The sequence below is a fragment of the Pseudomonas sp. F2 genome (genome assembly GCF_057174385.1).
In genome coordinates this window covers 1,441,226-1,498,896 of the sequence record NZ_CM169904.1, presented here as the reverse complement: position 1 = coordinate 1,498,896, position 57,671 = coordinate 1,441,226, and the positions used below count along the sequence as shown (strand labels likewise).

Below are 57,671 nucleotides of genomic sequence, written 5' to 3'. Positions count from 1 at the left end.
GCGGGTCGCTGGGCAAGCACGACGGGCCGCATGAGTCGACCACCGACAACATCGTCAACTTCAACGACTACTACGCCTCCACCGCGCAGAACCTGGTGCCGTTCAGTATCGTCAATCCACTGAGCTGGTCGGCCCACGGCTCGTTGGGGTATGCCGATGGCTTGAACCGGGTCATCGACTCGAAGTTCTACAACCTGACGCACAAGGACTCGACCCTCATCGTCTCCAACCTGGAGGAATCGTCCCGGGGCAAGACCTGGGTCGAGGACTTGGGGCGCAGCGGCGAACCGCACACCGGCAGCACTTTCATCATCGGCACCCAGAGCGGCGACTGGCTCAAGGGCGGGGCCGGTAACGACTTTCTCGAAGGCCTGGGCGGTGATGACCGGTTCCGCGATGACGGTGGCTTTAACATTCTGCTCGGTGGTCAGGGCCACAACACGTTCGAGCTGCAGAAACCGCTGCAGAACTTCAGCTTCGCCAACGACGGTGACGGCACGCTGTATGTGCGCGACGCCTACGGCGGCATCAGCATGACCCGCGACATCGGTGCGCTGGTGAGCAAGGAGTCGGGGTCGTGGTGGGGCAGCAAGGACATCACCTGGGGCGTTACGGCCAAGGGTTTGACCAATGGCAGCGAACTGACCCAGTACACCCATTCGCTCAACGGCGATGGGTACGGCAATGCGCTGCACGCCAGCGCCGACGGTGACTGGCTGTTCGGTCTGGGGGGAGATGACAAGCTGATCAGCGACAAGGGCCACGTGACCTTCGTCGGCGGCGCCGGCAATGACGTGATGACGGCGGTGGGCGGCAACAACACCTTCCTGTTCAGCGGCGCCTTCGGTTTTGACGCGATCAATGGCTACCAGGGCAGCGACAAACTGGTGTTCATGGGCGTCGAAGGCGCGGGGCAGGGCTACGACTACAAGCAGCATGTTGCCCAGTCGGGAGCTGATACCGTGCTGAAGATTGGCGAGTATGCCGTGACCCTGGTCGGGGTGGGAGTGGCTAACCTGTCGGACTCGGCGTTCGTCTTCGCCTAGCTCTAATGTGGGAGCGAGCTTGCTCGCGAAAGCGGTGTGCCAGCCAAGCAAATGGCAGCTGACACTCCCTCTTCGCGAGCAAGCTCGCTCCCACAGATTTGATGTGTAAGTAGTGAAAATGCTCCGGGGCGTGCCCGTGAGGGGCGCCCTGGCTGTGAGCTATCTCTGACAATTCCAACAAAAGAGAGGCAATAGCAATGGGTGTGTATGACTACAAGAACTTCGGTACAGCCGATTCCAAGGCGCTGTTCAGCGATGCCATGGCGATCACGCTGTATTCCTATCACAACCTTGATAACGGCTTTGCCGCCGGTTATCAGCACAACGGTTTCGGCCTCGGTCTGCCCGCCACGTTGGTGACCGCGCTGCTCGGTGGCACCGATTCGCAAGGAGTGATCCCCGGTATTCCGTGGAACCCCGACTCGGAAAAACTCGCCCTCGACGCGGTGAAAAAGGCTGGCTGGACACCGATCACCGCCTCGCAACTGGGCTACGACGGCAAGACCGACGCGCGCGGAACCTTCTTCGGTGAGAAGGCCGGTTACACCACCGCTCAGGTGGAAATTCTGGGCAAGTACGACGCTCAGGGCCATCTCACCGAAATCGGCATCGCTTTTCGCGGCACTAGCGGCCCGCGGGAAAACCTGATCCTCGACTCGATCGGCGACGTGATCAACGACCTGCTGGCAGCTTTCGGCCCCCAGGATTACGCCAAGAATTACGTCGGTGAAGCGTTCGGCAATCTACTGAATGACGTGGTGGCGTTCGCCAAGGCCAATGGCCTCAGCGGCAAGGACGTGCTGGTCAGCGGCCACAGCCTCGGCGGGCTGGCGGTCAACAGCATGGCTGACCTGAGTGGCGGCAAGTGGGGCGGGTTCTTCGCCGATTCCAACTACATTGCCTACGCCTCGCCGACCCAGAGCACCACCGACAAGGTGCTCAACGTCGGTTACGAAAACGACCCGGTGTTCCGCGCCCTTGACGGCTCGACCTTCACCGGCGCCTCGGTCGGCGTGCACGACGCGCCCAAGGAATCGGCCACCGACAACATCGTCAGCTTCAACGATCACTACGCCTCGACCGCGTGGAATCTGCTGCCGTTCTCCATTCTCAACATCCCGACCTGGATCTCGCACCTGCCGACTGCGTACGGCGACGGCATGAACCGGATCATCGAGTCGAAGTTCTACGACCTGACCAGCAAGGACTCGACGATCATCGTCGCCAACCTGTCGGACCCGGCGCGGGCCAACACCTGGGTGCAGGATCTGAACCGCAACGCCGAAACCCACAAGGGCAGCACGTTCATCATCGGCAGCGACAGCAACGACCTGATCCAGGGCGGCAGCGGCAATGACTACCTCGAAGGGCGCGCCGGCAACGACACGTTCCGTGATGCTGGCGGCTACAACGTGATTCTCGGTGGCGCCGGCAACAACACCCTCGAGTTGCAGAAATCGGTAAACACCTTCGACTTCGCCAACGACGGCGCCGGCAACCTGTACGTGCGCGACGCCAACGGCGGGATCAGCATCACCCGCGACATCGGCAGCATCGTCACCAAGGAGCCGGGCTTCCTCTGGGGGCTGTTCAAGGACGACGTGACCCACAGCGTCACGGCCAGCGGTCTGAAGGTCGGCAGCAACGTCACGCAGTACGAGTCCAGTGTCACCGGCACCAGCGGTGCCGACACGCTCAACGCGCATGCCGGCGGCGACTGGTTGTTCGGCCTGGACGGCAACGACCACTTGATTGGTGGCCCGGGTAACGATGTGTTTGTCGGTGGCGCCGGCAATGATCTGATGGAGTCCGGGGGCGGGGCGGATACGTTCCTGTTCAACGGCGCGTTCGGTCAGGATCGGGTGGTGGGTTTTACGGCCAACGACAAACTGGTGTTCCTTGGCGTGCAGGGTGTGTTGCCTAACGACGACTTCCGCGCGCATGCCTCGACGGTGGGGCAGGACACGGTGCTGAAGTTTGGTGGTGATTCGGTGACGCTGGTCGGGGTGGCGCTGAATAGCCTCAGTGCCGATGGAGTTGTGATCGCCTGATGCATCCGTAACCTGTGGCGAGGGAGCTTGCTCCCGCTGGGTCGCGAAGCGGCCCTGAAGAGTTTGTGAGCGCTACGCGCTCAAGCGGGAGCAAGCTCCCTCGCCACAACCCGATATCAAAAGTGACTCGATAGCCACACCCTGACTCAAATGCTGTGCAAACAGCAAAAGCGGCCTAAAGCCAGCACGTGCCCACACGTTCTATAGCCAGCCGCCATTGAGTACAGGAGATGCACACGTGAGAAGGGTCAAGGGGTATGTCGGATTTGTCGGACTGGCGCTGTTATCGGCCAATGCCTGGGCCGATCTGCCGCCAACCTCGATTCTGAGCCGTTACGGCATCAGCAGCGATCAACTGCCGAAACCGGCGAAGACGGAAGCCATCGAACCGGTCGAAGAGAAAAGCCTGTTTCAGATCCAGCCCGAACAGCCGTTCGTGACGTTTCGGCGGGGTGACGACAAACAGGCGCAAGCCACCGGCAACCTGAGCATCGACCGCATGACCCAGCAGGATCTGGAGCGCTGCCGACGTCTGCAAGCCGAGCTGGCGCGCCGGGGTGAACAGTATTTCAGCTGTGATCACAGCATTGTGGGCCTGCCTGCTTTCGAATAACCCACACAGATCACGCTCTCCCTGTAGGAGCTGCCGCAGGCTGCGATCTTTTGATCTTGTTTTTAAGATCAAAGTCAAAAGATCGCAGCCTTCGGCAGCTCCTACAGGTAAAGCGGGGTGTCAGTCTTCCTTGCGTACGGTCGCGACTTCGTCGGAACGGACTTTCACCTTGGTCCCGGAAATATCCTCGAACTCATAGAACCCGTCCTTGTTCTTGGTTTTCGGCATGTCCTTGGTCAAATACTGGGTGCCGTTCTGCAAGGTCACCACGGTCGGAGTCGAGCAGCCGGCCAATGCCAGAAAGGCTGCTACCGCCAGGGGAAGACCCAGAGTCTTGATATTCATACCCACCTCAAATACCTCATTCCATATGAATTGACCGTATCCGGTCTCTAACGCGGTTGGTGCCATCGAACCGGGAAAAGTTCGACAGCACCCCGAAAAAATTCCGATTGCCGCTGCCATTGATCTTTTTCCGTTTGCACGCGACCGGCCAGAGCTGGTATCTGTACGCATAACCAGTACTCGCTCGCCATGGCCCTGAATTCCCGTGACTGCCAACCCACTCGACGATCCGTTCTATTACCTCAACAACTTCCGGCAAGTGCTTGATTGGCTTGGGCTTCGCTATGCCGATGTGATGAGCGAATCCGAGCATGGCTTCATTCGCGACTTCAAGATCTTGCCGCGCGCTTCGCAGGGGCTGCTGGTGCGCATGGTCATGCGCAAGGGCGTGCATTTCCGCCTCGGCAAACTCAACTACCCGGAAATCGGCGACATCAGCGACGCCGCGCAACCATTGTTGAGTCACGGCTGGCTCGACGATCAGGCTCTGTTGAGCGTGGCCGAGGTGTTCGACGTGTTGCTCAAGGCTGAACTGCTGCAGGCGTTCGGCCAGTTCATCGAACAGCCCAAGGGTCGCAAGGACGACTGGCTGCCGGTGCTGGCCGGGCAATTCAGCCAATCACGCAGCCTTTGCGAATGGGCGCCGACGCTCGGCGACCGCTTGCTCAGCCTGACCATCATGGACCTGTGCGACCGTCTGCGTCTGATGTTCTTCGGCAACCTGTACCAGGACTGGTCGGAATTCGTCCTTGCCGACCTCGGCATCTTTACTTACGAAAAAGTCGAATTCTGCGCCGACTCCCGTGGCTTGCGCAGCCGCGAAGACGTGGACGCCTGCCTGTTCCTGCATCAGTGCCAGCAACGCTTCGAGGCCGGTGAGCCGTTGGAGATCATCGTCGAACAGGTCAGCGCACTGCAATTCGACAACCCGTGGCTGCAACGGCGGCGCGGCAAGGTGCTGTTCCAGATCGGCCAGTATTGCGAACGCATCACTGAGTTCGCCCTGGCGCTGAGCATTTACCGCGATTGCGCCTATCCCGGCGCCCGTCAGCGAATGATCCGCGTGCTGGAGCGCTGCGGCGAATACGCACTGGCGCTGGAGCTCGCGACGCTTGCCGAACAGGCGCCGGAAAGCGCCGCCGAACAGCAGAGCCTGCAACGGATGTTGCCACGGCTGCGGCGCAAACTCGGCGGGCCACCGCTCAAGCGGGCAACGCCACGCCCGGTCGAGCGCCTTGATCTGCAACTGCCGCGCACTGATCCGGGATTGTCAGTGGAGTTCTACGTGCAGGCGCATCTGCACGAAGACAGCGGCCCGGTGCATTACGTCGAAAACAGTCTGATCAACTCGCTGTTCGGCTTGTTGTGCTGGCCGGCGATTTTCGCACCGTTGCCGGGGGCGTTCTTTCATCCGTTCCAGCGCGGGCCGGTGGATCTGCTCAATGAAGATTTTCAGCAACGCCGCGCCGAACTGTTCCAGGCCTGCCTGGACCAGCTCGACGACGGCCGTTACGCCGCAACCATTCGTGAGCGCTTCGTCGCCAAATGGGGCGTGCAGTCACCGTTCGTGTTCTGGGGCGCGTTGAATGAGCAACTGCTGGAGCAGGCACTGGCGTGTTTGCCGCCCCAGCACCTCAAACACTGGTTCAATCGCCTGCTGCTCGACATCAAGGCCAACCGCACAGGCATGCCCGACCTGATCCAGTTCTGGCCGCAGCACAAGACCTACCGGATGATCGAAGTCAAAGGCCCGGGTGACCGCCTGCAGGACAACCAGCTGCGCTGGCTGGAGTTCTGCCACCAACACCAGATGCCGGTCGCCGTGTGCTACGTGCAATGGGCGGAGCAGAGCGCTTGAGCTACAGCATTGCCGTCCGCGCGCTGTGCGAGTTCACCGCCAAGACCGGCGACCTCGACCTGCGTTTTACCCCTTCGCCGACAGCGCTCGAAGGCATGCTCGGGCACCGTACCGTGGCCTCGCGGCGCAGCGATAAATACCAAAGCGAGGTGGCGCTGGAAGGCGAGTTTCTGCAATTGAAAGTCAGGGGCAGGGCGGACGGCTACGACCCGGCGCAGAACTGCCTGGAAGAAGTCAAAACCTATCGCGGCGACCTCAGCAAGCAACCGGCCAACCATCGCCAGTTGCATTGGGCGCAGGCGAAAATCTACGGCTGGCTGATGTGCCGCAAGCTTGAACTTGAACAGATCAACCTGGCGCTGGTGTATTTCGACATCGTCAGCGAAAAGGAAACCTGTCTGGTCGAGACCTTCAGTGCGCCGGTCTTGCAGGCGTTTTTCGAACAACAATGCCGGTTGTTCCTGAACTGGGCCGAGCAGGAAATGGCCCATCGCGAGGCGCGCAATCTGGCCGCGCAGCAATTGGCCTTTCCCCATGCCGACTTTCGCCCCGGCCAACGGCATCTGGCCGAATCGGTGTTCAAGGCGGTCAGCACCGGCCGTTGTCTGATGGCCCAGGCGCCCACCGGGATCGGCAAGACCCTCGGCACGTTGTTCCCTCTGCTCAAGGCCCTGGCGCCGCAGCAACTGGACAAGGTGTTTTTTCTGACCGCGAAGACCCCGGGGCGCAAACTGGCGCTGGATGCCAGTCAGGTGTTGTTCGATCAATCGCAAAACCTGCCGCTGCGGGTGCTGGAGATGGTCGCCCGGGACAAGGCCTGCGAATACCCGGACAAAGCCTGTCACGGTGAATCCTGCCCGTTGGCCCAGGGCTTTTATGATCGACTGCCCGCCGCCCGGCAAGCGGCCAGCCGGATCAATCTGCTCGATCAGGCGGCGATGCGCGAAGTGGCCCGTCAGCACACGGTTTGCCCGTATTACCTGAGCCAGGAGATGGCGCGCTGGGCCGACGTGGTGGTAGCGGACTACAACTATTACTTCGATTTCAGTGCGCTGCTGTTCGGTCTGGCTCAGCTCAACCAGTGGAAAGTCGCGGTGCTGGCCGATGAAGCGCACAACCTGGTCGAACGCGGGCGCTCGATGTACAGCGCCAGTCTCGATCAGGCCGCGCTGGCCAGCGTACGCAAGTCCGCCCCCGAAGCCTTGAAGAAATCCCTGCAACGGGTCAACCGCGAGTGGAACGCGCTGCATCAGCCGCAACTGGCGCCGTATCAAGCCTACGACAAAGCCCCGGAGAAACTGCTGCAAGCCGTGTCCCTGTGCAGCGCGGCCATTGGCGATTACCTCAATGATCATCCGCAGGGGCTCGACAGTGCGCTGCAAACCTTCTATTTCGACCTGCTGCAGTTTGGCCGGGTCGCAGAGCTGTTCGACGAGCATTACCTGTTCGACATCAGCAAGCGCGACCTCGAGCGTAAACGACCGCTGTCGCAACTGTGCCTGCGCAACGTGGTGCCGGCGGCGTTCCTCGGCCCCCGCCTGAAAGCGGCGCGCAGCAGCGTGCTGTTCTCGGCGACACTGAGCCCGCGACGCTATTACGCTGATCTGCTCGGCACGCCCGTCGACACGGTCTGGATCGATGTCGAATCGCCGTTCAGCGCCGAACAACTGCAGGTGCAGATCGTCAGTCGTATTTCCACGCGCTTCAATCATCGGCAGGCGTCGCTGGAACCGATCGTCGAGCTGATCGCTCGCCAGTTCAGTGAACGCCCGGGCAATTACCTGGCGTTCTTCAGCAGCTTCGATTACCTGCAACAGGTACTGACGCTGCTTGCCGAGCGCCATCCGCAGATCAAGCTGTGGCAGCAGTCCCGGGGCATGGCCGAAGGGCAACGACAGGCCTTTCTCGATCAGTTCACCGCCGAGAGCCAGGGTATCGGCTTCGCTGTGTTGGGCGGTGCATTCGGCGAGGGCATTGATCTGCCGGGGGCACGGCTGATCGGCGCGTTCATCGCGACCCTGGGACTGGCGCAGCTCAACCCGGTCAACGAACAGTTGAAACGACGCATGGCGGCGATTTTCGGTGCCGGTTACGACTACACCTATCTGTATCCGGGCGTGCAGAAAGTGGTGCAGGCTGCCGGGCGGGTGATCCGTACGCGGCAGGACCGCGGCGTGGTGATGCTGATCGATGACCGCTTCGCCGAACCCAGGATCCAGCAACTGCTGCCACGCTGGTGGTCGCTCGGCACAGACTCCTGCGCAACGAGTACTTTGATCACGTCGTGAATTGACGCGCGTTTGCACCTTCCCATGGCGCCGGATTGCCGCATACTTGCGCTAATGAAAACCAGCGGTGAGCCTGATGAGTGACAACCCGAGCAAAACTGCCGCGATCGAGGAGATGCGTTTCCGTCTGTTGATCGATGCGGTGGTCGATTATGCGATTTACATGATCGATCCGGACGGCATCATCACCAGCTGGAACACGGGCGCCAAACGCTTCAAGGGCTACGAGAAGCAAGAAATCATCGGCGAGCATTTCTCGCGCTTCTACACCGAGCAGGACCGTGCGGCAGGCTTGCCGCAACGGGCGCTGGACACCGCAATCCGCGAGGGGCGATTCGAAGGCGAAGGCTGGCGCGTTCGCAAGGACGGTACGCATTTCTGGTGCCATGTGGTGATCGACCCGATCATCGATCCGGACGGCACGCTGCTGGGCTTCGCCAAGATCACCCGCGACCTGACCGACCGCAAAATGGCCGAAGAAACCCTCAAGCAAAGCGAGCAGCAGTTCCGTCTGCTGGTGCAGGGCGTCACGGACTACGCGCTTTACATGCTCAGTCCGGACGGTCGGGTATCCAACTGGAATCAGGGCGCCCAGCGGATCAAGGGCTATCGACCGGAAGAAATCATCGGCGAGCATTTCTCGGTCTTCTACACCGCTGAAGACCGCGAGCGCGGCGAGCCGCAACGGGCGCTGGAAATCGCGGCGCGGGAAGGGCGTTTCGAAAACAAAAGCTGGCGAGTGCGCAAGGACGGCAGCCGATTCTTCGCCCATGTGGTGGTGGATGCCATTCGTGGCGAGACCGGGACATTGCTCGGCTTCGCGAAAATTACCCGTGACGTGACCGAGGTCCATGAATCGCAGCAGGCGCTGGAGAAAACCCGCGAGGCATTGCTGCAGGCGCAGAAGATGCAGGCCATCGGTCAGCTCAGCGGCGGCATTGCCCACGACTTCAACAACCTGCTGACCGTGATCCTCGGCAACCTGGAGATTGTGCGCAAGCGTGTGGGTGACGACCCGAAAATCAATCGCCTGCTGGAAAATGCCGCACAAGGTGCGCTGCGCGGCGTCTCACTGACCCAACGCATGCTGGCCTTTGCCCGGCGTCAGGAACTCAAGACCGAACCGGTCGACATTGTGCACCTTGTGCAAGGCATTACCGGGCTGTTGCGCAGTTCGCTGGGGCCGGGGATCAGTATCGAAACCTCACTGCCCGCGGGGCTGGAACCGGTACTGGCCGATGCCAATCAACTGGAACTGGCGGTGCTCAATCTGGCAACCAATGCCCGCGACGCCATGCCCGATGGCGGCAGCGTGGTGATCAGCGCCCGGGCGGAAGTCGTCCTTGAACCGAGCGATTCGACCCTGGCGGCGGGACGTTATGTGTGCCTGAGTCTGCGCGACACCGGCGAAGGCATGGACGAGCATACGCTGGCCTCGGCCCGGGATCCGTTTTTTACCACCAAAGGCCTGGGCAAAGGCACCGGGCTGGGGCTGTCGATGGTGCACGGATTCATTGAGCAGCTCGGTGGCCGTTTCATCCTCAAGAGCGAAAAGGGACAAGGCACGACAGCCGAACTCTGGTTACCGGTCGCGGCGGAAGGCGCACAGGCCCCACGGGTGCAGCCAGGCAGCGAAGCCATCACGGTGCCACGCCTCAGCGTGCTGGTCGTGGACGACGATTCGCTGGTGTTGACCAGCACCACGCTGTTGCTCGAAGACCTTGGCCATCGTGTGGTCAGCGCGACTTCCGGTGCCAGGGCGCTGGCGTTGTTCGAGCAGGGCGAAGTCATCGATCTGATGATCACCGACATGGCCATGCCGCAGATGAGCGGCGCGCAATTGGCGCACGCAGTGCGTCTGCTCAAACCGGATCTGCCGATTGTCCTCGCGACCGGTTACGCCGAACGTCTGGAGGGTTTTGCCGCGCAATTGCCGCGTCTGCCCAAGCCGTTCACCCAGCTGAACCTGATGGAAATCATTGCCCGGTCGATGAAGTGAATCCGCCTGAACTTGTCCGGGGCTGGGGCCTTCTAACAGGTTTCCCCGCCCCGGAGCGCGCGTCCCTTGCCTCGCATACTGACTCAGCCCAGCGCTGAAGAGCACCTGACCGAACACGATGCCAAGATGTTCGGCTCACCCAAGGAACGGCTGGATTTCTATCGCAAGGAAATCCAGTACGAAACCAGCATTCTGGCCAACCGCACCGATGCCTATCTGGCCGCGCAGTCGTTTCTGGTGATCGCGTTTGCTTCGTGCATGTCCAACCTCAACCCCGAGTGGGGCAAATTGTTCACGCTGGTGGTGCCGCCATTCCTGGCGCTGCTCGGGCTGCTCAGCTCGCTCAATGCGTGGCCGGGAATTCGTGCCGCGTACGACATCATTGACCATTGGCATTACAAACAGAGCGAGTTGTTGCGCAGCGAACCGATCATGGGCATGGCTTACGACGAGTCGCCACTGTTCAGCGAGATGGAGTCCAGCCATAAGGGCTATCGCAAATCGCTGTTGTTTTCGGTGCGCACGCCGTGGATTTTCGCCACGTTCTGGATCCTGCTGGGCGCTTATGCGGTGTTCATTCAGGTGACCAACCCCGGGGGTTGAGCGCCGCCCAAAGAAAAAGCCCGGACTTCGCAGCCGGGCTTTTTCTTGTGCGCTTTATTCGACAGTTTCAAGCTGCCGACGCAATGCCTGCGAGTGATGCGGGGACATCGGAATTGGCGGAAAGTCCTCGTTGAGGACACACAAGTGATCGATGGCTTCGGCGAACTTCGCATCGGCTTTGCGGCGCAGTGCTCGATAGTGTTCAAACTGGTCAAGGTCCAGATTGTCCGCTTCCAGCAGCTCGTAAGCGGCGCGGTTGAGGGCGTGGGCGTCTTCGAACAGTTGACGATTGCGCTCCAGGGCCAACGCCCTGCAAGCCTTGATTTGTGCCGGAGTCGAGCATTCTTTCATGACCGTGACCTTGTTGTTCAAGGATTCCTTTTCATAGGCTGCAAGCCGCAGGGGAACCGAACCTGCCGGACCTCGCCGAGTGGATCCAGCGAGGGGTTATGGTTGTGACTGCCGGTTTTGGCCGAGGTATCCATTTATTTTCAAAAGAAAGTTCGATGGATCCGGCAAACATTTACGCAAGAAAAAATCAGTTTTTTTGTTTTTGCCGCTGCTCGTAGCGCGCGAGCAACGGCTGAGTGCTGATGCCATGCAGCAAAATGCTCAGTGCCACCACCGACAAGGTGATATGAGTGCACAACGTCGCGACCGAAGGACTCAGACCGTGATTCAAGGCATAAAACAGATAAAACAGACTGCCGATTCCGCGAATGCCGAACCAGCCGATCAATAGCCGCTGACCACCGTCGAGCAAGTTACCCCATGGCATCAGCGCGACGCAGACCGGACGTACCACGAAAAACAGCACCGCGCCGATGACCAACGCCCGCCAGTCCCAATAGGGCACCAGCACCACGCCGAGCAGCGTTACCAGAAACACTTCCATGGCCCGTTCCACCAGGCTGCCGAACGAGAGCATGTCGCCCATCATGATGCCGGCGGCGACCTGACTGCTTTCCAGTTGTTCGGTGTCACCGTGCACCGCGTTCTGCGGTTCGATGTTCTGATGGCCCACCACCGGTTGCACCAGATGTTCGGCCGGCGGTTGGCTGGCGCCGGTGGATTTGACTTCCTCCTGGCGCAAGCCGAGACCGGCAGCGAACACCGACAGAAAACCATAGCCGCCAATCGCCTCTGCGCCGACGTAAGCCAGAGCAATCAGCGACAACGCCAGGTAATCATTCGGGCTCAGGGTGCTGTCGTCGTTACGGATGCGCAGCGACAGGGTCAACCGACCGATGCCGCGACCCATCCAGTAACCGCTCAGCAGTCCGACCGGCACCGCCCAAAGCAAATCATGCAGCAGCCAATCGGTCAGTGCGCCGGGTTGCGCGTCGGCCTGCAACAGCAGCAAACCGAGCATCACGAACGGAAACGCGATGCCGTCATTGAGCCCGGCTTCGCCAGACAGGCCAAAGCGCACACTGTCGACATCCCGTGCATCGTTGACCTGCACCAGCGCTGCCAGCACTGGATCGGTCGGCGCCAGCATCGCCCCGATCAGCAGCGACGGGCCCCACGACAGTTGCAGGCCCCAATGCAGCAATACGCTGACCCCGGCGATGGTCAGCACCATCACCGGGCCGGCCAGCCCGAACGCAATTCGCCAACGCTTGTCGCGCAGTGGCAGGCGCAGCTTGAGGCCGCAGACAAACAGCGAAAACAGCACCGCCACTTCCGTGAGGTGTTCCATCCACACCGAGGCGTTTTCCAGTGACAGTTTCAGCAGGTCCAGACCGCTGGGGCCGATGCCGATCCCCAACAACAGGCACACGGCCGAAGTGGTAACCGGCATCCAGCGCAGGTACGACGAGGTCAGCGCCAAGGTCAGCAACACGGCACCCAGTACCGCGACCCAGATGGCAAAGCTCATCTTTGCTCGTCCAATGACGATAGCGTTGGCACCCGGTTAACCAACGGTCGTTCGCAGGTACTCGGGCGAGAGCACGTTGAACCACAGCAGAATCATCGACACCAGAATGGTCACCATCACCAGCAGGCCGACGCCCCAGACGCAAGCCGAGTACAGCAGGCCCTGTTCCTTGCGTTCATGCATAAACGTCGGCAAGCCAACGAACAGCAAGAACGTCGAATACACCGAAGCCGCCCCCAGTACCAGAATCGCCAGCCAGCGACTCGGATAGAGGCCGGCGATCCCAGCGACGAAGAACGGTGTCACGGTATAGGCGGCAAAGCCGATGCACTGGTTAAGCGTGGGGCGCGCGTCGAACGTACGCGACATCCAGCGGATGAACCCGCCGATGACGGCGACCCCGGCGACAATCGCCACATACAGCAGAATGCTCAGTTGCAGTGCACTGGCGGTGCTCAAGCGTACTGTCTCGCCAGCCGCCAGACTCCAGCCGACATAGCTGGTGCCGAGGAACAGACACACGGCGGGAATCAGCGCCAATAGCAGCAGATGCGCCAGATAGTGACGGGGATGGGCCTCTTCCTCGCGGCGGATGTCGGTCCAAGCGAAGTTGGGCTGGGTGAAGAGTTTGATAAGAGGGGCGGACATGACGACCTCCTGATCCTGCGGACCGGTTGGGGCTGTTACAGGTATGGAGGGACGTCATGCCGCCAGGTTCAGTTTTTTCTTGCGCCGCTCAGAGCATCGGCTTGCCGCCGGTGACGCCATAGCGCTGCCCGGTGATGTAACTGGCTTCGTCGGAGGCCAGCAGCACATAGATCGGCGCCACTTCCACCGGTTGTCCGGGGCGACCGAGCGGGGTGTTGCCACCGAAGTTCTGCACTTCTTCATCGGGCATGGTCGAGACGATCAGCGGCGTCCAGATTGGTCCGGGGGCCACGCAGTTCACGCGGATTTGTTTCGGCCCGAGTATCTGCGCCAGACCGCCGGTGAAGTTGGCAATCGCACCCTTGGTGGTGGCGTAGGCCAGCAGTGTGGGTTTGGGCATGTCCGAGTTGATCGAGCTGGTGTTGATGATTGAAGCGCCGGGGCGCATGTGTTTGATCGCCGCCTGGCACAGGCGGAAAATCGCGGTGATGTTGACGTCGAAGGTCATCACCCATTCGTCATCGGGGATTTCTTCGAAGGTTTCGTGGGTCATCTGGAACGCGGCGTTGTTGACCAGAATGTCGATGCGCCCGAAGCGCTCAACGGTCTTGTCCACCAGTGCCTGGCAATGGGCCTTGTGCGCGAGGTCGCCGGACAACAGCAGGCACTGACGGCCCGCCTGTTCGACCCAGCGCGCGGTCTCTTTGGCGTCGTCATGTTCATTCAGATAGGCCACGACGACATCGGCGCCTTCACGGGCGAAGGCAATCGCCACCGCACGGCCGATGCCGCTGTCGGCGCCGGTGATCAGCGCAATCTTGCCGGCGAGCCGCCCGGAACCGACGTAGGTCTGCTCGCCACAATCGGGGTAGGGCTGCATGTTGCTTTGCGAGCCCGGCACGGCTTGAGCTTGTTTGGGGAAGGGTGGTTTTGGGTAATCGGTCATCACAAATCTCCGAGGTTCTCAGGGCGGGTATGGGCGGTTGACCCGGACGGTTTGCCGTGAGTTCGATCGGATTTGCGCTGGATTTTTTGGCGATGACAATGCAAAACCCTGTGAGAGCGAGCTTGCTCGCGAAGGCAGAGTGTCAGCCGACATCAATGTTGACTGAACCACCGCATTCGCGAGCAAGCTCGCTCCCACAGGGGGATCTACTGTGGATTCAGGTATTGCGCTGGGTCAGGGCATGCTCCATGCGGCTAATGCCTTCTTCGAGAAGCGACCGCGGGCAGCCGAAGTTCAGGCGCACGAACTGTTGGTGCTGATCACCGAAATCCAGTCCGGCGCTGAGGCCGACTTTGGCCTGTTCGAGGAAGAACTGCTGCGGATTGTCCAGGTCCAGCGCCGAGCAATCGAGCCACGCCAGATAGGTCCCTTGCGGCACATTGATCGTCACGCCCGGCAAGCGGCTGCGCACCGCATCCACCAGCCAGTCACGATTGGCCTGCAGATAGGTTTTCAGTTCGGCCAGCCACGGCGCACCTTCGCTGTAGGCGACGCGGGTGGCTTCCATGCCCAGCGGGTTGACGCTGTCGACCATGCCGCAACGGGCGTGGTTGACGCGCTCGCGCAGGGCGGCGTCCTGGATGATCATGAACGAGGTCTTGAGGCCGGCAATGTTGTAGGCCTTGCTGGCCGACATCAGGGTGATGGTGCGCTTGGCGATTTCCGGGCTCAGGGAGGCGGTCGGAACGTGCACGCGGCCGTCGAAGCACAGCTCGGCGTGGATCTCGTCGGAGATGATCCAGGCGTCATGCGCCAGGCAGATGTCGGCAATATCCGTCAGCTCTTGGGCGCTGAACACCTTGCCAATCGGGTTGTGCGGGTTGCTCAGGAGCAGCGCACCGCCATTGGCCAGGGACTGACTCAACGCATCCAGCGGGGTGGCGTAAGTACCCTCGGCCTGGGCGACGAACTCCAGCTCGACCTTATTCAGCCCCCAATGCCCCGGCGCGTGACGCAACGGCGGATAGTTCGGCACTTGCACCACGACGTTCTGCTGCGGCTGCACGAGGGCTTTCAAAGCCATGTTGAAACCGGATTCAACGCCCGGCAGAAAGATCAGCTCCTGCGGTCTGACCTGCCAGGCGAACTTGTTCCACAGGTCGGCGACGATGGCTTCACGCAGATTGTCCTGCGCCACGCTGTAGCCCACCAGCGGGTGCAACAGGCGTTGTTGCAATGCCTCGATGATCACCGGCGGCGCGGCGAAATCCATATCCGCGACCCACATCGGCAAGACATCGGCCGGGTAGCGGCTCCATTTGGTGCTGCCGGTATTGTGGCGGTCGAATACCTGATCAAAATCGAAAGTCATGCGCGGTCTCGTGAAGGCGGGGTTGGTTCTGGGCGCCATTCTAAGCCCAACGCGACCCCTGTGGGAGCTGGCTTGCCAGCGATGGCGTCGTCACTGTCGCTATTAGTGTTGACTGATCCACCGCTTTCGCTGGCAAGCCAGCTTCCACAGGGTTTTGCGTTCATTGGCCAATAGACCGACAAACGGCCGACGGTCGGTTTTCACACAGAGCATGTGGTCATTGTCTACAGTGAAATAGCCGGCAGCCATTCTGCCGTAACCGTGTTTGTCCAGAAAAAGCCCGGCTCAAGTACCGGGTTCCACCTGATCAGGAGTGCACGATGGATCTCAGCCGTCGTCAATTCTTCAAGGTCGCCGGTATCGGCCTTGCAGGCTCTAGCCTGGGCGCGTTGGGCATGGCCCCGACGCAGGCCTTCGCCGAGCAGGTGCGTCACTTCAAGCTTGCCCACACTCATGAAACCCGCAACACCTGCCCGTATTGCTCGGTCGGTTGCGGGTTGATCATGTACAGCCAGGGCGATGCCGCGAAGAACGTCGCGCAAAATATCATCCATATCGAGGGCGACGCCGACCACCCGGTCAACCGCGGCACCCTGTGTCCAAAAGGCGCGGGCCTGCTGGACTTCATTCACAGCCCCGGCCGCTTGCAATACCCGCAGGTGCGCAAGCCCGGCAGCAGCGAATGGACGCGGATCAGTTGGGATGAAGCGCTGGATCGTATCGCCGATCTGATGAAGGCCGACCGCGACGCCAACTTCATCGAGAAAAATGCCAACGGGCAAACGGTGAACCGCTGGGTCTCCACCGGGTTCCTCGCGGCGTCGGCAGCGTCCAACGAAGCGGGCTACATCACCCAGAAGGTGATTCGCAGTCTCGGCATGCTGGGGTTCGATAACCAGGCGCGTGTCTGACACGGCCCGACGGTGGCAAGTCTTGCCCCGACGTACGGCCGTGGTGCCATGACCAATACCTGGACCGATATCGCCAACGCGAATCTGATCCTGGTGATGGGTGGCAACGCAGCAGAAGCGCATCCGTGCGGCTTCAAATGGGTGACCGAGGCCAAAGCGCACAACGCTGCCCGGCTGATCGTGGTCGACCCGCGTTTTACCCGGACCGCTTCGGTGGCCGACTATTACGCGCCAATCCGCACCGGTACCGACATCGCCTTCATGGGCGGGTTGATCAATTACTTGCTGACCGAGGACAAGATTCAGCACGAGTACGTGCGCAACTACACCGACGTTTCGTTCATCGTCAAAGCCGGGTTCAGCTTCGAAGACGGCCTCTTCAGCGGCTATGACGCGGCCAAGCGCAGCTACACCGACAAATCCGGCTGGGGTTACGAGCTGGGCGAGGACGGCTTCGTCAAGGTCGACCCGACCCTGCAGGACCCGCGCTGTGTCTATCAATTGATGAAGCAGCATTACAGCCGCTACAACATTGATCTGGCGAGCCAGATCTGTGGGATGCCGGTCGAGGCGATGAAAAAGATCTGGGAAGAAATCGCCACTTGCTCGATCCCGGGCAAGACCATGACCATTCTCTACGCCCTCGGCTGGACGCAACACTCGATTGGCGCGCAGATCATCCGCAGCGCGGCGATGGTGCAATTGCTGCTGGGCAACGTCGGCATGCCCGGTGGCGGGGTGAATGCCTTGCGCGGCCACTCGAACATTCAAGGCCTGACCGACCTTGGGTTGTTGTCCAACGCACTGCCGGGCTATCTGACCCTGGGCGGCGATGCCGAGCAGGACTACAACGCCTTCATCAAAAAGCGCACGCAAATGCCGTTGCGTCCGGGGCAGCTGTCCTACTGGCAGAACTACAGCAAATTCCACGTCAGCCTGATGAAGTCGTGGTACGGCGCCAACGCCACCGTCGAGAACAATTGGCTCTATGACCATTTGCCGAAACTCGACATTCCCAACTACGACGTGCTGAAAATGTTCGACCTGATGAGCCAGGGCAAGGTCAACGGCTACATGTGCCAAGGCTTCAACCCCATCGCCGCGCTGCCGGACAAGAACCGGGTCATGGGCGCACTGGCCAAGCTCAAGTGGCTGGTGGTGATGGACCCGCTGGCCACCGAGACCTCGGAGTTCTGGCACAACGTCGGGCCGTACAACGACGTGAAAAGCGCGGAGATCCAGACCGAAGTGATTCGCCTGCCCACCACCTGCTTCGCCGAGGAGGACGGCTCGCTGGTCAACAGCAGCCGCTGGCTGCAATGGCACTGGAAGGGCGCTGATGGCCCGGGCGAAGCGCAAACCGATATCCGCATCATGAGCGAACTGTTCTTGCGCCTGCGCAAGCGTTATCAGGCCGAGGGCGGCAAGTTCCCCGACCCGCTGCTGAAACTGTCGTGGCCGTACAAGATCCCCGACGAACCCTCGCCGGAAGAACTGGCGAAGGAAATCAACGGCAGCGCCATGGCCGACTTCACCGATGCCAGTGGCGCGACGGTCAAGGCCGGTTCGCAACTGGCGGCATTCGCTCAGCTCAAGGACGACGGCAGCACCGCGTCCGGTTGCTGGATTTTCGCCGGCAGCTGGACCGAGGCCGGCAACCAGATGGCCCGGCGTGACAACGCCGACCCGTATGGCATGCACCAGCATCTGGGCTGGGCCTGGGCGTGGCCGGCCAACCGGCGGATTCTCTACAACCGCGCTTCGGCAGACGTCGCGGGCAAACCATGGGATCCGAAAAAACGTCTGGTGTGGTGGAACGGCAAGGCCTGGGGCGGCACCGATGTGCCGGACTACAAGGCCGATGTACCGCCGGAAGCCGGGATGAACCCGTTCATCATGAACCCCGAAGGCGTGGCGCGGTTCTTCGCCGTCGACAAGATGAACGAGGGGCCATTCCCCGAGCACTACGAGCCGTTCGAAACGCCCATCGGCATCAACCCGCTGCACCCGCAGAACAAGAAAGCCACCAGCAACCCGGCGGCGCGGATCTTCGACTCGGTCTGGGAAAGCCTCGGCGAAGCCAAGGACTTCCCGTACGCCGGCACCAGTTACCGACTGACCGAGCACTTCCACTTCTGGAGCAAGCATTGCAAGTTGAATGCGATTGCCCAGCCCGAGCAGTTCGTCGAAATTGGCGAAGTGCTGGCGAAGGAGAAGGGCATCGCCGCCGGAGATCGAGTGCGGGTCAGTTGCAAGCGCGGGTTCATCGAGGCAGTGGCAGTGGTGACCAAACGCATCCGGCCGCTGCAGGTCAACGGCCAGGTGGTGCATCAGATCGGCATCCCGCTGCACTGGGGATTCACCGGCCAGACGCGTCACGGTTACCTGACCAACACCCTGGTGCCGTTCCTCGGCGATGGCAACACACAGACCCCGGAATCCAAGTCATTCCTGGTCAACGTGGAGAAACTGTAAATGGCCAGCCAAGACATCATTGCCCGCTCGGCCACCACCACGGTGCCGCCCTCGGTGAGGAATCAGCAGGAAGTCGCCAAGCTGATCGACACCACCAAATGCATCGGTTGCAAGGCCTGCCAGGTCGCCTGCTCGGAATGGAACGAGCTGCGCGACGAGGTCGGCCACAACCACGGCACCTACGACAACCCGCAGGACCTGAGCGCAGAAACCTGGACCTTGATGCGTTTCACCGAACACGAGACCGACGCCGGTAACCTGGAGTGGCTGATCCGCAAGGACGGCTGCATGCATTGCGCCGAGCCGGGTTGCCTGGCGGCCTGTCCAAGTCCCGGGGCGATCATCAAGCACGCCAACGGCATCGTCGATTTCGATCAGGATCATTGCATCGGTTGCGGTTATTGCATCACCGGTTGCCCGTTCAACATTCCGCGCATCTCGCAGAAGGATCACAAGGCCTACAAATGCACCTTGTGTTCGGATCGGGTGGCGGTAGGGCTGGAGCCAGCCTGCGTGAAAACCTGCCCGACCGGCGCCATCGTCTTCGGCACCAAGGAAGACATGAAGGCGCACGCTGCCGAACGCATCGTCGATCTGAAAAGCCGTGGCTTCGACAACGCCGGGCTGTATGACCCGGAAGGCGTCGGCGGCACTCACGTGATGTACGTGCTGCACCACGCCGACACGCCGAAGATCTACGCCGGGTTGCCGGATGCACCGGCCATCAGTCCGCTGGTGGGCTTGTGGAAAGGCATCAGCAAACCGCTGGGCTTGCTGGCAATGGGTGCGGCGGTGCTGGCCGGGTTCTTCCACTACGTGCGTATCGGGCCGAATCGCGTCGAGGAGGATGAACATCCGACGCCACCTGATACCTCGGTGCACGTTGTCGATCCGGCGGTGCACACCTTCGACCCACGCGGGGAGGACCGGCCATGAGCAACAAGACGATCCTGCGCTACACCGCCAACCAGCGCACCAATCACTGGCTGGTAGCGATTCTGTTCTTTATGGCCGGGCTGTCGGGGCTGGCATTGTTTCATCCGTCGATGTTCTGGCTGACCCACCTGTTCGGCGGCGGACCGTGGACGCGGATTCTGCACCCGTTCATGGGCGTGCTGATGTTCGTGTTGTTCCTCGGCCTGGTGTTCCGTTTCTGGCGCGCGAACTTCTTCATCGACAACGACGGGAAGTGGCTGCGCCGCATCGACCGGGTGCTGGTCAACGATGAAGAAAGCGTGCCGCCGGTGGGCAAATACAACGCCGGGCAGAAGCTGCTGTTCTGGACTTTACTGCTGTGCATGCTCGGCTTGCTGTTCACCGGGCTGGTGATCTGGCGCGCGTATTTCAGCGCGTATTTCAGCGCGTATTTCGGCATCACCGCGATTCGCTGGGCCATGCTCCTGCATGCGCTGGCCGGGTTTGTGCTGATCCTGAGCATCATCGTGCACATCTACGCCGGCCTGTGGATCAAGGGTTCGGTGGACGCGATGCTGCATGGCTGGGTCAGCCGCGCCTGGGCCAGGAAACACCACGAACTCTGGTATCGCGACATCACCCGTAATGAACGCAATCCGGACGTGCCGGAGCGACCGATGACCAAAAAGGGCTGACTTTTGCCAACCATTCTTGAACCCGGGGAAATCGAAGCGGCGGCCAGTTCGCCGCCGTTTCTGCACCTGCCGCCGCACAACCTGTTCACTTTGCGCGCCCAGCGTCTGGAGCAATTGGCTCATGGGCATCCGCTGGCTGATTACCTGCGACTGATCGCCGGATTGTGTCGGGCTCAGCAGCAGGTGTTCGATGATCCGCCGCTGACAGCACCGTTTGATCAGCAAAGGATCGAAGCCTGTCAGCAACATGGTTTACCGCCGTTCGCCGCCGACACACTGGTGCGCGAAGACGCTTGGCAGGCTTATCTGGATGCTTTATTGCAACGTTACGTGGCGCCCGAGCAACTCGCCGTAGTCGACGCGCTCGCTACACTGCGCAGCGCCAGTGCCGGCCAGTTGCGTGCGTGGGCGGTGGCGTTGGTCAGCGGTCAATACTCGATGGTGCCGGCGCAGTTGGTGCCGTTTCTCGGCGCCGGGCTGCAAGCGGCGTGGAGCCACTGGTTGCTCAGCGCACCGAACCTGCAACTGAAACCCGGCGACAGCCTCAGCCAATGCCCGGGTTGCGGCTCACCGGCGATGGCCGGGGTGATCCGCCATCGCGGCAAGCACAACGGCCTGCGTTATCTGGTGTGTTCGCTGTGCGCCTGTGAGTGGCATGTGGTGCGGGTCAAGTGCGTGTATTGCGAGTCGAGCAAGGGGCTGGATTACCTGAGCCTTGAGGATGATCGCCACGCCGCCAATCAGGCGCCGATTCGGGCGGAGGTGTGCCCGGGCTGCAACAGCTACCTGAAGCTGGTTTATCTGGAGAACGATGCCGAAGGCGAAGCGTTGTCGGCGGATCTCACCAGCCTGCTGCTCGACATGCGTCTGGCGCAGGACGGCTATCAGCGTCTGGCACCGAATCTGTTGCTGGCGCCGGGAGACGAATGACCAGAACGTCTACACTCGCCGGACAGTCTTGTTTTTTCGGGAGTGGCTGATGTCCGCAAGTGTGGCCCCGCGTTTACCGTCCATTGATGGGTTGTTACGTCACCCGGCCTGTCTGCCGCTGGCCGAGCGTTATGGGCGTGAGTCGTTGCTGGCCGGTTTGCGCCAGTTGCTCGATGAGTTGCGTTCCAGCGTATTGAACGGCCAATTGTCGGCGATTGAAATCAGCCCCGACGTGCTCGCCGGCCGCGTCGGCGAACGTCTGGCCCAGCAGCAGCGCAGCAACGTACGGCGGGTGTTCAACCTGACCGGCACGGTGCTGCACACCAATCTGGGCCGCGCCTTGTTGCCCGAGGAAGCCATCGACGCGGTGCAGATGGCCGCACGTTATCCGCTCAATCTGGAATTCGATCTGGCGACCGGCAAGCGCGGTGATCGCGACGACCTGATCGAAGGCCTGATCCGCGAGCTGACCGGCGCCGAAGCCGTCACCGTGGTCAACAACAATGCCGCTGCGGTGTTGCTGACGCTCAATAGTCTCGGCGCGCGTAAGGAAGGCATTATCTCGCGCGGCGAACTGATCGAGATCGGCGGCGCGTTTCGCATCCCCGACATCATGGCCCGTGCCGGGGTACGCCTGCACGAAGTCGGCACCACCAACCGCACCCACGCCCGCGACTATGAAGCGGCGATCAGCCCGCGCAGCGGCTTGATCATGCGTGTGCACGCGAGCAACTACAGCATTGAAGGCTTTACCGCCCGGGTGCCCACCGCCGAACTGGCCGAACTGGCCCATCGGCATGGTTTGCCGCTGCTGGAGGATCTGGGCAGCGGCAGTCTGCTCGACCTGACCCGCTGGGGCCTGCCAGCGGAACCGACGGTAAGGCAGGCGCTGCTTGATGGCGCGGACATCGTCACCTTCAGCGGCGACAAATTGCTTGGCGGACCGCAGGCCGGGTTGATTGTCGGGCGCAAAGACTTGATCGCGAAGATCAAAAAGAATCCGTTGAAGCGCGCCTTGCGGGTCGACAAGTTGACCCTGGCCGCACTGGAAGCGGTGCTTGGCCTGTATCGCGACCCGGATCGCCTCGCGGAACGGCTACCGGGTTTGCGACTGTTGACTCGCCCGCAAGCCGAGATCCTCGCCCAGGCTTGCCGTCTGCAACCGGCGATGGCTGGCGTCTTGGGTGAACCCTGGCAGGTCAGCGCCGTGCAGGCCTTGGGCATGATCGGCAGCGGCAGCCAACCGGTGGCGCGCCTGCCGAGTGCCGCGCTGTGCCTGCGTCCGCAAGTGTCGAAACGCTTGCGCGGGCGTTGTCTGCTGACTCTGGAAGCGGCGCTGCGCGGGTTACCGATCCCGGTGCTCGGGCGGATTGACGACGATGCGCTGTGGCTCGATCTACGCCAACTCGACGATGAACCGGCGTGGCTGGCGCAATTGCCGCAGTTGCAGGTCGAGTCGTGATCGTCGGCACCGCCGGGCACATCGACCACGGCAAGACTTCCTTGCTGCAAGCCCTGACCGGGCAAACCGGCGACCGCCGCCCGCAGGAGCGCGAGCGCGGGATGACCATCGACCTCGGTTATCTCTACGCGGAGCTGAAACCCGGTGCCGGGCTGACCGGGTTCATCGATGTACCGGGCCACGAGAAATTCACCCACAACATGCTCGCCGGGGCGCAGGGCATCGATCTGGTGTTGCTGGTGGTGGCGGCGGACGACGGGGTGATGCCGCAAACCCGTGAGCATCTGGCGATTGTGCAGTTGCTGGGCATTCCCCGGGCACTGGTGGCGATCACCAAATGCGACCGGGTCGAACCGGGCAGGGTGGAAGAGGTTGAACGCCAGGTACTCGACCTGCTGGAAACCGGGCCGTTTGCCGAGGCACCGATGCTGACGGTGTCGAGCGTGACCGGGCAGGGTGTCGATGAACTGCGCCAGAACTTGCTGCAAATTCAAAGCGAAGTCCATGAGCGCAGTCGCGAAGGTGGTTTTCGCTTGGCTATTGATCGTGCCTTCAGCGTGGCGGGCGCCGGGATTGTGGTGACTGGCACCGCGTTGTCGGGCGCCGTTTGCGTCGGCGATAAGCTCGCCCTCGGGCCATCCGGTAAAGCGGTGCGGGTGCGCGGGTTGCACGCGCAGAGTCAAACCGCCGAACAGGCCTTTGCCGGGCAACGGGTGGCGCTGAATATCAGTGGTGACCGGTTGACCCTGGAGCAGATTCATCGCGGCCAATGGCTGCTGGCCGAATGGCTGCACGCACCGACGCAACGGGTCGACATTGAGTTTCAACTGCTGCCCGGCGAGCGCACGTTCGAACACTTTCATCCGGTGCACGTGCACCTCGGTACTCAGGACGTTATCGCCCGCGTGGCGTTGCTCGAAGGCCCGCGTTTGCGTCCCGGCGAACGCATGTTCGCGCAACTGCTGATCAACGCGCCGGTGCACGCGGTGAAGGGCGACCGCCTTATTCTGCGTGACCAGAGCGCGCAACGCACCCTCGGTGGCGGTCAGGTGCTCGATCCGTTCGCCCCGGCCCGGCAGCGCCGCAGCCCGGAACGGCTGGCGCAGTTGCAAGCGCTGTCCGACAGCGACAGTCTTGAGCAGGCGCTGCCACTGCTGCTCGACCACAGCGCGGGCGGCCTCGATCCGCAACGGCTGGAGCGCCAGTTCAATCGCCAGCGTGATGACTGGACGCTACCGGCCAATGTGCGCCTGATCGATACCCGCCAAGGCCCGGTGCTGTTCAACGTGCAGCGCTGGGGGCAGTTGAAGTTCATTCTGTTGCAACAGTTGGCCAGACTGCATGAGCTGGAACCGGACCAGATGGGACCGGATCGCGATCGCCTGCGACGCTTCAGTGGTCTGGCGCTGGAGCGCTCGACCTTTGCCAGTCTGCTGGAAGAGCTGCGCAGCGCCGGATCGATCAACGCCAGCGGGCCATGGCTGCATCTGCCGGATCATCAGGTGCGCTTGAATGCCGAAGACGAAACCCTGTGGCAACGCATGCAGCCGCTGTTCGAAGAGGCCGGCTACGATCCGCCGTGGGTGCGCGATGCTGCGAAAATGCTCGGTGAAGACGACGCGGCGGTGCGCCTGCTGCTGCGCAAACTGGCGCGCCTGGGGCTGATGCACCAAGTGGTGCGCGACCTGTTTCTGCCTGCCGGGCAACTGCGGCGCATGGCCGATGTCCTGTTGCAGCTGGAGCAGGAAAATCCACAGATCCAGGTGACAACTTTTCGTGATGCGCTAGGCTTGGGACGCAAACGCTGTATTCAGTACCTGGAATACTTCGACCGCGTCGGCCTGACCCGACGCATTGGCGAATCCCGCGTGATTCGCCACGATAATGCGCTGGCCAGTGCCGACGCACCCTGAGTTCAAAGGAAGGCAATCGCGCCCGGTGGCGCGGCCGGGCTTCAAACCCGGTTGGGGACGGCATCCGTTCCCGGGCAGGTTCGACTCCGGCTGCCTTCCGCCAATTATCCCGATTCCAAAAAGCGCTTCCTGTCCCCTGTGGGAGCCAGCCTGCTGGCGATAGCGGTGTGTCATTTACATCAATGTCGGCTGACCGGGCGCTTTCGCGAGCAGGCTCGCTCCCACAGGGGATTGGGGTTTTCAGACTGGCGTGTACAGCAGGGTTTCGTTGTCGGTGGCTTCGTGTAGTTTTTCCAGTCGATGGATTCGTAGGGCGACGTCGGCTCTGAGTCTGGTTTTAACCACTCGCCATCAAAGCCCCAACGGATACTGAATCACCACATAAATCCGGTCGATATCATCGCCGGCCTGTGCCTCATTCGCTCGGTGCGAGACATGCGACAGCTGCACCGACAAATCCTTCGCCGCTCCCGATTGCACGATGTATTTCAGGTCGACATCCCGTTCCCAATGCTTGCCGCCAGCGCCTTGCTGCGGTTGATAGTCGCCGGTATCGGCATCGAACGGGTTGTACGCGCCGCCCTTGGGCGCGTGGGTACCGTCGATGTGGCTGCCGCGAACATATCGGGTCATGAAGGTCAGGCCGGGGATGCCGAAGGCGCCGAGGTCGAGGTCGTAGCGTGCTTGCCAGGAACGTTCGCCGGCGCCGTTGAAGTCGGCGTATTTGATCGAGTTGGCGAGGTAGATCGAGTCGCCGCCCACGAAATCGAACGGCGTGTCGCCATTGATGCGTTGCCAGCCGAGCATGACCGCGTGCGGGCCGAAGTTGTACTTGCCGGACAGGCTGAACGCGGTGTTGTCGATCGCCCCGGCCAACGCGCGACCGGTATCACGGGTGTGGTAGAGGTTCGCGTCGAGCAGCAGGCCGGACTGTTTGTAGTGCAGATTGGCGTAGTACTGATGCCAGGTGTCCGTCAGTTCCGAAGCGTACAGCGAACCGCCGATGGGACTGTCGCCGAACAGATCCGCGCCGAGAAAACTGACTCCGCCGGCCTCGGTGGTGGCGCCGTAGCCGGAAAAGTCGCCGTGGCTTGAAGAACTGTCCTGATTCTTGAACGCGGTGAAGTGTCCAGCCGTGAGGTTTACGTTATCGATTTCACGGCTGTTCAACAGTAAACCTGTGGCGTATTCCGGTTGCAGGCGTTTGTCCGAGGTGTCGAACACCGGGGTTTCCACGGTCATCTCGCCGAACGCGAGGGTCGTTCGCGAAACCTTGATTTTGAACGCGCCGCCAGCGCTGGAGTAGTTCGGTTCACTGCGACCGCTGCTGTCGACCGGCAACAGCCCCGTGCCGGAATGACCTTTGCCGCCGTCGAGTTTCAGGCCGAGAAAGGCGTGGGCATCGATGCCAAAACCGACGCTGCCCGGTGTGTAGCCAGAGGTGAACGTGCCAATAAAACCCTGGGCCCACTCCTGCTTATAGTTTTTGCCGGCGGGCGAGGGCGAGCGGTAGTCGTTGCTCAGGAAGAAGTTGCGGCTGAGCACTTCGGTTTTGGCGTCGTTGAAGAAGTCGCTGGCGAAAACAGTGTCGGTCGCTGCGCAAAGCAGGGCCAACAGTGCAAGGCGTGGTGTCGAGGGAGCCATCGAGAGAGACCGACAATCAGGGAAAGTCTCCGATGATGGGCCCGATCAACCGGGCCGGATTGAGCCGATGTGCTGAGTTCAACCGAGTGCCCTTGTGGGAGCTAGCCTGCTAGCGAAGGCGGCCTGCCAGTCGACATTGATGTTGAATGACACTCCGCTTTCGCTAGCAGGCTAGCTCCCACAGGGGGTATGGGTTACAGGCGGCTGTATTCGCGAGCTGTGCGATCCACGGCGATGCGCGTTTTGTCGACCAGCTCATCCAGCTCCGCCCGCGTGGCAATCAATGCGGGGGCCATGATCATTCGGCCCAGCGTCGAACGAATGATCAGGCCTTCTTCAAAACCAATGGTGCGGCAGCGCCAGGCGATGTCGTTCTCGTTGGCAAAGCGCTTGCGGGTGGCTTTGTCTTCGGCGAACTGCAATGCCGCCACCAGCCCGACGCCCTGAACCTCGCCCACCAGCGGGTGGTTGCCGAACACCTCACGCAGGCAGTTCTGCAGGTACGGGCCGGTGTCGTTTTTTACCTGCGTGACCACGCCTTCATCGCGCAGGGCCTTGAGGTTGGCAATCGCCACCGCCGCCGCCACCGGGTGCCCGGAGTAGGTCAGGCCGTGGGCGAACACGCCGCCTTTTTCCACCAGCGCTTCGGCCATGCGTCGCGACAGGATCAGGCCGCCCATGGGGATGTAGCCGGAGGTCAGGCCTTTGGCGATCGACAGTGTGTCCGGTTCAAAACCGAAGGCCTGGTGCGCAAACCATTCGCCGGTGCGGCCAAACCCGCCAATCACTTCGTCGGCGCACAGCAACACGTCGTACTTACGGCAGATGCGCTGGATTTCCGGCCAGTAGGTGGCGGGCGGGATGATCATGCCGCCAGCACCCTGGAACGGTTCGGCGACGAACGCGGCGACCTTGTCGGCGCCCAATTCAAGAATCTTGTCTTCCAGTTGCCGCGCTGCCTGCAGGCCGAACTCTTCGGGGCTGAGGTTGCCTTCATGGGCGAACCAGTACGGCTCATCGATGTGCGCGACATCGGGGATGCTGCCGCCCATTTCGTGCATGAATTTCATGCCGCCCAGCGCCGTCGCGGCCAGCGTCGAGCCGTGGTAGCCGTTCCAGCGGCCAATCATGATTTTCTTCTCGGGCTGGCCCATCACCTGCCAGAACTTGCGCACGGTGCGGATCAGCACTTCGTTGGCTTCGGAGCCGGAGTTGGTGTAGATCGCGTGGCTGTAGTGCCTGGGCAGCAGGCTGAACAGCAGTTCGGAGAGCTCGATCACCTGCGGGTGAGTGGTGTGGAAGAACATGTTGTAGTAGGGCAGTTGTTGCAGCTGCGCGGTGGCCGCGACGGCCAGATCCTTGCGCCCGTAACCGAGGTTGGTGCACCACAGCCCGGACATGCCGTCCAGGTAGCGCTTGCCGTCGTTGTCCCACAGCGCCAGGCGATCCCCGCTGACCATCACCCGCGGGCCTTCCTCGTTGAGCGCCTTCTGGTCGACGAAGGCGTGAATGTGGTGGGCGGCGTCGGCGGCCTGGTAATCGCGGGTACTGCGGGTCGGATCGAATACGGCGGACATGGCGGTTCTCCAGAGAAACGGGGCAAGTGAGTGCGCGTTCATTCCAGCGGTGCACGGCTAATATTTGTCACTTAAAAATATTTTTGTAAAGAAAATATTTGTCGGTGAAAAAAGAAATCCGTAGGCTGACGGCCATCAGCAAGACAGGACACCAGCACCATGAGCGGGCTCAGAGAACGGCAAAAGGAACAGCGCAGGGAAATCATCGCGCAGGCAGCGCTGGAGTTGTTCATCAGCAACGGCTTCGGCGCGACCACGCTGGAGCAAATCGCCAATCAGGCCGGGGTTTCCGCGCCAACGGTGGTCAATTATTTCGGCGGCAAACAGGAAATTTTGCTGGCCTTGCTCAAACAGCCGGACGAGCAGGCGATGCGTGATGCGCGGGCCAATCTGGACGACGACAGTGATCCGCTGGAGGCGCTGTGCGAGTTCGAAGGCTTGATGACCGACTACCAACTGCAAGCGATGCCGGCCTCGCTGTGGCGTGAATTGGCGCCGTTTCTGCTGACCGGCGAGCTGGCTCAGGCGATGAGTCCGTGGAATGCGGCGGTGATCGAAGAAACCAAAGCGCTGCTCGGGCATTTCCAGACACAGGGCAAGCTGCGTGCGTCGGTCGATCTGGACGTGGCGGCGACGCTGTTCAACCAGTACGCGAACATGGCGTTCATCCGTTTGGCGACCCAGGAAGTACCGGACCGGCCGGCGCATGCCTTGCACATGCGCGGGGTGTTGACGCTGTTGTGTCACGGCATGCTGGAGGGTTGAGCGGAAGTTACAGATCCGGACCGTCGCGCCGGGCGGTATGGGCACCTGTCAACTCTGACAGTTATGCGGCCAGTCAAAGAGCCCTAGGCTTGGGGAGCCCTTTGTTCGGGGACGATCCACTGGCTGGATAACCAAGGAGTGCCGACATGACACCTACATTGCTGCGTCACACGACGGGACGGGTCGAGGCAACGATCAACGAACAACCGTCTTTGAGTTTCCTTGCAGAAACAGACCTCAAGGTCACTATCGTTGGGGCCAAGTACAAAGTTGCGGCCAGAATGCCGCTGGAAAACAACCGTGAGCGGTACATTGATCTCTCTTTTCCCTCTGACCTTGCAGGCGATGGTCGGGAATACTCTTTTCCACTGACCCCATCCTCTGAGGCACAGGGTCGCTACTCACGCTTCCCGGAAAACGAATCCCTGGCGTCGAATGAAGGTTCGCTGCAGGTGCATTTCGACACCACGCAAAGGCGCTTGTGGGGCACGTTCGATTACCGTGTCGGCTCTGGCGACTTGAGATTCGAAATAAGCAAAGGCAATTTCGATCTCTTTGGCTTCGACACTGCAAAACCGGGAGGCACCGGTACATTCACGGGAACGGTCGACAAACAGACCTTCGACGCGAGTGAAGTGGGTATACGACGTGTAGACGACATCGGACTGCCCGAGCCCTACCTTGAGGTCATTGGCCGTACCCGACCCGCCGTTGGCGCCGAGCATATCGCCATCCAGATCGACACTGACGTGAATGGGCTGCGACACACACTCGGACGCGACGATAGCCAAGTGCGGGCGCTTTACTTTCACTCGCTATCAGGATTTTTTCTCGCCACCAGCGGTGAAGTAAACTTTGCCGCCTTGCCCACGCCAACTCAGGCAAAAGGCACGATAGTAAAAGGCATCTTCCAACAAAACACGGAACAACTCCGCGAGATCGACTGCACATTCGATATCACCGAAAACCCGACCGGTAATGGGTGAAGCAACGGGGGGAGGCTGCCAGAGGGCGAACGACGGCAATCAAGACTTATCGTCATCACCCTCATCCTGCAAGCCGATCTGACAACCGTTCAGCGCTCAACTACGCTGCCTTACGTATTCCTCTGACACCCGGGCGTAAGGAAACACGTGCATGCGAAGCAGGCTGCTGGCGGTAGCGATGATGGTCTGTGCCTTGCTCGGGTCCGGAGCTGGCTGGGCGCTTGAGGAGACGGCAAAGCCTGCGAATGAAGCGGTGGAGCTGAAGGTCGCCAACCGCAGCATCATGCTGTTTCGCGCGACGCTGCTGGGCGAATCGCCGGCGACCCGCGTCAAGCGAGCGAAGACGGTCATCACCGAGGCGCTGGACGAGTCGGAGAATCTGACGGTCTCGATCGACCCGATCCAGAACAGCTACATGGTTTTACTGGGCGACAAGCGCGCGTTCATCGTCGCGCCCAAGGACGTTGATGGCCTTGAATACGCCTCGGTGCAGCAGGCTGCCGAAGGTGCTGCCGAGAAACTGCGCCAAGTGGTCACAGAAACCGGTGAGGCGCGCAGCCTGCATCTGATCCTCAGGTCTTTGGCGCTGGCGGCAGCGTCCACCGTGATCTATGTCGGCTTGCTCTGGTGCCTGGCCTACCTGCGTCGCAAGTTACTGAGCAAATTGCCCGAGCTGATGGAACGCCATACCCAGGTGCTGAAAGTCGGGCGGGTGCAGTTGATCGACGCCAATTTCCTTTATCCGTTGGTCAGTCGCCTGCTGTTGGTGTTGCGTTGGCTGGTGATTGCGCTACTGACCTACGAATGGCTCGGGTTTGTCCTGTCGCGATTTCCCTATACCCGGCCATGGGGTGAAAGCCTCAACAACTATCTGTTCGAGTTGGCCGGCTATCTGCTGGATGGCATTGTCGGGGCTATTCCCGGACTCGGCGTGGCGTTGGCCATTTTCTTTATCGCCCGTGGGGTGACGGCGTTTGCCCGGCGCATTTTGCGGCGCATGGCGACCCCGGGCACCTTCAGTTGGCTGAACCATGAGACCTTGCAACCGACCCAACGTCTGACCTCGCTGGCCATCTGGCTGTTTGCCCTGGCGATGGCGTATCCGTATCTGCCGGGCGCCGGCACCGATGCGTTCAAGGGCTTGTCGGTGCTGATCGGCCTGATGATTTCCCTCGGTGCCACCAGTGTGGTGGGGCAGGCGGCAGCCGGATTGATCCTGACCTACACGCGCACTTTGCGCCCCGGCGAGTTCGTCAGGATCGGCGAATATGAAGGCACCGTCACCGAGCTGGGCATGTTCACTACACGCATCCGCACCGGGTTGGGTGAAGTGCTGACGCTGCCCAATTCGATGATCACCGGCACCGTCACCAAAAACTACTCGCGGACCGTGAAGGGGCCCGGTTACGTGGTCGATACCGTGGTCACCATCGGTTACGACACCCCCTGGCGGCAGGTCGAGGCGATGTTGCTGGAGGCGGCCCGCCGCACGCCGGGTGTTCTGGAAGACCCGCCGGCTCAGGTGTTCCAGACTGCCTTGTCGGATTTCTATCCCGAATATCGCTTGGTGGCGCAGGCCATTCCGAGCCAGCCGCGCCCGCGTGCGGTGTTGCTGAGCATGCTTCACGCCAATATTCAGGATGTGTTCAACGAATATGGCGTGCAGATCATGTCGCCGCATTATCTGGATGACCCGCAGCAAGAGAAGCGAGTGCCGAAGGACAAGTGGTTCACGGCCCCCGCACAAAAACCGGAGGGTGAGGATTTGCCTTAGTCAGTGCCATTATTTGGGGGAGCATCAGCGCCGGATCGCGGCATACGACTTGCCCAGATCACTGGCCCAGCCGTCCAGCACGCCTTTGACGTCATCGGCAGTCAGCACCTGTTTGTCGTTTTCCAGCGGCACGCCGGTGCCCTTGCGCACCACTTCGGCGACCACTTCGCCGGTGGAGCCGTCCTCGAACGAGACTTCGGTGGTGATTTCGCTGTCCTGATCGCGGATGCCGGTGGCGGTGCTCACGCCGGCGGCAACCAGGGTCACCGGCAGCCATTCATAAAAGCGCAAGCCCTGGGTGCTGGCGGCGACGCGGGTAATCGCGGGTCTGACGGTCAGGGTATTGGGGCCGGGTTGCGATACCAGGTGCACGACCTTGCCCAGTTCCAGCCTGAGCGCGGCGTCGTAGTAGTCGGTGACGCCGGACAGCGTGCTCAGCGGAACGCGCTCGGTCGGCGCGACGCTGGGGTAGAACTGACTGGGCGCCAGATAGGCCTGGGTGTAACGCCCTCGGGCCAGCGCCGGGCTGACCCAGCCCAGCACAGTCTGCCCGGATGGCGATGTGTGCTCGCTCAGCACGCTGTAATCGTGCAGAAATCCCGTGTACTTCTGCGGTTCAACGGTTTTGCTGCTGCAGGCCGACAGGCTCAGAGACGCTGTGCACATCAGTGTCATCAGGCAATGGCTTTTTATCATGCGAATCCTTGTTTTGCGCTTTTGACCCACGTCGTTCAAGCGCGGGCAGTGATTGGGGAGGAGAGCGGCGGGGTGTTGTCCGAGCATTCGATGTGCAGCTGGCCGTGGCTCATGATCCACTGGATGAGGTCGGCGGTCGGAATCGAGTGCACGTACTCGACCCATTGCGAATCGCCGGGGCCGTACTGCTCGAAATAGCGGCGCAGGACGATACGGCTTTGGTCATCTGACAGGCCCAGGCAGAACTCCTGAAACAGCAACGGCGTATTTTGATCAGGCGCGCTGGTGCGCTGGCTGAGAATCAACGGATAGCGGGCGTCGTGGCCCTCGGCGGTGTACCTGTCGTGCAATGCGCTCATTGAATGCCCCCCGGTTGTCGATGGCGAGCAGAGTGCCCGAAGGGTTTTGCCGCAGCATGTCCGCTTGATGTCCGCGACGAAGGAATGTTGCTCGATTGAAATATATGACCTGGCGGCCAGAATGGTTTTAGATGCGTTCTTTTTTGGCCTGAGGATCCTGTGCCCGTGAGCAGACTGCTGATCGTCGACGATGACGTGGAAATTCTCGCCCTGCTGAAGAAGTTCTTCGTCCAGCACGCCTACGAGGTCGATGTCGCCGCTGATGGCGCAGCGATGTGGGCGGCGATTGCCCAGCAGCGCCCGGACACAATCATTCTCGACCTGATGCTGCCCGGTGAAGGTGGCCTGAGCCTGTGCCAGAAAGTGCGGGCGCAGATGGGCATTCCGATCATCATGCTGACCGCCATGGGCGAATTGAGCGACCGGATTGTCGGCCTCGAACTGGGCGCCGACGACTACGTGACCAAACCGTTCGCCCCGCGTGAACTGCTGGCCCGTCTGCGCGCCGTGCAGCGTCGTGCCGGTGAGCAGCTCAGCCCTGTCAGCGAACCTTCGCGACCGGTGATTGCTTTTGCCGGTTGGCATCTGGATATCACTTGTCGCGAACTGCGCTCCCCGGAAAACGTGATGATTCCGCTGTCCGGTGGCGAGTTCGATCTGCTGGTGGTGTTTCTCGATCACCCGCAACGCATTCTCACCCGCGAGCAACTGATCGACCTGTCTCGCGGCCAGGGCCACGACGCCTTTGATCGCAGCATCGACGTGCAGGTCAGCCGCTTGCGCCGCAAGATCGAGCCGGACAGCAAGCGTCCGGACCTGATCCGCACCGTGCGCAACGGCGGTTACCTGTTCACCGCCAAGGTCACGCGCGCATGATCCGTCGCTTCCTGCGCCGTGATCCGTTGAGTCGGCGGATTGCCCTGACCATCGTCGCGGCCATGCTGGCTTCGCTGGCGCTCAATTTTCTGTTCGTGGAGGTGGCCGGGACGTGGGCGCGGCCACCGATTGAGCGCACCGGGTTGCTGGAGCAGATTGCGGCGACCGTCAAAGTGATCGAGGCTGCACCAGCGCCTTTACGCGCGAAACTCGCGCACGCGGCAACCGGCCCGACGCAGGAGGTGACCTGGAGTGCGCAACGTGACGCGCTCGGATTGCCTGCGGGAGGAACGCAGCTGATCGCCAACAAGACGTCGGGGTTGCATCAGTTGCTGGGTGATGAGCGAGACATTCGGGTGTTCAATCCCGCTGACTGGCCGAGCGGCAGTCCGCTGGCGCGCTACGCGGCGCTGATTCAACTGCCGGATGCCAGCTGGTTGTTGTTCTCCTCGCCTGAACGCTCTTGGGGCCTGGACATCGGCACACGCATCGCGATCATCATCGCCCTCGGTCTGATCGCCACCGTGCTGGTGGCTTGGCTGGCCACGCAGCAACTGGCCAAACCGCTGCAACGCTTTGCCAGTGCCGCCCGCCGCTTTGGCGGTGATCTGCGCGCGCCGCCGATCAAAGTCGAAGGCCCGGACGAGATCCGCCAGGCAATCATCGCTTTCAACACCATGCAGGCGCAGATCCAGCACTACATCAGCGAGCGCACGCACATGCTCGCATCGATCTCCCACGACTTGCGTGCACCGCTGACCCGCATGCGCCTGCGCAGCGAGTTCATGGAGGACTTTGATCATCAGGGCAAACTGATCCGCGACATTGAAGAAATGCAGTCGATGATCAATGCCGCGCTGGCGTTCTTTCGGGAAGACACTCAGCCGGAACAGAGCACCGCATTCGACCTGTCGGAGTTGCTGCAGACCATCATCGACGACTACCGCGACCAGAACATCGCCATCGATTTCCATGGCCCGGCGCATCTGGTCTACGAAGGTCGCCCGCTGGGAATCAAGCGTGTGATCGTCAATCTGCTGGAAAACGCCGAAAAGTATGCGCAGCAGCCGGCCATTACCTTGAGCAGCGATGGCTACAGCGTCTGCATTGACGTGAGCGACGAGGGGCCGGGGATTCCCGAAGCGTCGTTGCAGCGGGTGTTCGACCCGTTCTTCCGCCTGGAAACCTCGCGCAACCGGGAAACCGGTGGCGTCGGGCTCGGGCTGTCGGCGGCGCGGGCGATCGTGCGCGAGCAGGGCGGCGAACTGACGTTGAGCAATCGCAGCAGCGGCGGCTTGCAGGCTCGGGTTGAGTTGCCTCTGTAATACTTTGAAACATTTGCCCGTGACGGGCGGTCAACAGGACACATTCTCTGCAAGAAGCGTCCATGAAAACCCCACGGCCCTCCGCACGCCTCGAACCGCTCTCACAACTTCGCAATCTGAAAATGGCCCGTTCCGCGCACGCTTATGTGCGCGGCAGTACGGTGCAGTTTTATGAGTGGCTGCACAGCCAGCCCGGGCGCCGCCTGCCGAAAGGGCCGGCGGTGTGGATCTGCGGCGATTGTCATGCCGGCAATCTTGGACCGACCGGCGATCTGAAAGGGCGCATCGATATCCACATCCGCGACCTCGACCAGACGGTTATCGGCAATCCCGCGCATGACCTGGTGCGACTCGCACTGTCGCTGGCGACTGCCGCCCGGGGTTCCGATCTGCCCGGTGTGGCCACGGCGCGCATGCTCGAGGAGATGATGCGCGGCTACGAGCAGGCGTTTGAAGACGACGTCGACAAAGAGCCGCCACGCCCCGCGCAAGTCAAGGCCGGGATGCGCAGCGCAGTGCAACGCACGTGGAAGCATCTGGCCCAGGAACGCATCGAAAACACCAAACCGACCATTCCGCTGGGCAAGCACTTCTGGTCGCTGTCACGGGAAGAGCGCAGTGCGCTGAAGACCCTTTGCGCCACGCCAGATCTGCACACGCTGGTGACCTCATTGAAGGGGCGCAACAAGGACGACCGGGTGAAAATGCTCGATTCGGCCTATTGGGTCAAAGGCTGCAGTTCGCTGGGGCTCAAGCGTTATGCGGTGCTACTCGGTGTGGGCGAGGGTGATGACGAGGAATATTGCTTGCTCGACATCAAGGAGGCCGTTGCCGCCGCAGCCCCGCGCGTCGCCCGCACCGCGATGCCCCGCGACAACGGCAAACGTGTGGTCGAAGGCGCGCGTTTTCTCTCGCCGGGCCTGGGTAACCGGATGATCGCCACCCGGCTGCTCGACCATGGATTCTTCATCCGCGAACTGCTGCCACAAGACATGAAACTGGAGCTCGATCAGTTGAGCCAGACCGACGCGAAGCTCGCCGCCGGCTATCTGGCCCGTGTCGTGGGGCTGGCTCACGCCCGGCAGATGGACATGAGCACCCGCGCCTCATGGATGCGTGAACTGCAGGCGTGTCGCTCGAAGACTCTGGATGCACCGTCGTGGCTGTGGTCCAGTGTCGTGCAATTGGTGGGTCGTCATGAGAAAGGCTATCTCGAACATTGTCGGCGTTATGCGCTGGAGCATTGATCTGTGTGAGTGAAACAGTTGCCGGTTGCCGATATGAAATTTGTTCTGTAGATTTTCATGAAATTATAAGAAATAAATTTCATGAGGCGCCGAATGTTTCAGCAATCCCAGCAGCATGTCGCCAGTTATTACGCCCACAGTTGCGCCGATGTTCTCAGCACGCGGCCGGCGCTGGAACGCGCGCACGACGCGGAAGTGGTGATCATCGGCGCCGGATTCAGCGGGCTGCACACCGCGTTGCGTCTGGCTTTGGCCGGCAAGCGCGTCACTGTGCTCGAAGCCAGTCGCGTGGCCTGGGCCGCGTCGGGACGCAATGGCGGGCAGGCGATTCTGGGCTGGTCGTGCGACATGCCGCCGCTGGAAGCAGCGCTCGGCTATGAGCGCGCCCGTCGCCTATGGGACGGCATCCGCTGGGCCGCGCAGGAACTGCGTGAATTGCCCGTGCGACACGGTTTTGATTGCGACTATCGCCCCGGCCATTTGTGGACCTCGGTGATGCCGCGGCGAGTCAGCCTGCTGACTGAGTGGCAACACGAAGCCAGTCACAAATGGGGTCATGACGGCCTGCAATTCATTCCCCGTGAAGACCTGCCGCAATGGGTCGCCAGCGAACGCTATCAGGCCGGCCTGTACGACGCCGAAGGCGCGCACCTCAATCCGCTGAAACTCGCCCTCGGGCTGGCCGCCGCCATCGAGCGTGCTGGCGGGCGTATTCATGAGCAAAGCAAAGCGTTGAGTTATCAGCAGGAGGGCAATGGCTTCCGGGTCAATACCGAGCGCGGTTCGGTGAAGGCCGATGTACTGGTGCTGGCCTGCAATGCCTATCTCGATGAACTCGATCCGCAGCTCTCCAGCTGCATCCTGCCGGTCGGCACCTACCAGGTCGCCACCGCGCCACTGACCCCGGAGCAAGCCACGGCGCTGCTGCCGAGCAACGTCTGCGTGACCGACAACCAGTTCGTCCTTGATTACTTCCGCCGCACGCCGGACAACCGTTTGTTGTTCGGCGGCGGCTGCACCTATCTGGGTGGCATGCCCAAGGACATTGCGGTGGCGACCCGGCCGTTTCTCGAACGGGTGTTCCCGCAACTCAAGGGTGTTGAATTGCAATTCGCCTGGGGCGGGCACATCGACCTGACCATGAACCGTACGCCTGATGTCGGCGGCGAGGGCAACCGTTATTGGCTTCAGGGTTATTCGGGGCACGGCGTGCTGCCGACACTGGCCGCCGCCCGTGCGGTGTCCGATGCAATTCTCGGCGAGACGGATGAATTGGCGTTGTACCAGGGCCTGAGCAATGGCCGTTTCCCCGGCGGCAAGCACTTCGCCGCACCGCTGGAAGCTATCGGCAAGGCCTGGTATCGGCTGCGCGACAGCATTTGATGAGATTTTGACCATGAACAAGCAAGAAGAAATCGCGGCGCTGGCGATCCTGATCCACGACCTGCGCAAGCACAAGAAATACACCCTCAAAGAGTTGGCCGACAAAATCGGCCGTTCGGTGGGGTTTCTCTCGCAAGTCGAACGCGGCCTGTCGCGCCCGACCGTGGCCGACCTCACCGCGATCAGCGAAACACTCGGCGTGCCGACCACCTATTTCTACAGCCTGCCCAAACCCAGACAAGTGCCGTGGGTTACCCGCCCGGACGAGCGCCGCACGCTGTATTACGCCAGCGGCATTACCGACATTCTGGTGTCGCCGCAGATGCGTGCCTCGTTCTCCATGCTCGAAAGTCATCTGGAACCGGGCGCGAGCAGCGGTGACCGGCACATGAGCGACAGCTCGGAGCAGGGCGGTTACGTCCTCGAAGGCGAGCTGACCTTGTGGCTGGGCAACGACGACGAACCGGTGACCTTGAGCGCCGGCGACAGCTTTCAATTCGACAGTCACACCCATTGCCGCTACGGCAACCTCACCGCGCAGCTTACCCGCGTGCTCTGGGTCTACACCTGATAACAACAAAGGATGAATACGATGGACGCTGTCTGCTCTGACCTGCTCGCCGAAGTGCGCGCGTTTCGCCAACGCTACCCCGAGGTACGCTATGTCGACCTGATTTCCCTGGACATTCCGGGGCATTTTTACGGCAAGCGCTATCCGGTGGACATGCTCGAAAAAGTCGCGGCAGGCAGCGCCTTGAAACTGCCGCAGAACTGCGTGTTGCTGGGCGTGCAGGGCGGTCTGTTCAAGATCGGCGATTACTGCTTCAACGACGGCGACCCGGACGCTGTGCGCCGCTTGGTGCCCGGCACCCTCAAGCCCGTGACCTGGGAAAGTCAACCGCTGGGGCAGATGCTGATCACCTCCGACGGTACCGCCAAACCCATCGAGTTCGAACCCCGCGAAGTGCTGGCAAAAGTACTGGATCGATTGGCGAGCAAAGGCATTCATCCGGTGGTCGCGTTTGAGCTTGAGTTCTATCTGTTCGACAAAAAACTGCGCGACGGCCTGCCGCAATTCCCTCGCGACGAGCTGACCGACGACGCTGATGATCAGCCGAACATGCACATCGAACGCCTGTCGCGTTTCGCCCCGGTGCTTGACGACATGGTTGAAGCGACGCGGGCGCAGGGCATCGATGCCACGGTGATTACCGCAGAGCTGGGGCCGGGCCAGTTCGAAATCAATTTCGGCCATCTGGATGACGGTTTGCGCGCCGCCGACTGGGCGGCGCTGTTCTGTCGCAGCACCCGCGGCGTTGCGCTCAAGCACGGCTATCGTGCCAGTTTCATGGCCAAGCCGTATGTGCAGCATCCGGGCAGCGGCATGCATGTGCATGTCAGCCTGTATGACGCCGCCGGCAACAATCTGCTGGCCGCCAATCATCAACAGCTGCTGCGTCATGCAGTGGCCGGTTGCCTGGATCTGCTGCCGCACAGCATGCCGATTTTCGCGCCGAACCAGAACGCCATGCGCCGCTTGAGCGGCACGGTAAACACCGCGACCAAAGCGAGCTGGGGTTACGAGGATCGTGACGCCTGCCTGCGCATCCCCGAGTCGGACACGAAAAACCTGCGCATCGAATACCGGCTGGCCGGCGCTGACGCCAACCCGTATCTGGTGCTGGCGGCAATTCTGGTGGGCGTGGAACATGGTCTGGAATCAGGCAAGGAACCGATCCCGCCCCTCAACGATGACCGCAACAGCGGCATCGCTTTCCCCACGGAAATCCTCGATGCCGTGCGCGCGTTGCAGCATCAGCCGCAACTGCGGGCGGGACTGGGCGCCGAGTTTGTCGACGTGTATTGCGAGAACAAACGTCAGGATCACCTGGCATTCATGCAGGAGATCAGCGCGCGGGAGTATCGCTGGTATTTGTGATCACAGGTTCAGTGACTTCTTCAGCCCTTCACCAAAACCAATACGGCAAAAACTTCGGTGTGGGTTCGATCATGAGTTCCAGGTGGTAGGTGATCGGGTTGAAGAAAAACATATCCAGTATCAGAAAAGCCGCTACGCCAAACGACAGCGTTATGAACTCGCGATAGGGATGCTCGGCGAAGTACTGGTGTTTACCATGGTAGACACTCAACAGCGCAGACAACCCCAGGCCCACGCCCAGGTAATTAGGCTGTAACGGAACATCGGCGAAGTTGTTGTAGACCAGCACCGCCACCAGCATACCCAACCCCAGCAGGGGCAGCTTCAGGCAGACGTTGAGCAGGCCGTTTTTGGCGCGGACGAAGGCGGCTTCCTTGCTGACGAAGAGGTAAGCGGCCAGCAATGAAATCGCCGGGATGATTGCCAGGATGTAGCGTGCTTTCTTGGAACTCGGAAGAGTGAACAGCACCAGCAGCACTAGCAGCCAGCCGGTTAGATAGCGCAGCAGGTCGATGTTTCTATCGCGGTTCGAACGGAAGAACAGTTTGTACTTCTTGAGAATGACGTTGATGGCGTAAAACACCGTGATGCCGTAGGTCAGCAGACCTGCCGAGAAGTAGAAGTAATAGCGTGGCGCGTGGTCGGAACCGAAGCGTGCGATGCCCTGCATGTTCAGCACTTCGTCGAGGAACGCTGGCCCTCCTTGCACGTAGGCCGCCCAGGCCAGTAACACCACCCCAACAGTCAGAATCACCCCCGAGAGCAGTGAAAACAGCAGCAACATGCGCCACTGCCGGCTCAGTAAGTAATAAGCGCCAATGACACTCGCAGGTCCGATCAAGCCGATAGGCCCACGAAAAGCGAAACCCAGTGCCAGCCCGACATACAGAAACACCAGGCGGCGCGAGTCTTTTTTGATCTCGGCCGTATAGGCAAAGTAGAAGCACATCACCGTTAACAGCGCCGGATAGATATCCAGTGCCAGCGAGTTGACGCCGTCGAGAAAAGCCCAGGTCAGCAGACTGAAAAGAACGCCGTACGCCCCCCACTTCTTGCTGTGCAGCGCGCCCAGTCGATAAATGAATACCAGCATCAGCGACGCGGCCACGCAGGACGGAAAACCCATGGAAAGAACGGATATCCGGCCGAATGGCAAGGACACCAGGTAGACCAATAAGGTATTGAGGACCGTGTAGTCGGGATAGGGTTTGAGGTCTTCGGCGATCGGGAACAGTGTGATGCCGTGCAGCAACATGTAGTCGGCAAAGTCGACAAAGCGTGTTGTGTAGTTGAGGACCGCGGGTTTGTATTGCAATGCCATGAACACGGCCAGTGTCATGAAAAAAATGCTCAGGCATGGGTTTCTCGTAATCAGTCCCGTCAACATTCCAGCCCGCGAAGTGCGCTCTACAACAAGCGGGGCATCATATCGATCCATCGTTAACCCTTTAGTGAAGTTGTTCTTTTGACCGCAATCCTGACAGTCCGGTGACGCCTGCATTGAACTTGTGTGTGGCGCGAGATTGATGTTGAGCCTGGCCCGCGGCGAGGACTATTCAAGCATGACGGCCCTAAACACACCCTGAACAAAACCAATTGAAGTCAACAGGAAAACCGTATTAACAACGCGTGTCGAAACGGGCTTTGTGCATTTCAATGATTGAATGCCAGTGATACAAGGCCGGCTAGATGACGCGTCCTTTCTTCGACGGCGAATGATCGGCCGGCCCGGTTCTGGCGGTTTGCAACAATCGGGCGAACGCCGCTTTGTCGATGGGCCGACTCATGAAATAACCCTGCACCTCATTGCATTGATCCTTGCCCAGAATCGCCAGTTGCTCCTCGGTTTCCACGCCTTCGGCGGTCACGGTCAGGCCCATGGCTTTGCCCAGGCCGATGATCGCCTGGACCACGGCGCGATCGTTGGCGCCGTTGCTGATCGAGGCGATGAAGCGCTTGTCGATCTTGATCCCGTCGAACGGGTAGGCGCGCAGGTAGCCGAGAGACGAATAGCCGGTGCCAAAGTCGTCCATGTTCAGGCGCACGCCGAGTTGCTTGAGCGCATTCATCGTGGCCAGCGCGCCGTCGGTGTCGACGAGCATCACGTTTTCGGTGATTTCCAGTTCCAGACGACTGGCCGGGAAACGGGTCTGGATCAGCGCTTCGCGAACGTCTTCGACGACATCGCTGAGGGCGAACTGTGCCGGGGACAGGTTGACTGACAGGAGGATGTCTGACGGCCATTCGAGTGCGGTTTCACAGGCTTCGCGCAACACCCAGCGCCCCAGCGCCACGATCAGATCGGTCTGTTCCGCCAGGCCGATGAACACGTCCGGTCCCAGCAGACCCTTGGTCGGGTGCTGCCAGCGCACCAGCGCCTCGACCGAGACGATGTGCTTGCCGTCGACGGTGTAGCGCGGCTGGTAATGCAGGATGAATTCGTCGTTTTTCAGTGCGCCGCGCAGGTCGCTTTCCATTTGCCGGCGGGTCTGGATCTGGTCGTTCATGTGCGCTTCGAAATAGCACCAGGTGTTTTTGCCCTCGGACTTGGCCTGATACAGCGCGATGTCGGCGCAACGGATCAACTCGCTGGGCACGAAGCCCTGGCGGCGGCTCAGGGCGATACCGATGCTGGCCCCGACGTGCAACGGATGGTGCTCGAAGAGCATCGGTTGATGCAGGCTCTCGACCAGCCGGGTACAGAACCGGTCGACTTCCTGCCGAGTGTCCATGCCATTGAGCACCACGACAAATTCGTCGCCACCCAGGCGTGCGACGATGTCGTGCTCGCGGGTGCATTCGCGCAGACGACTGGCGACTTCCTGCAACACCGCATCGCCTGCCGGATGGCCGAGGGAGTCGTTGATCGGCTTGAAGTTGTCCAGGTCGATCACCAGCAGCGACAGCGGCGGCGCGTGCTCCTTGAGCAGCAGCGCTTCATCCAGATAACGCGCCAACTGGTTGCGATTGGGCAGGCCGGTGAGGGCGTCGTGCATCGACAGGTGCTGGATCTGCGCATGGGCGGCGACTTCGTCGGTGATGTCGCTGGCGGTGCCGCGATAGCCGACCACGGTTTGCTTCTCGATAATCGGCCGCGCCGACAGTCGACAGTGGCGTTGCTGCCCGGCGTGATCGCGGTAGGTGCAACGCAAGTCGCTGGCATTGCTGTCCTCGGTGAGTTTCTTCAGCCACAGCTCCAGCGGCGTGGTATCGCACGACACCAATTGCCCAATGCCCTGGCCCAGCCACTCGCTTTGCGGGTAGCCGGTCACCTCGCTGAAGCGCGCCGAGAGATAGGTCAGGCGCAAGTGCCTGTCGACTTCCCAGATCCAGTCCGACGCCGCTTCGGCGACCGCGCGAAAGCGTTCTTCACTGGCTTCCAGCGCATGGTTGGCCGCCTCCAGTGCCTGATTCGAAGCCTGCAGCGTGCTGAAACTGTGGTCGACGTAGGTTGAAGACCGCACGGCGTGACGCAAGAAATAGGCGGTCAACAGCATCAGCACGGCCAGCACGGCGCCGAGGGTTGGCAGCAGTGACCACAGCAGTTGCTGCCCGGGTCGTTCCAGATCCGCTATCAAGCTGTAACCGGTGCTGTCCAGCGGTACTCGTGGTTGTTCTTCGGCAAGTTGTCCGTCCGGAGTCAGGGTCAGGTTGCTCAGGCCATAAGCGACTCCGATCACCCGCAGTTTGGCGGGCGTCAGCTTGTCGACGAACACCAGCACCGAGGTCTGTGTCGGATCGCCCACTGGACGTTCGTCGTTGGGCAAAATGGCCGCTGCCGTCACCAGCGCCGGCCAGCCGTCGAACAGTGAGTAGGTGCTGACAGGCACCGTCAGACTGGATTGGCTTTGCACCTGATCAATCAGTGAGGCGGCAGAGACCTCGAGCCAGCGCGAGATGTCACCTTCTTTCTGTTGCCCTTGCACCACAGCGTATTGGGTCCCCTGTCGATTCAACACAAAAACACCGTCATAACCGTCGGTGGTGAACAGGGTTTTGCCGATATTTTGCTGGTTGTACGCCCAGTCGGTATCGACATGTGGATGCAGGTGTTCGTAGGCCGTGTTCCAGTCAGCGTAACTGGAGATGTAGCTTTTGGAGGCGACGATGCGATTTTCCAGGGCGCGGGCCGTATAGAAACGGGTTTGCTCGACATCCTCGCGATCCAGGCGGGCAGCAATACTGAGCAGGGTGCCAATCGCAGCAATCACCCCGACGACGAACAGCGTGCCGACCGCAAATGCCAGGCGGCGGGTAATGGCGCTTTGCTGAGGCGGAACCGGCGTGGCAGGAGCGAAACTGTCCATATGCTCGTCCTTGGTAGCTTGGGTTTGCTCATCTGGAACAGCGGCCCGAGCGCATTGTTCAATTTGTTGTTGGCAATGACGCTGCGGCGGATGTCTCAAGCGTAGTGAATGCGCGGGGATTTTGCCTTTGGCGCAACTTCATTGCGCTCTGAGCAACTGCCCCAAGACCTCCAATTCTCCTTTCTCCACATCCGACACCAGCACGAAACGCATATGAGCGGCCTGCCACGAGACCACGTTGAATCCCCGCACGCTGCGACTCTGCACGGCTTGGTCCGCCTCGTTCGTCGGCAGGATGAACAGGTTGATGATGTGCTTGGCATGCCCGTAGCTCAGGGCGGCGGTGGTCTGGTGTTGCAGGTAATCCAGACGCCCGCCAAGCAAGGGGAAGCCTTGCGCCGTGTAGTCGAATACCGGGGGCGAGAAGTCGAGTTTGCCGGTGAACCACGGTTTGACGGTGTGGCGATCGGACGACACCACGTCGTTGAGGTGTTCGCCCATCAACGAGCGTACGTGGCTGGAAACGGCCTCGTCGATCAAGGGTTGCTCGCTGCCGGGAGTGGCGACATACAGCACCAGCGCCAGAGCCAGCGCGGCGGCGGAAAAGGCCGGGGCCAGCCATTTTTGCCAGCGCTGGATGAACCTCGGCTCAGGTTTGTCTGCGGCGAACACGCTCGCCGCGCATGCGGCGGGCGCCGGGTAGTAGGGTACATGGCGCTTCACGCTGACCTTGAGCAATTTCGCTTGCTCGTGCAGCTGCGCGCATTCGGCACAGGTGCTCAAGTGCGCGGTCACCTGCGCCGCCGTCGCCGGATCCAGTTCCTGATCCAGATAGCCGTGCAACTGTGTCTGGCAAACCGCGCAGTCGAGTTCATTCATGATCGTGCAACTTCAATAGTTCGAGCTTGAGCAGGGCACGTGCCCGGGCCAGTCTGGACATGACGGTGCCAATCGGAATATCGACCACCAGGGCGATGTCCTTGTAAGGCATGTCTTCGAGTTCCTTGAGCACAATCACCTCGCGAAACACCGGCGGCAGGGCACTCAACGCCTGCTGGAGCAAGGCGGCATTTTCCATGTGAATGGCCAGCAGTTCCGGGGTCTGGCTGTGGCTCAGCGGGCCTTCGTCAGCGACCCGGTCGTCATCGATGGCGACCCAATGGCGCCCGGCCGAAGCCTTGAGCCAGGTGTAGCTTTCGTTGCGCACGATGGTCAGAAACCACGCCTTGGCGTTGCCGTCGGCGAAACGTTGCAAAAACCGGAAGGCGCGCAGGGCGCTTTCCTGCACGACGTCGCGCGCAGCGCTGTCGTTGCCGGTAAGCCAGCGCGCAAGGTTGTAGGCCGCGTCCAGATGGGGCGCAATCAATTCCTCAAATCGCTTCATGGTCGGTTCCGCACCGTCACCCCCCTGTAACCGCGCTGCGGCAGGTTTTATTCGCGCAAAAAGATTTATTTTTTGCCGTGGAATAAAGCCTCACGCCACAAGGTTTACCTCGTGTCAGCTACCTCACTGTAGTTCGCCCGCGAGGACACATCGATGGACATTCAAGCAAAACACCCGCTGCGCACCGACGGCCCGCTCAACCCGGACCGGCGAACCCTGCTCAAATGCTCGGCGTGGGCCGGGGCCGGGGTTCTCTGGGCCCTGAGCGGCGGCATCCCCAAAGCCTTTGCGCTGGATGACGCAGGCAACGTCAGCGATCCCAAGGCGCTGGACAGCACCTTTCACTTCGTGCAGATCAGCGATTCGCACATCGGCTTCAACAAGGAAGCCAATCCCGAACCGGTCAAGACCTTGCAGGTGGCCATCGACAAGGTCATCGCGCTGCCCAGACGGCCATCGCTGATCTTGCACACTGGCGACATCACCCACCTGTCCAAGCCCGAGGAATTCGACACCGCCGCACAGTTGCTCAAGGGCCTGCCATCCACCGTGCATTACGTCCCCGGCGAACACGACACCCTCGACGAGGGTGGCGGCAAGCTGTACCTGGAGCGTTACGGCAAGGGCACCAAAGGCAACGGCTGGTATAGCTTTGATGATCATGGCGTGCATTTCATCGGGCTGATCAATGTCTTCAATTTCCAGGCCGGTCATGAAGCCACCCTCGGCGCCGAGCAACTGGCCTGGCTGGCCGATGACTTGCGCGCAGTCAGCAGCAGCACGCCCATCGTCGTGTTCACCCACATCCCGTTGTGGACGGTTTATCAGCCGTGGGGCTGGGGCACCGAGGACGGCGATCAGGCGATCGCGATGCTGCGCAAGTACGGCTCGGTGACGGTGCTCAACGGGCACATCCATCAGGTGATCCAGAAAGTCGAGGGCAACATGACCTTCCACACCGCCCGTGGCACCGCCTATCCGCAGCCGGCACCGGGTGCCGCACCGTCGCCGGGGCCGATGACGGTGGCGGCGGATCAGCTGCGCAATTACCTGGGGATCACCGACGTGCGCGCGACCCAGGGCGATCACCCACTGGCCCTGATTGATTCGACACTGGTGTGACGGAGGGTGAACCGATGAAAACGCGACTGTTGGCGCTGATGTGCCTGTTGCTGGCGATACCGGTGTGGGCAGCGGAAGTGAAGATCGACATCAAGGAATTCATGTTCGCCCCCAAGGACCTGACCGTGGCCGTCGGCACCAAAGTGACGTGGGTCAATGATGATCAGATCCCGCACACGGTGGCGGAAACCCACAAGGTGTTTCGCTCGGGTGCGCTGGACACCAATGACAGCTTTTCCTGGGTATTCGATACGCCGGGGGCGTTTGAATATTTTTGCGTGTTGCATCCGCAGATGATCGGCAAGGTGGTGGTGACGCAGTGAACTGGCTCGTGATCTGCTGAATACGTACCGCAAAGGTGTCGCTGGCCTGAGTGTTACTCAGCTACCAATCTGCACCTTTGCGGGGCTTGCCATGGGCTATCGGGTAGCACTGTTCTAGCTTCGGGCGGCAGCATTAAATCGCTGTTCGTTATGAATTCGTGAGTTAAATCATTCAAATCAAGCGCTTGGCCCGGTGCGGAGAAATCTGGCATGCATCGTGCTTTTTTTGCATCAGTGGATAATTGGATACAAAAAGACAAAAGGTGCTGCCATGCAATTCGCTCCTGCCTTCGATCAACGTCAACCGATGACCGCCGAAGAAGAGGCCTACAAGTTTCTGTTGGAGGGCATCTGTGGTGGTCGGTACCGCAAGGGCGACCGGTTGATCGCCGAGGACATCGCCAGTGAAATCGGCATGAGCCGCATGCCGGTGCGCGAAGCGTTTCGCCGTCTCGATGCGCAGGGTCTGGTGACGCTGAGGCCCAATCGCGGCGCGGTGGTCAGTGGGCTGGATGTCGAGCAGATGCATGAGGTGTTCGAGATGCGAAGTGCGCTAGAGGGCCTGGCGATTCGCATCGCGGTGCCCAAAATCAGCGAGCGTCAGTTGACGGCGCTGGAACGGCTTCTCGATGAAATGGATGACTACCGCGACGAGAGTGCGGCGTGGGTCAGCCGCCATCGCAAGTTCCATGAATACCTGTGCAGCCTCAGCGAACGCCCTCGGTTGCTCAAGCAGATCAGCGCCCTCTACGCGCTGATCGAAGCGCCCATGCGCCTGTGGCTGCAGCACATCGAAAAGCCCCTGAGCGCCCGCCAGGAGCACCAGATCATCCTTGATGCGATTCGTGCCGGCGACGCCAGCAAGGCCGAAGCCGTGGTGCGCGAGCACATCGAAGGCACGGTGCCCGAGCTGATCAAATTTTTGCAATCAGAAAAATAACCACAGAGCGGAACACGAGTCCGCCGATGTTTTGACGTTGAGTACTGCCCCGTTACTAACCGAACTGGAGTGTCTGGTCATGCATACGTCTCGCCTGTTACTGGCTGCAATTTCCCTCGGACTCTGTTCGCAATGGGCGCTCGCCGCACCCACGGTGCCGGAGCGTCTGGTCAAGGTCGACAAACTGACCTATTGCTCGGGCATGGATTCGCCGCCGCTGGTGTCTTTCGATGAAGCGCAAAAGCCCAAAGGCCTGACCGTCGACCTGGGCCTGGAAATCGCCAAGCGCCTGGGCGACAAGAAGGTCGATTGGCGGGTGATTCCGTTTTCCGGACTGCTCCCGGCCTTGCTTGCCAAACAGTGCGACATGATCGTCGACCAGCTGTTCGACAAGCCCGAGCGCCGTGAGGTGATCGACATCGTCAACTACATGTATTCCAGCCAGGCAGTCGTCGTGCCCAAAGGCAATCCGAAGGCGCTGAAAACCCTGGCGGATCTGAGCGGGCACAAGATCGCGGTGCTTAATGGCTCGACCATCAAGACCTTGCTCGATGCGGAAAATGAAAGCCTGACCAAGGCCGGCAAGCCACCGATGAAACTGGTGGTTTACAACACCGACACCGATGCCTTCCAGGCCTTGCGCATCAACCAGGTCGACGCTTACGGCACCACGGTGGAAACCGCCGGTTATTACGCGGCGATGGCTCCGGATCTGTTCGAAGAAGGCGTTCCGGCCTTCAGCCGGATTCTCACCGGCCTGGGCATCCGCAAGGACGATGCGCAACTGAGCGCTGCGGTACAGCAGATTATCACCGACATGCGCAGCGACGGCAGCTACAACCAGCTTCTGAGCAAATGGCACGTTTCCAGCGACACACTCGATTGAGGTAAGCGTTGATGAACTTCAATTGGGATGTGTTCTGGCAATACCTGTTGCAGCCGAGCGGGGTTTATCTCACCGGGCTCTGGCTGACCTGTCTGATCAGTGTGCTGGCAATGCTGCTGGGCTGTGTGCTGGGGTTGGCCGCTGCATTGTTGCGTTTGTCGAAGAACCCGTTGCTGCATCTGCCCGTGCGTTTTTATGTGTGGCTGATGCGCGGCACGCCGTTGCTGGTGCAGATCGTTTTCCTCTACACCGCGCTGGCGGCGGGCGGGATTTTTCGCTTCGAAGACATTGAGCTGTTCGGGCTGGTGGTGCCCGGCAACATCCAGGCGGCGATCATTGCTCTGGGGCTCAACGAAGGCGCGTACATGGCCGAGATCATCCGCGCCGGGATCGGCGCCGTGGACAAGGGCCAGTACGAGGCCGGGCGTTCGCTGGGCATGACCTTCGCCAAGCTGATGCGCCGCATCGTCCTGCCGCAAGCGTTCCGGGTGATCGTGCCGCCGCTGGGCAACGAGTTCAACGTGATGCTGAAAAACACCACGCTGGTCAGCGTGATCGGCGTGCAAGAGCTGTTGCTCAGCACGCAGATGGTCACCTCGGCGACTTTTCGGGTGTTCGAGTTGTACCTGGTGGTGGCGATTTATTTCCTGTTGCTTACCACGCTGTGGGGCTTCTTTCAGCGCTGGCTGGAGAACCGCTTCGGTCAGTCCGACCGACCTTCTTCGCCGCCGCCGGCCTCCAGTCGGATGTTCGGTCGCAGCACTCTGAAACTGCTGAGGGGACGCTAAGCATGGCGCAGCCAACTGACGAACTGATCATCGAAGCGCTGAACATTCACAAGTCTTTCGGCGATCTACAGATTCTCAAGGGCATCTCGCTGCAAGTGCGCCGTGGCGAAGTGGTGGTGCTGATCGGCGCTTCGGGCTCGGGCAAAACCACGTTTATCCGCTGCATCAACCTGCTCGAAGACATTCAGGGCGGGGAGATCCGGGTCAGCGGTCGGCCCATGGGCTATCGCACCCGGGCGGACGGCAGTCTGGTGCGCGACTCGGAGCGCAACATCGCCCGCCAGCGCCGCGACATCGGCATGGTGTTCCAGCGCTTCAACCTGTTCCCGCACATGACCGCTCTGGAAAACATCATCGAAGCACCGATTCAGGTGTTGGGTGTGCCACGCCAGGCTGCGCTGGAACAGGCGCGAGCCTTGCTCAAGCGAGTCGGGCTGGCAGACAAGGCCGGGCATTACCCGTCGATGCTTTCCGGCGGCCAGCAGCAACGAGTGGCGATCGCCCGAGCGCTGGCGATGAAACCGCAGGCGATGCTGTTCGACGAACCCACCAGCGCCCTCGACCCGGAAACCGTCGGCGAGGTTCTGCAAGTGATGAAAGAGCTGGCCGAGGAGGGCATGACCATGGTCGTGGTCACCCATGAAATGGGCTTTGCCCGCGAGGTCGCCGACCGGGTGGTGGTGCTCGATCAGGGCGAACTGATCGAACAAGGCCCGCCGGAACAGATCTTCAGCCGTCCGACTCATCCCCGAACCCAGGCCTTCCTCAGCCGCGTGCTGTGAATTTCACAAGGACATCGACGATGCGTTTATCGAGTGTGTTTGCGGCGCTGTGCTGCGCCGCCGTGGTCCCCATGCTTCAGGCCGCCGACTCGGTGGTGAAGGTCTACAACTGGTCCGATTACATCGGTCCCGACACGCTGAAGAACTTCGAAAAGGCCAGCACGATCAAGGTTCAGTACGACATTTTCGACACCAATGAAATGCTCGAAGCCAAGTTGCTCTCTGGGCATTCGGGCTATGACGTGGTGGTGCCGTCCAGCCAGTTTTTGTCCAAGCAGATTCGCGCCGGCGCCTATCAGCCGCTGCAACGTGGATTGCTCGATAACTGGAAGCACCTCGACCCGCGTTTGATGCAACGTCTGCAGGCTGCCGACCCCGGCAACCAATACGCCGTGCCGTACATGTGGGGCACGGTAGGCATCGGCTACAACGAGGAGAGAGTCCGCGCCGTGCTGGGCAAGGATGTGCCGCTCGATTCCTGGTCAATGGTGTTCGACCCGCAGAACCTCGCCAAGCTGAAAAGCTGCGGCGTGGCGTTCCTCGATGCGCCGGTGAAGATCATTCCCCAGGCCCTGCTTTACCTCGGGCTGGACCCCAACAGCGTCAAGCCTGAGGATTACAAGCAGGCGTCGAAACTGCTGATGACGTTGCGGCCTTCGGTGACCTATTTCAACTCGTCGAAGTACACCGCCGACCTGGCCAACGGCGACATTTGCGTGGCGATCGGCTATTCCGGTGACGTGATGCAGGCCCAGACCCGGGCGCGCGAGGCGGGCAAAAACATCGACATTCGTTACCTGATTCCCAAGGAAGGCGTAAACCTCTGGTTTGACATGCTGGCGATCCCCAAAGACGCCGCTAACGTCGCTAACGCCCATGCGTTTATCAATTACCTGCTGCGCCCAGAGGTGATTGCACCGGTCAGCGATTACGTCGGCTACGCCAACCCGAACAAGGATGCCACGGCGCTGATGGATCCGAAGGTCAGCGGCAATCCGGGGATCTACCCGACTGACGATGTCATCAACCACGCCTTCGTCTCCGCCGATCTGCCGGAAAACATCCAGCGTCTGATCACCCGCGAATGGAACCGGATCAAGTCCGGCCAATGAATTGCTGATTTGAAGAGCCTTTGCCATGTTGAAATTTTCTGCTCACGAATACCCTTATCCGTCGCAACGCCAAAGCGTCTTCGCCCGTCGTGGCATGGTTGCGGCGTCCCAACCTTTGGCCGCGCAGGCCGGTATCGAGATGCTGCAAAAGGGTGGTAACGCGATCGACGCCGCCATCGCCACGGCGGCGGCACTGACCGTGGTCGAGCCTACGGGGTGTGGCCTGGGCGGCGATGCGTTTGCGCTGGTCTGGTTCAAGGATCAGTTGCATGGCCTCAATGCCAACGGCCATGCCCCGGCCAGTCTGAGCATCGAAGCGGTGAAGACGGCCGGCCATGAGCAAATGCCGTTGTATGGCTGGACGCCCGTGACGGTGCCCGGTTGTCCATCGGCCTGGGCCGAGCTGTCGCAACGTTTTGGTGTGTTGCCGTTCGCCGATTTGCTGCAACCGGCGATCAGTCTGGCCAGAGACGGTTTTCCGCTGTCGCCGGTGGTTGCCCATCAATGGCAGATCGCGCTGGATGAATTCAGTCCCTATCGCAATGAAGGGCTGCAGGCCTGGTTCGACACGTTCTTGATTGACGGTCGCGCGCCCAGGGCCGGAGAGATTTTCCGTAACCCGGCGCAGGCGCGAACCCTCGAAGAACTGGCCCTCACGCGTTGCGAGAGTTTGTATCGCGGCGATTTGGCGCAACGCCTGGATGCGCATTCGCGGGCAACGGGCGGCTATCTGCGCGCCACGGATCTTGAGCATTACCGCGCGCAGTGGGTCGAGCCCATCCACGTCAATTATCGCGGCGTGGATGTCTGGGAAATCCCGCCGAGCGGGCAGGGGCTGGTGGCGCTGATGGCGCTGAAGATTCTTGAAGGTTTCGACTTCGACCACCGTGACAGTCAGCAGACTTGGCATCGCCAGCTGGAAGCGATGAAGCTGGCCTACAGCGATGGTCTGCACTACATCACCGATCCGCTGCACATGCGCGTGGCCGTGGCCGATCTGTTGAGTGACGGCTACAGCGCCCGCCGCCGTGCTCAGATTGGCGATCAGGCGCAGCCGCCGAAGCCGGGCGATCCACACGCCAGTGGCACGGTGTACCTGGCCACCGCGGACGGGCAGGGCAACATGGTCTCGTTCATCCAGAGCAATTACCACGGCTTCGGCTCCGGCGTGGTGCTGCCCGACAGCGGCATTGCCCTGCAAAACCGAGGGCAGGAATTCAGCCTTGATCCCGAGCATGCCAACGCGTTGGCGCCCGGCAAAAAGACCTTTCACACGATCATTCCCGGCTTCCTCACCAAGGACGGCCAGGCGCTGGGGCCGTTTGGCGTGATGGGCGGCTACATGCAGCCGCAAGGCCATGTGCAAATGGTCATGAACCTGGTGGATTTCGGCCTGAACCCGCAGTCGGCACTGGACGCGCCGCGCTGGCAGTGGCTGGGCGGGATGAAGGTCGGCATCGAGCAGGGCGCTTCAAGGGATCTGGCCAATGCGTTGGCGCGTCGTGGACATGAGGTGCAGATCGCCAGTGACCTCACGGATTACGGACGCGGGCAGATCATTTTGCGTGATCCGGTGACGGGTGTGCTGTGTGGCGGGACCGAGCCGAGGGCGGATTCGCATATTGCGGTTTGGTAGAGACGGCAGGTACTCGTCAGGTCAGGAGCACACACTTTTTCACAAAGACCTCCCGGGATCCAATCGATGGCAGAATCTCCCTGACTTGACTGTTTTGGAGAACACCATGCTTCGTGTGTTTGAACGAAGACTCGACCCTTTCCCGCCTGACGAGCTGCCACCGCCGCCCAACGGTCTGGTCAGGTTTCTCTGGGCCTGCACTCGAGGGGCACGCGGCTACGTCCTCGCGCTGGCGTTGCTCAGCGCCGCCGTGTCGGTTTATGAAGCCTGGCTGTTTTCCTTCCTCGGCCAGGTCGTCGATCTGCTCTCGACCTGGCAGGCGGGCGGGGAAGCGGCCGCGCAGGAGCGTCGCGTGTTGTGGGGTATGGGCATCGTCATGGTGCTCAGTGTCGGGCTGGTGGCATTGCGTACCATGGTTCAGCACCAGATTCTGGCAATTAACCTGCCGCTGCGCCTGCGCTGGGATTTCCATCGGCTGATGCTGCGGCAAAGCCTTTCGTTTTTCTCCGATGAGTTTTCCGGACGGGTCACGACCAAGGTGATGCAGACAGCGCTTGCCGTGCGCGACGTGCTGTTCACCATGATCGAGATCCTGCCCGGGATTGGCGTGTACTTCATCGCGATCATCGCCTTGGCCGGCGGTTTTGCGCTGAAGCTGATGCTGCCGTTTCTCGCGTGGGTCGTGTTGTTCGGGCTGGCCATGGGATATTTCGTGCCGCGCCTGGGCAAGGTCGGCCAGGAGCAGGCCAATGCGCGCTCGATGATGACCGGGCGTATTGCCGACGCGTACACCAACATCACCACGGTGAAGTTGTTCTCCCACTCCAACCGCGAAGCGCACTTTGCGCGGGCGGCGATGGAGGATTTCAAGCAGACCGGTTTTCGCCAGATGCGTCTGGTCAGCCTGTTCGAGATCGTCAATCAGGCCCTGGTGGTGGCATTGATCATGTCAGCGGGCGGCTATGCCCTGTGGCTGTGGCACCAGGGCGATGTCGGCGCCGGCGCGGTGGCGGCGATCACCGCCATGGCGTTGCGGATCAATGGCATGTCGAACTGGATCATGTGGCAGATGACCTCGCTGTTCGAAAGCATCGGCACCGTTCAGGACGGCATGGCGACCCTGACCCAGGGCACCAAGGTGCAGGACGCGCCGGATGCCGGCGTGCTGGTGACCTCGGGCGGCGCAGTGACGTTCGACAAGGTGAAATTCAATTACGGTGGCGAGCGTCAGGTGCTCGATGGCCTGAGCCTGAGCATCCGTCCCGGGGAGAAGATCGGTCTGGTGGGCCGCTCCGGTGCCGGCAAATCGACGCTGATCAACTTGCTGCTGCGTTTCTACGATGTCGACAGTGGCGAGATTCGTATCGACGGCCAGAACATTGCGCACGTGACTCAAGACAGCCTGCGCAGTGCCATTGGCATGGTCACGCAGGACACTTCGCTGCTGCACCGCTCGATTCGCGACAACATTGCCTACGGCCGGCCCGATGCCACCGACGCGCAGATCCGCCGTGCGGCGGCCAACGCCCAGGCTGACGAATTCATCAGCCAATTGAGCGATCGCCAGGGTCATACCGGTTACGACACTCTGGTGGGCGAGCGCGGGATCAAGCTGTCCGGCGGCCAGCGCCAACGGGTGGCGATTGCCCGGGTGATGCTGAAGAACGCACCGATTCTGCTATTGGACGAAGCCACCAGTGCGCTGGATTCGGAGGTTGAAGTGGCGATTCAGGAAAGCCTCGACGACATGATGCAGGGCAAGACCGTGATCGCGATCGCGCATCGACTGTCGACGATTGCAGCGATGGACCGGCTGATTGTCATGGATGACGGACGCATCATCGAGCAGGGCACCCACGCCGAATTGCTGGAGAAAAACGGCGTGTATGCACGGCTGTGGGCGCATCAGAGCGGCGGCTTCCTAGGTGAGGACAAAGGCGTGATCGAGGCGGTGGATCAGGCCTGACCCACCGACGTTGCTCGTGCCGTCGGGGCAGGGTGACGCGACGTCATCAGGCCGATAAAGGAGATTGCCAGCGCCAGACCAATAGTGGTGGTGACTTCAGTGCGGTGCTGCGGGGTGATCATCATGACCGCCAGCGCCGCACAGATGAAGCCGATCACCAGCCACGTCAGCCAGGGAAACAGCCACATGCGGAAGGTCAGCTCGACCTTGCGCTGTTGCAATATCCGCCGCATGCGCAGCTGCGACACCGCAATCGCCAGGTACACCAGCAAGGCAATCGCCCCGGAACTGGCCAATAGAAACTCGAACAGCCCGGCGGGCATGAAGTAGCTCCATACGGTGATCGACGCGCCCAACACGGTGCTGGCGATCACGGCGGCCCGCGGCACACCGGCCGCGGAAGTCGCCTTCAGCGCTTTCGGTGCATCGCCTCTACGACCGAGCGAGTACAACATGCGCGAGGCAATGTAGATCGAGGAGTTCATGCAACTGGCCACGGCGATCAGGACGACGACGTCGACCATGAACTTTGCATTTGGAATGTTCATGATTTCCAGGGCGCGCTGATACGAGCCCACCGAGGCCAGCAACGGATCATTCCAGGGCACTACGGAGATGACCACGAAGATCGACAGCAGGTAGAACACGCCAATGCGCCAGATCACCGAGCGGGTGGCCTTGGCAATGTTCTGCGCCGGGTTATTCGATTCGGCAGCGGCAATGGTCACCGCTTCAGTGCCGATGAAGCTGAACATGATCGTGATGAAAGCGCCGACCACCGCCGACAAGCCGTTGGGCGCAAAACCGCCGTGCGTGGCCATCAGACTGCTCAATCCGCTGACTTCACGGTCGGGAACCCAGCCCATCAACACGGCAAAACCGACACCGATGAAGCCGATGATCGCCACCACTTTGGCCATGGCGAACCAGAACTCGAACTCACCATATTTGGACACGCTGAACAGGTTGGTCACCACCAGCGCAATGATCGATCCCAACGCGAACAGCCAGGCATCGACCTGCGGAAACCATTGGTTCAACACATGCCCGGCTGCCAGCGCTTCGATAGGAATGACCAGCACCCAGAACCACCAGTACAACCAGCCGATGGTAAAACCGGCCCAGCGGCCGATGGCCTGGTCGGCATAGGTGGAGAAAGAACCGGTGTCCGGATTGGCCACCGCCATCTCGCCGAGCATGCGCATGACCAGCACGACGAGCAAACCGGAAAACAGATAGGCGAGCAGCACCGCCGGCCCTGCTGCGGCAATGGCGTGCCCTGAACCGACGAACAAACCGGCGCCGATAATCCCGGCGATGGACAGCATTGTGACGTGACGAGGCTTGAAGCCCTGCGCCAATTGGCTACTCGAATCCATGGAGATCGGGCTGATCATCGGTATTTTTATTCTCTGCTGATCGACATTTAAGCGAATTGAACGGGCACCCGATCGAGCACCATCGTTGCCTGCTGAAACTCCCGAAAGAAGCCCGTCCAACCGCCGCAGTTCTTATCAACCCCATGATCCGAGCGGGGTCGTTTGATACGAAGACACGGCACCTTAGCCGGCCTTGTCGCTGATTCAGTAGCCTGATTGCGCCATGATCGTGTCTGATATCGACATGTGAATACCATGAGGTCGTACTGGAATTTTCTACGAATCTCTCAGCTATTCGACTGAACCGCGCGTCAGCCGGGAAAAAGATCGAGTCGAATATGTCAACATTCAGGGCGGTAGTTCAGACAGCGCCCGCCGGCGGGCGGCTGACTATTACGATGGGGGCTTTTGGACAGGGGCTATGCAATGGATCTGAAGTTCAGTCATGTAGATGTACTGGTCAATAATCTCGAGGAAGCCTGTGCATACTACGCACACATACTAAACGCCAGGATTTCCAAAACGCTTGTCTGGGAGCGGGGCGGTCTGCATGTCCGCTACGCGATTGCATTGATAGGTCAAGAACGTTTCATGCTGGTGCAACCGTTGGCAGGCAATCTGAAAGAGCTTTTGGATTCCTCGGGTGAAGGCATGATTTACCGCCACTGCTACTCAACGAAAGATATCGAAAAAGCCTATGACGAGCTGATGGACGCGGGTGTTCAGCCTCAAGACGAAAATGGAGCGCCATTGCCTCGCGCGAATCTGCAATCCCCGGCCGGCGCACGCATTATCTGGTTACCAAAGCGCTTCGGGCATTTTTCTATTGAGATACTCGAAGAAAAGGCGCTGGAAGCGTTTATCCAGACTGCGTTTATCTGAAAAACAGCGGCCACTCCTGGATCAGGTGACTTGGCAATGGCAGCGAGCGGCGTGGTGCCAATGCCGGCTTTTATTCGATTGCAGCCCTTCGCTAACAGGCAACAACTGGGATAGGTCGGCCAAAAGCAGCCGTTAGGGAAAGACGGATCTACAAAGCAGGCACTGCCTGCCATCGGATCAAGTTCGCTTGAGTTGGAACGCAATCTTAATCGCGGCTTCAGCCTGGCCAGCGAGCAAAGCTATTTGCGGGGGGATGAGAACCTCGCCCCAAGACAAGTTTGTCGCGACGGACACAATCAAATGCAGCTCGTAATGGCGCCCGTTCAACTCGGTTTTGACCCAAGCAAGAGTGCTACCTAGAGTGTCAACTGTTACTGGGATAGAGATAAACCTGCTTTGGTCCGTCGGTCGCACACCGCCGCGACGACATTCAAAGTGAACAGCCATCCGTTCATAGGTTTGAGCGTCAATGCCATGCACGACGACGAAATAGTTTGAGCAATCATATTGGTCCACCGTAGTAATCATAAATTTACAGTCCATTGCAGAGACCAATCTGCGTTGATATCTAAGCAGCTAAAGTTTTCTTGGGGCCGGTTTCTGCCATTATCCATTATTGACTGACTGCCTTGTGTCCGTAA

Annotated in this window: 47 protein-coding genes and 1 tRNA gene (1 of these 48 cut by a window edge); 33 read left to right on the top strand and 15 right to left on the bottom strand. The window is 60.7% G+C overall.

The genetic code is table 11. From position 1 onward, the window contains the following. From AC193Q_RS06520 to AC193Q_RS06510, 3 genes are all read left to right on the top strand, one after another. Window positions 1–1,046 carry the 3' portion of a polyurethane esterase gene (locus tag AC193Q_RS06520; RefSeq protein WP_121185558.1) on the top strand. The gene continues 643 nt to the left of window position 1, outside the view, so the window shows 1,046 of its 1,689 coding nt (coding positions 644–1,689); its start codon lies off the left edge, out of view; the stop codon is at window positions 1,044–1,046. A 197-nt stretch (window positions 1,047–1,243) separates the two neighbouring features. After that, entirely contained in the window at window positions 1,244–3,097 is a 1,854-nt protein-coding gene (locus AC193Q_RS06515) for a polyurethane esterase (protein ID WP_483879312.1), read from the top strand. 238 nt (window positions 3,098–3,335) lie between these two features. After that, window positions 3,336–3,710, top strand: coding sequence for a hypothetical protein (locus AC193Q_RS06510; RefSeq protein WP_047294539.1), 375 nt, complete (start codon window positions 3,336–3,338; stop codon window positions 3,708–3,710). A 120-nt stretch (window positions 3,711–3,830) separates the two neighbouring features. Here AC193Q_RS06510 and AC193Q_RS06505 read toward each other — a convergent pair whose 3' ends face one another. After that, window positions 3,831–4,055: a YgdI/YgdR family lipoprotein gene (locus AC193Q_RS06505; protein WP_047294538.1), complete on the bottom strand. Its 225-nt coding sequence runs from the start codon at window positions 4,053–4,055 to the stop codon at window positions 3,831–3,833. Between the two features lie 205 nt (window positions 4,056–4,260). On the opposite strand from AC193Q_RS06505, the gene AC193Q_RS06500 reads away from it, so the two are divergent. The 4 genes from AC193Q_RS06500 (at window position 4,261) to AC193Q_RS06485 (ending at window position 10,803) form a co-directional block, all read left to right on the top strand. Then, window positions 4,261–5,913 (top strand): VRR-NUC domain-containing protein, encoded by a 1,653-nt coding sequence (locus AC193Q_RS06500; protein ID WP_121185554.1) that lies wholly within the window; start codon window positions 4,261–4,263, stop codon window positions 5,911–5,913. After that, window positions 5,910–8,201 carry an ATP-dependent DNA helicase gene (locus AC193Q_RS06495; protein ID WP_121185552.1) on the top strand — a complete coding sequence of 764 codons (2,292 nt, stop codon included), beginning with the start codon at window positions 5,910–5,912 and terminating at the stop codon, window positions 8,199–8,201. The genes AC193Q_RS06500 and AC193Q_RS06495 overlap by 4 nt, the downstream gene beginning before the upstream one ends. A 76-nt stretch (window positions 8,202–8,277) precedes the next feature. Further along, window positions 8,278–10,200 (top strand): hybrid sensor histidine kinase/response regulator, encoded by a 1,923-nt coding sequence (locus AC193Q_RS06490; protein WP_121187766.1) that lies wholly within the window; start codon window positions 8,278–8,280, stop codon window positions 10,198–10,200. A 66-nt stretch (window positions 10,201–10,266) separates the two neighbouring features. Further along, the gene (locus AC193Q_RS06485) at window positions 10,267–10,803 is read left to right on the top strand and encodes a hypothetical protein (protein ID WP_041064140.1); all 537 of its coding nucleotides are present in this window, start codon (window positions 10,267–10,269) and stop codon (window positions 10,801–10,803) included. Window positions 10,804–10,857: 54 nt separating this feature from the next. Here AC193Q_RS06485 and AC193Q_RS06480 read toward each other — a convergent pair whose 3' ends face one another. The 5 genes from AC193Q_RS06480 to AC193Q_RS06460 form a co-directional block, all read right to left on the bottom strand. Then, on the bottom strand, window positions 10,858–11,154 hold the full coding sequence (locus AC193Q_RS06480; protein ID WP_095669311.1) for a hypothetical protein: 297 nt from the start codon (window positions 11,152–11,154) through the stop codon (window positions 10,858–10,860). A gap of 187 nt (window positions 11,155–11,341) precedes the next feature. Next, window positions 11,342–12,685, bottom strand: a complete 1,344-nt coding sequence (locus AC193Q_RS06475; RefSeq protein ID WP_121185550.1) for a cation:proton antiporter domain-containing protein — start codon at window positions 12,683–12,685, stop codon at window positions 11,342–11,344. Window positions 12,686–12,721: 36 nt separating this feature from the next. Further along, window positions 12,722–13,333, bottom strand: coding sequence for a Yip1 family protein (locus tag AC193Q_RS06470; RefSeq protein WP_121185548.1), 612 nt, complete (start codon window positions 13,331–13,333; stop codon window positions 12,722–12,724). Window positions 13,334–13,421: 88 nt separating this feature from the next. Beyond that, window positions 13,422–14,279, bottom strand: coding sequence for a glucose 1-dehydrogenase (locus AC193Q_RS06465; protein ID WP_121185546.1), 858 nt, complete (start codon window positions 14,277–14,279; stop codon window positions 13,422–13,424). Between the two features lie 217 nt (window positions 14,280–14,496). Beyond that, entirely contained in the window at window positions 14,497–15,651 is a 1,155-nt protein-coding gene (locus AC193Q_RS06460) for a MalY/PatB family protein (protein ID WP_483879311.1), read from the bottom strand. A 320-nt stretch (window positions 15,652–15,971) separates the two neighbouring features. On the opposite strand from AC193Q_RS06460, the gene fdnG reads away from it, so the two are divergent. The 7 genes from fdnG (at window position 15,972) to AC193Q_RS06425 (ending at window position 25,055) form a co-directional block, all read left to right on the top strand. Next, on the top strand, window positions 15,972–19,037 hold the full coding sequence (gene fdnG, locus AC193Q_RS06455; protein ID WP_147438966.1) for a formate dehydrogenase-N subunit alpha: 3,066 nt from the start codon (window positions 15,972–15,974) through the stop codon (window positions 19,035–19,037). Continuing rightward, on the top strand, window positions 19,038–19,973 hold the full coding sequence (gene fdxH / locus AC193Q_RS06450) for a formate dehydrogenase subunit beta (RefSeq protein ID WP_121185540.1): 936 nt from the start codon (window positions 19,038–19,040) through the stop codon (window positions 19,971–19,973). Next, window positions 19,970–20,647: a formate dehydrogenase subunit gamma gene (locus tag AC193Q_RS06445; protein ID WP_483879310.1), complete on the top strand. Its 678-nt coding sequence runs from the start codon at window positions 19,970–19,972 to the stop codon at window positions 20,645–20,647. Before fdxH ends, AC193Q_RS06445 begins: the two co-directional genes overlap by 4 nt. Window positions 20,648–20,650: 3 nt before the next feature. Beyond that, window positions 20,651–21,577, top strand: a complete 927-nt coding sequence (gene fdhE, locus AC193Q_RS06440) for a formate dehydrogenase accessory protein FdhE (protein ID WP_483879309.1) — start codon at window positions 20,651–20,653, stop codon at window positions 21,575–21,577. A gap of 49 nt (window positions 21,578–21,626) precedes the next feature. After that, on the top strand, window positions 21,627–23,039 hold the full coding sequence (gene selA / locus AC193Q_RS06435; protein WP_483879308.1) for an L-seryl-tRNA(Sec) selenium transferase: 1,413 nt from the start codon (window positions 21,627–21,629) through the stop codon (window positions 23,037–23,039). Further along, window positions 23,036–24,952: a selenocysteine-specific translation elongation factor gene (gene selB, locus AC193Q_RS06430; protein WP_483879626.1), complete on the top strand. Its 1,917-nt coding sequence runs from the start codon at window positions 23,036–23,038 to the stop codon at window positions 24,950–24,952. The genes selA and selB overlap by 4 nt, the downstream gene beginning before the upstream one ends. Window positions 24,953–24,959: 7 nt before the next feature. After that, window positions 24,960–25,055, top strand: a tRNA-Sec gene (locus AC193Q_RS06425). A 248-nt stretch (window positions 25,056–25,303) separates the two neighbouring features. Here AC193Q_RS06425 and AC193Q_RS06420 read toward each other — a convergent pair. Both AC193Q_RS06420 and AC193Q_RS06415 read right to left on the bottom strand, forming a co-directional pair. Next, on the bottom strand, window positions 25,304–26,596 hold the full coding sequence (locus AC193Q_RS06420; protein ID WP_483879307.1) for an OprD family porin: 1,293 nt from the start codon (window positions 26,594–26,596) through the stop codon (window positions 25,304–25,306). Between the two features lie 194 nt (window positions 26,597–26,790). Continuing rightward, window positions 26,791–28,173 (bottom strand): aspartate aminotransferase family protein, encoded by a 1,383-nt coding sequence (locus tag AC193Q_RS06415; protein WP_121185528.1) that lies wholly within the window; start codon window positions 28,171–28,173, stop codon window positions 26,791–26,793. Between the two features lie 159 nt (window positions 28,174–28,332). Here AC193Q_RS06415 and AC193Q_RS06410 point away from each other — a divergent pair, with 159 nt between their 5' ends. The 3 genes from AC193Q_RS06410 to AC193Q_RS06400 all read left to right on the top strand — a co-directional run bounded on the left by AC193Q_RS06410 (window position 28,333) and on the right by AC193Q_RS06400 (window position 31,698). Then, complete coding sequence (locus AC193Q_RS06410; protein WP_121185525.1) at window positions 28,333–28,938, top strand: TetR/AcrR family transcriptional regulator; 606 nt, start codon at window positions 28,333–28,335, stop codon at window positions 28,936–28,938. Window positions 28,939–29,084: 146 nt separating this feature from the next. Further along, window positions 29,085–29,924, top strand: a complete 840-nt coding sequence (locus tag AC193Q_RS06405; RefSeq protein ID WP_121185523.1) for a hypothetical protein — start codon at window positions 29,085–29,087, stop codon at window positions 29,922–29,924. A 151-nt stretch (window positions 29,925–30,075) separates the two neighbouring features. Next, window positions 30,076–31,698 (top strand): mechanosensitive ion channel domain-containing protein, encoded by a 1,623-nt coding sequence (locus tag AC193Q_RS06400; RefSeq protein WP_121185521.1) that lies wholly within the window; start codon window positions 30,076–30,078, stop codon window positions 31,696–31,698. Between the two features lie 24 nt (window positions 31,699–31,722). On the opposite strand, the gene AC193Q_RS06395 is transcribed toward AC193Q_RS06400, so the two are convergent. Further along, entirely contained in the window at window positions 31,723–32,364 is a 642-nt protein-coding gene (locus tag AC193Q_RS06395) for a DUF3313 domain-containing protein (RefSeq protein ID WP_483879306.1), read from the bottom strand. 65 nt (window positions 32,365–32,429) lie between these two features. After that, window positions 32,430–32,753 carry a hypothetical protein gene (locus AC193Q_RS06390; RefSeq protein WP_047294501.1) on the bottom strand — a complete coding sequence of 108 codons (324 nt, stop codon included), beginning with the start codon at window positions 32,751–32,753 and terminating at the stop codon, window positions 32,430–32,432. Between the two features lie 165 nt (window positions 32,754–32,918). Between AC193Q_RS06390 and AC193Q_RS06385 the strand changes: the two genes are divergently transcribed. The 6 genes from AC193Q_RS06385 (at window position 32,919) to AC193Q_RS06360 (ending at window position 39,523) form a co-directional block, all read left to right on the top strand. Beyond that, entirely contained in the window at window positions 32,919–33,629 is a 711-nt protein-coding gene (locus AC193Q_RS06385) for a response regulator (RefSeq protein WP_047294499.1), read from the top strand. Beyond that, window positions 33,626–34,954, top strand: a complete 1,329-nt coding sequence (locus AC193Q_RS06380; RefSeq protein WP_121185519.1) for an ATP-binding protein — start codon at window positions 33,626–33,628, stop codon at window positions 34,952–34,954. The genes AC193Q_RS06385 and AC193Q_RS06380 overlap by 4 nt, the downstream gene beginning before the upstream one ends. A 62-nt stretch (window positions 34,955–35,016) precedes the next feature. Next, the gene (locus tag AC193Q_RS06375) at window positions 35,017–36,201 is read left to right on the top strand and encodes a DUF2252 family protein (RefSeq protein ID WP_121185517.1); all 1,185 of its coding nucleotides are present in this window, start codon (window positions 35,017–35,019) and stop codon (window positions 36,199–36,201) included. 93 nt (window positions 36,202–36,294) lie between these two features. Continuing rightward, window positions 36,295–37,584, top strand: coding sequence for an NAD(P)/FAD-dependent oxidoreductase (locus AC193Q_RS06370; protein ID WP_121185515.1), 1,290 nt, complete (start codon window positions 36,295–36,297; stop codon window positions 37,582–37,584). A gap of 13 nt (window positions 37,585–37,597) precedes the next feature. Beyond that, window positions 37,598–38,155, top strand: a complete 558-nt coding sequence (locus AC193Q_RS06365) for a helix-turn-helix domain-containing protein (protein WP_121185513.1) — start codon at window positions 37,598–37,600, stop codon at window positions 38,153–38,155. A gap of 21 nt (window positions 38,156–38,176) precedes the next feature. Then, window positions 38,177–39,523, top strand: coding sequence for a glutamine synthetase family protein (locus AC193Q_RS06360; RefSeq protein ID WP_121185511.1), 1,347 nt, complete (start codon window positions 38,177–38,179; stop codon window positions 39,521–39,523). 28 nt (window positions 39,524–39,551) lie between these two features. Here the strand turns inward: AC193Q_RS06360 and AC193Q_RS06355 are convergent, their stop codons facing one another. From AC193Q_RS06355 to AC193Q_RS06340, 4 genes are all read right to left on the bottom strand, one after another. Beyond that, window positions 39,552–40,862 (bottom strand): ArnT family glycosyltransferase, encoded by a 1,311-nt coding sequence (locus AC193Q_RS06355; protein WP_483879305.1) that lies wholly within the window; start codon window positions 40,860–40,862, stop codon window positions 39,552–39,554. A gap of 346 nt (window positions 40,863–41,208) precedes the next feature. After that, complete coding sequence (locus tag AC193Q_RS06350) at window positions 41,209–43,830, bottom strand: bifunctional diguanylate cyclase/phosphodiesterase (RefSeq protein WP_483879304.1); 2,622 nt, start codon at window positions 43,828–43,830, stop codon at window positions 41,209–41,211. Between the two features lie 138 nt (window positions 43,831–43,968). Beyond that, complete coding sequence (locus AC193Q_RS06345) at window positions 43,969–44,709, bottom strand: anti-sigma factor family protein (RefSeq protein ID WP_121185505.1); 741 nt, start codon at window positions 44,707–44,709, stop codon at window positions 43,969–43,971. Then, the gene (locus tag AC193Q_RS06340; RefSeq protein ID WP_041064046.1) at window positions 44,702–45,214 is read right to left on the bottom strand and encodes a sigma-70 family RNA polymerase sigma factor; all 513 of its coding nucleotides are present in this window, start codon (window positions 45,212–45,214) and stop codon (window positions 44,702–44,704) included. The genes AC193Q_RS06345 and AC193Q_RS06340 overlap by 8 nt, the downstream gene beginning before the upstream one ends. A gap of 153 nt (window positions 45,215–45,367) precedes the next feature. Between AC193Q_RS06340 and AC193Q_RS06335 the strand changes: the two genes are divergently transcribed. From AC193Q_RS06335 to AC193Q_RS06295, 9 genes are all read left to right on the top strand, one after another. Next, entirely contained in the window at window positions 45,368–46,336 is a 969-nt protein-coding gene (locus AC193Q_RS06335) for a metallophosphoesterase family protein (protein WP_086791274.1), read from the top strand. 14 nt (window positions 46,337–46,350) lie between these two features. Beyond that, a complete protein-coding gene (locus tag AC193Q_RS06330) occupies window positions 46,351–46,659 on the top strand; it encodes a plastocyanin/azurin family copper-binding protein (protein ID WP_121185503.1) in 309 nt (102 codons plus the stop codon). 271 nt (window positions 46,660–46,930) lie between these two features. Next, window positions 46,931–47,599 (top strand): GntR family transcriptional regulator, encoded by a 669-nt coding sequence (locus tag AC193Q_RS06325; RefSeq protein WP_121185501.1) that lies wholly within the window; start codon window positions 46,931–46,933, stop codon window positions 47,597–47,599. A 79-nt stretch (window positions 47,600–47,678) separates the two neighbouring features. Then, complete coding sequence (locus AC193Q_RS06320; RefSeq protein ID WP_041064034.1) at window positions 47,679–48,485, top strand: ABC transporter substrate-binding protein; 807 nt, start codon at window positions 47,679–47,681, stop codon at window positions 48,483–48,485. A gap of 11 nt (window positions 48,486–48,496) precedes the next feature. Beyond that, on the top strand, window positions 48,497–49,273 hold the full coding sequence (locus AC193Q_RS06315; protein ID WP_027611757.1) for an amino acid ABC transporter permease: 777 nt from the start codon (window positions 48,497–48,499) through the stop codon (window positions 49,271–49,273). A gap of 2 nt (window positions 49,274–49,275) precedes the next feature. Next, window positions 49,276–50,055: an amino acid ABC transporter ATP-binding protein gene (locus AC193Q_RS06310; RefSeq protein WP_239776879.1), complete on the top strand. Its 780-nt coding sequence runs from the start codon at window positions 49,276–49,278 to the stop codon at window positions 50,053–50,055. A gap of 20 nt (window positions 50,056–50,075) precedes the next feature. Continuing rightward, window positions 50,076–51,167, top strand: a complete 1,092-nt coding sequence (locus AC193Q_RS06305) for a polyamine ABC transporter substrate-binding protein (RefSeq protein ID WP_483879303.1) — start codon at window positions 50,076–50,078, stop codon at window positions 51,165–51,167. A gap of 25 nt (window positions 51,168–51,192) precedes the next feature. Beyond that, complete coding sequence (locus tag AC193Q_RS06300; RefSeq protein ID WP_315437729.1) at window positions 51,193–52,803, top strand: gamma-glutamyltransferase; 1,611 nt, start codon at window positions 51,193–51,195, stop codon at window positions 52,801–52,803. A gap of 106 nt (window positions 52,804–52,909) precedes the next feature. Continuing rightward, a complete protein-coding gene (locus AC193Q_RS06295) occupies window positions 52,910–54,769 on the top strand; it encodes an ABC transporter ATP-binding protein (RefSeq protein WP_121185491.1) in 1,860 nt (619 codons plus the stop codon). Here AC193Q_RS06295 and AC193Q_RS06290 read toward each other — a convergent pair. After that, window positions 54,760–56,166: an amino acid permease gene (locus AC193Q_RS06290; RefSeq protein WP_121185489.1), complete on the bottom strand. Its 1,407-nt coding sequence runs from the start codon at window positions 56,164–56,166 to the stop codon at window positions 54,760–54,762. The two genes, AC193Q_RS06295 and AC193Q_RS06290, sit on opposite strands and share 10 nt — an antisense overlap. 408 nt (window positions 56,167–56,574) lie before the next feature. Between AC193Q_RS06290 and AC193Q_RS06285 the strand changes: the two genes are divergently transcribed. Next, window positions 56,575–57,030 (top strand): VOC family protein, encoded by a 456-nt coding sequence (locus tag AC193Q_RS06285; protein ID WP_095669142.1) that lies wholly within the window; start codon window positions 56,575–56,577, stop codon window positions 57,028–57,030. The last annotated feature ends 641 nt before the right edge of the window (window positions 57,031–57,671 follow it).

Coding starts and splice junctions, on each gene's coding strand:
- AC193Q_RS06515 (WP_483879312.1), top strand. CDS start 1,244: ATGGGTGTGTATGACTACAAGAACTTCGGTACAGCCGATTCCAAGGCG.
- AC193Q_RS06505 (WP_047294538.1), bottom strand. CDS start 4,055: ATGAATATCAAGACTCTGGGTCTTCCCCTGGCGGTAGCAGCCTTTCTG.
- AC193Q_RS06490 (WP_121187766.1), top strand. CDS start 8,278: ATGAGTGACAACCCGAGCAAAACTGCCGCGATCGAGGAGATGCGTTTC.
- AC193Q_RS06480 (WP_095669311.1), bottom strand. CDS start 11,154: ATGAAAGAATGCTCGACTCCGGCACAAATCAAGGCTTGCAGGGCGTTG.
- AC193Q_RS06475 (WP_121185550.1), bottom strand. CDS start 12,685: ATGAGCTTTGCCATCTGGGTCGCGGTACTGGGTGCCGTGTTGCTGACC.
- AC193Q_RS06470 (WP_121185548.1), bottom strand. CDS start 13,333: ATGTCCGCCCCTCTTATCAAACTCTTCACCCAGCCCAACTTCGCTTGG.
- AC193Q_RS06465 (WP_121185546.1), bottom strand. CDS start 14,279: ATGACCGATTACCCAAAACCACCCTTCCCCAAACAAGCTCAAGCCGTG.
- AC193Q_RS06460 (WP_483879311.1), bottom strand. CDS start 15,651: ATGACTTTCGATTTTGATCAGGTATTCGACCGCCACAATACCGGCAGC.
- fdxH (WP_121185540.1), top strand. CDS start 19,038: ATGGCCAGCCAAGACATCATTGCCCGCTCGGCCACCACCACGGTGCCG.
- AC193Q_RS06445 (WP_483879310.1), top strand. CDS start 19,970: ATGAGCAACAAGACGATCCTGCGCTACACCGCCAACCAGCGCACCAAT.
- selA (WP_483879308.1), top strand. CDS start 21,627: ATGTCCGCAAGTGTGGCCCCGCGTTTACCGTCCATTGATGGGTTGTTA.
- AC193Q_RS06420 (WP_483879307.1), bottom strand. CDS start 26,596: ATGGCTCCCTCGACACCACGCCTTGCACTGTTGGCCCTGCTTTGCGCA.
- AC193Q_RS06415 (WP_121185528.1), bottom strand. CDS start 28,173: ATGTCCGCCGTATTCGATCCGACCCGCAGTACCCGCGATTACCAGGCC.
- AC193Q_RS06410 (WP_121185525.1), top strand. CDS start 28,333: ATGAGCGGGCTCAGAGAACGGCAAAAGGAACAGCGCAGGGAAATCATC.
- AC193Q_RS06405 (WP_121185523.1), top strand. CDS start 29,085: ATGACACCTACATTGCTGCGTCACACGACGGGACGGGTCGAGGCAACG.
- AC193Q_RS06400 (WP_121185521.1), top strand. CDS start 30,076: ATGCGAAGCAGGCTGCTGGCGGTAGCGATGATGGTCTGTGCCTTGCTC.
- AC193Q_RS06395 (WP_483879306.1), bottom strand. CDS start 32,364: ATGTGCACAGCGTCTCTGAGCCTGTCGGCCTGCAGCAGCAAAACCGTT.
- AC193Q_RS06390 (WP_047294501.1), bottom strand. CDS start 32,753: ATGAGCGCATTGCACGACAGGTACACCGCCGAGGGCCACGACGCCCGC.
- AC193Q_RS06380 (WP_121185519.1), top strand. CDS start 33,626: ATGATCCGTCGCTTCCTGCGCCGTGATCCGTTGAGTCGGCGGATTGCC.
- AC193Q_RS06375 (WP_121185517.1), top strand. CDS start 35,017: ATGAAAACCCCACGGCCCTCCGCACGCCTCGAACCGCTCTCACAACTT.
- AC193Q_RS06370 (WP_121185515.1), top strand. CDS start 36,295: ATGTTTCAGCAATCCCAGCAGCATGTCGCCAGTTATTACGCCCACAGT.
- AC193Q_RS06365 (WP_121185513.1), top strand. CDS start 37,598: ATGAACAAGCAAGAAGAAATCGCGGCGCTGGCGATCCTGATCCACGAC.
- AC193Q_RS06360 (WP_121185511.1), top strand. CDS start 38,177: ATGGACGCTGTCTGCTCTGACCTGCTCGCCGAAGTGCGCGCGTTTCGC.
- AC193Q_RS06355 (WP_483879305.1), bottom strand. CDS start 40,862: ATGACACTGGCCGTGTTCATGGCATTGCAATACAAACCCGCGGTCCTC.
- AC193Q_RS06350 (WP_483879304.1), bottom strand. CDS start 43,830: ATGGACAGTTTCGCTCCTGCCACGCCGGTTCCGCCTCAGCAAAGCGCC.
- AC193Q_RS06345 (WP_121185505.1), bottom strand. CDS start 44,709: ATGAATGAACTCGACTGCGCGGTTTGCCAGACACAGTTGCACGGCTAT.
- AC193Q_RS06340 (WP_041064046.1), bottom strand. CDS start 45,214: ATGAAGCGATTTGAGGAATTGATTGCGCCCCATCTGGACGCGGCCTAC.
- AC193Q_RS06335 (WP_086791274.1), top strand. CDS start 45,368: ATGGACATTCAAGCAAAACACCCGCTGCGCACCGACGGCCCGCTCAAC.
- AC193Q_RS06330 (WP_121185503.1), top strand. CDS start 46,351: ATGAAAACGCGACTGTTGGCGCTGATGTGCCTGTTGCTGGCGATACCG.
- AC193Q_RS06325 (WP_121185501.1), top strand. CDS start 46,931: ATGCAATTCGCTCCTGCCTTCGATCAACGTCAACCGATGACCGCCGAA.
- AC193Q_RS06320 (WP_041064034.1), top strand. CDS start 47,679: ATGCATACGTCTCGCCTGTTACTGGCTGCAATTTCCCTCGGACTCTGT.
- AC193Q_RS06315 (WP_027611757.1), top strand. CDS start 48,497: ATGAACTTCAATTGGGATGTGTTCTGGCAATACCTGTTGCAGCCGAGC.
- AC193Q_RS06310 (WP_239776879.1), top strand. CDS start 49,276: ATGGCGCAGCCAACTGACGAACTGATCATCGAAGCGCTGAACATTCAC.
- AC193Q_RS06305 (WP_483879303.1), top strand. CDS start 50,076: ATGCGTTTATCGAGTGTGTTTGCGGCGCTGTGCTGCGCCGCCGTGGTC.
- AC193Q_RS06300 (WP_315437729.1), top strand. CDS start 51,193: ATGTTGAAATTTTCTGCTCACGAATACCCTTATCCGTCGCAACGCCAA.
- AC193Q_RS06295 (WP_121185491.1), top strand. CDS start 52,910: ATGCTTCGTGTGTTTGAACGAAGACTCGACCCTTTCCCGCCTGACGAG.
- AC193Q_RS06290 (WP_121185489.1), bottom strand. CDS start 56,166: ATGATCAGCCCGATCTCCATGGATTCGAGTAGCCAATTGGCGCAGGGC.
- AC193Q_RS06285 (WP_095669142.1), top strand. CDS start 56,575: ATGGATCTGAAGTTCAGTCATGTAGATGTACTGGTCAATAATCTCGAG.